General features: G+C 40.6%; 55 protein-coding genes and 1 pseudogene (1 of these 56 running past the window's edge). 15 read left to right on the forward strand and 41 right to left on the reverse strand.

Annotated features, from left to right (window positions below):
• Positions 1 to 38: 38 nt before the first annotated feature.
• The 8 genes from HMPREF1117_RS10385 to argR all read right to left on the reverse strand — a co-directional run bounded on the left by HMPREF1117_RS10385 (position 39) and on the right by argR (position 11,088).
• On the reverse strand, positions 39 to 470 hold the full coding sequence (locus tag HMPREF1117_RS10385; RefSeq protein WP_000355957.1) for a cytidine deaminase family protein: 432 nt from the start codon (positions 468 to 470) through the stop codon (positions 39 to 41).
• Positions 471 to 483: 13 nt separating this feature from the next.
• The gene (gene gltX / locus HMPREF1117_RS10390) at positions 484 to 1,944 is read right to left on the reverse strand and encodes a glutamate--tRNA ligase (RefSeq protein ID WP_000031053.1); all 1,461 of its coding nucleotides are present in this window, start codon (positions 1,942 to 1,944) and stop codon (positions 484 to 486) included.
• A 127-nt stretch (positions 1,945 to 2,071) separates the two neighbouring features.
• Positions 2,072 to 3,421, reverse strand: coding sequence for a glucose-6-phosphate isomerase (locus tag HMPREF1117_RS10395; RefSeq protein WP_000018266.1), 1,350 nt, complete (start codon positions 3,419 to 3,421; stop codon positions 2,072 to 2,074).
• A gap of 170 nt (positions 3,422 to 3,591) precedes the next feature.
• The gene (locus HMPREF1117_RS10405; RefSeq protein WP_001138352.1) at positions 3,592 to 4,281 is read right to left on the reverse strand and encodes a gamma-glutamyl-gamma-aminobutyrate hydrolase family protein; all 690 of its coding nucleotides are present in this window, start codon (positions 4,279 to 4,281) and stop codon (positions 3,592 to 3,594) included.
• Between the two features lie 138 nt (positions 4,282 to 4,419).
• On the reverse strand, positions 4,420 to 6,186 hold the full coding sequence (gene patB, locus HMPREF1117_RS10410) for a multidrug efflux ABC transporter subunit PatB (protein ID WP_000859887.1): 1,767 nt from the start codon (positions 6,184 to 6,186) through the stop codon (positions 4,420 to 4,422).
• A 1-nt stretch (position 6,187) separates the two neighbouring features.
• On the reverse strand, positions 6,188 to 7,894 hold the full coding sequence (gene patA, locus HMPREF1117_RS10415) for a multidrug efflux ABC transporter subunit PatA (RefSeq protein WP_000908171.1): 1,707 nt from the start codon (positions 7,892 to 7,894) through the stop codon (positions 6,188 to 6,190).
• A 162-nt stretch (positions 7,895 to 8,056) separates the two neighbouring features.
• Entirely contained in the window at positions 8,057 to 10,591 is a 2,535-nt protein-coding gene (mutS, locus tag HMPREF1117_RS10420; RefSeq protein WP_000135605.1) for a DNA mismatch repair protein MutS, read from the reverse strand.
• Positions 10,592 to 10,641: 50 nt separating this feature from the next.
• On the reverse strand, positions 10,642 to 11,088 hold the full coding sequence (gene argR / locus HMPREF1117_RS10425; RefSeq protein ID WP_007557440.1) for an arginine repressor: 447 nt from the start codon (positions 11,086 to 11,088) through the stop codon (positions 10,642 to 10,644).
• A 133-nt stretch (positions 11,089 to 11,221) separates the two neighbouring features.
• Here argR and argS point away from each other — a divergent pair, with 133 nt between their 5' ends.
• The 4 genes from argS (at position 11,222) to galU (ending at position 15,640) form a co-directional block, all read left to right on the forward strand.
• A complete protein-coding gene (gene argS, locus HMPREF1117_RS10430) occupies positions 11,222 to 12,913 on the forward strand; it encodes an arginine--tRNA ligase (protein ID WP_001092706.1) in 1,692 nt (563 codons plus the stop codon).
• 329 nt (positions 12,914 to 13,242) lie between these two features.
• Positions 13,243 to 13,488 carry a hypothetical protein gene (locus HMPREF1117_RS10435; protein ID WP_000084871.1) on the forward strand — a complete coding sequence of 82 codons (246 nt, stop codon included), beginning with the start codon at positions 13,243 to 13,245 and terminating at the stop codon, positions 13,486 to 13,488.
• Positions 13,489 to 13,702: 214 nt separating this feature from the next.
• Positions 13,703 to 14,719: an NAD(P)H-dependent glycerol-3-phosphate dehydrogenase gene (locus HMPREF1117_RS10440; RefSeq protein WP_000415059.1), complete on the forward strand. Its 1,017-nt coding sequence runs from the start codon at positions 13,703 to 13,705 to the stop codon at positions 14,717 to 14,719.
• Positions 14,720 to 14,740: 21 nt separating this feature from the next.
• Complete coding sequence (galU, locus tag HMPREF1117_RS10445; RefSeq protein WP_000202238.1) at positions 14,741 to 15,640, forward strand: UTP--glucose-1-phosphate uridylyltransferase GalU; 900 nt, start codon at positions 14,741 to 14,743, stop codon at positions 15,638 to 15,640.
• A gap of 297 nt (positions 15,641 to 15,937) precedes the next feature.
• Here the strand turns inward: galU and HMPREF1117_RS10450 are convergent, their stop codons facing one another.
• The 6 genes from HMPREF1117_RS10450 to pbp1b all read right to left on the reverse strand — a co-directional run bounded on the left by HMPREF1117_RS10450 (position 15,938) and on the right by pbp1b (position 22,708).
• Positions 15,938 to 16,612, reverse strand: coding sequence for a rhomboid family intramembrane serine protease (locus tag HMPREF1117_RS10450; RefSeq protein ID WP_000658466.1), 675 nt, complete (start codon positions 16,610 to 16,612; stop codon positions 15,938 to 15,940).
• Positions 16,596 to 17,135, reverse strand: coding sequence for a 5-formyltetrahydrofolate cyclo-ligase (locus tag HMPREF1117_RS10455; protein ID WP_000834297.1), 540 nt, complete (start codon positions 17,133 to 17,135; stop codon positions 16,596 to 16,598). The genes HMPREF1117_RS10450 and HMPREF1117_RS10455 overlap by 17 nt, the downstream gene beginning before the upstream one ends.
• A 4-nt stretch (positions 17,136 to 17,139) precedes the next feature.
• Positions 17,140 to 18,270 (reverse strand): N-acetyldiaminopimelate deacetylase, encoded by a 1,131-nt coding sequence (locus HMPREF1117_RS10460; protein WP_000885091.1) that lies wholly within the window; start codon positions 18,268 to 18,270, stop codon positions 17,140 to 17,142.
• Between the two features lie 61 nt (positions 18,271 to 18,331).
• The gene (dapD, locus tag HMPREF1117_RS10465) at positions 18,332 to 19,030 is read right to left on the reverse strand and encodes a 2,3,4,5-tetrahydropyridine-2,6-dicarboxylate N-acetyltransferase (RefSeq protein ID WP_000127439.1); all 699 of its coding nucleotides are present in this window, start codon (positions 19,028 to 19,030) and stop codon (positions 18,332 to 18,334) included.
• Between the two features lie 210 nt (positions 19,031 to 19,240).
• Positions 19,241 to 20,152, reverse strand: coding sequence for a DMT family transporter (locus tag HMPREF1117_RS10470; RefSeq protein ID WP_025171615.1), 912 nt, complete (start codon positions 20,150 to 20,152; stop codon positions 19,241 to 19,243).
• Positions 20,153 to 20,236: 84 nt separating this feature from the next.
• Positions 20,237 to 22,708, reverse strand: coding sequence for a penicillin-binding protein PBP1B (pbp1b, locus tag HMPREF1117_RS10475; protein WP_001180941.1), 2,472 nt, complete (start codon positions 22,706 to 22,708; stop codon positions 20,237 to 20,239).
• 140 nt (positions 22,709 to 22,848) lie between these two features.
• Between pbp1b and tyrS the strand changes: the two genes are divergently transcribed.
• Positions 22,849 to 24,105, forward strand: coding sequence for a tyrosine--tRNA ligase (gene tyrS / locus HMPREF1117_RS10480; protein ID WP_000546880.1), 1,257 nt, complete (start codon positions 22,849 to 22,851; stop codon positions 24,103 to 24,105).
• A gap of 76 nt (positions 24,106 to 24,181) precedes the next feature.
• Here the strand turns inward: tyrS and HMPREF1117_RS10485 are convergent, their stop codons facing one another.
• Positions 24,182 to 26,242 (reverse strand): heavy metal translocating P-type ATPase, encoded by a 2,061-nt coding sequence (locus HMPREF1117_RS10485; RefSeq protein ID WP_000008782.1) that lies wholly within the window; start codon positions 26,240 to 26,242, stop codon positions 24,182 to 24,184.
• 1 nt (position 26,243) lies between these two features.
• Complete coding sequence (locus tag HMPREF1117_RS10490; RefSeq protein ID WP_000910903.1) at positions 26,244 to 26,522, reverse strand: DUF6110 family protein; 279 nt, start codon at positions 26,520 to 26,522, stop codon at positions 26,244 to 26,246.
• A 151-nt stretch (positions 26,523 to 26,673) separates the two neighbouring features.
• Here HMPREF1117_RS10490 and HMPREF1117_RS10495 point away from each other — a divergent pair, with 151 nt between their 5' ends.
• Entirely contained in the window at positions 26,674 to 27,522 is an 849-nt protein-coding gene (locus HMPREF1117_RS10495) for a putative RNA methyltransferase (RefSeq protein ID WP_001095524.1), read from the forward strand.
• Positions 27,523 to 27,627: 105 nt separating this feature from the next.
• On the opposite strand, the gene HMPREF1117_RS12035 is transcribed toward HMPREF1117_RS10495, so the two are convergent.
• The 3 genes from HMPREF1117_RS12035 to malQ all read right to left on the reverse strand — a co-directional run bounded on the left by HMPREF1117_RS12035 (position 27,628) and on the right by malQ (position 31,870).
• Complete coding sequence (locus HMPREF1117_RS12035; protein WP_000265677.1) at positions 27,628 to 27,834, reverse strand: hypothetical protein; 207 nt, start codon at positions 27,832 to 27,834, stop codon at positions 27,628 to 27,630.
• Positions 27,835 to 28,068: 234 nt separating this feature from the next.
• Positions 28,069 to 30,327 (reverse strand): glycogen/starch/alpha-glucan family phosphorylase, encoded by a 2,259-nt coding sequence (gene glgP / locus HMPREF1117_RS10500; protein WP_000950135.1) that lies wholly within the window; start codon positions 30,325 to 30,327, stop codon positions 28,069 to 28,071.
• 25 nt (positions 30,328 to 30,352) lie between these two features.
• Positions 30,353 to 31,870, reverse strand: a complete 1,518-nt coding sequence (gene malQ, locus HMPREF1117_RS10505) for a 4-alpha-glucanotransferase (RefSeq protein ID WP_000747277.1) — start codon at positions 31,868 to 31,870, stop codon at positions 30,353 to 30,355.
• A gap of 491 nt (positions 31,871 to 32,361) precedes the next feature.
• Between malQ and HMPREF1117_RS10510 the strand changes: the two genes are divergently transcribed.
• The 5 genes from HMPREF1117_RS10510 to HMPREF1117_RS10530 all read left to right on the forward strand — a co-directional run bounded on the left by HMPREF1117_RS10510 (position 32,362) and on the right by HMPREF1117_RS10530 (position 37,822).
• Complete coding sequence (locus HMPREF1117_RS10510; protein ID WP_000095470.1) at positions 32,362 to 33,633, forward strand: extracellular solute-binding protein; 1,272 nt, start codon at positions 32,362 to 32,364, stop codon at positions 33,631 to 33,633.
• Between the two features lie 110 nt (positions 33,634 to 33,743).
• Positions 33,744 to 35,036, forward strand: a complete 1,293-nt coding sequence (locus HMPREF1117_RS10515) for a carbohydrate ABC transporter permease (RefSeq protein WP_000414959.1) — start codon at positions 33,744 to 33,746, stop codon at positions 35,034 to 35,036.
• 1 nt (position 35,037) lies between these two features.
• On the forward strand, positions 35,038 to 35,880 hold the full coding sequence (locus HMPREF1117_RS10520; RefSeq protein ID WP_001065652.1) for a sugar ABC transporter permease: 843 nt from the start codon (positions 35,038 to 35,040) through the stop codon (positions 35,878 to 35,880).
• Between the two features lie 145 nt (positions 35,881 to 36,025).
• Complete coding sequence (locus HMPREF1117_RS10525; RefSeq protein WP_000938233.1) at positions 36,026 to 36,826, forward strand: DUF1189 domain-containing protein; 801 nt, start codon at positions 36,026 to 36,028, stop codon at positions 36,824 to 36,826.
• Positions 36,827 to 36,835: 9 nt separating this feature from the next.
• A complete protein-coding gene (locus HMPREF1117_RS10530; RefSeq protein ID WP_001145420.1) occupies positions 36,836 to 37,822 on the forward strand; it encodes a LacI family DNA-binding transcriptional regulator in 987 nt (328 codons plus the stop codon).
• Positions 37,823 to 37,851: 29 nt separating this feature from the next.
• On the opposite strand, the gene HMPREF1117_RS10535 is transcribed toward HMPREF1117_RS10530, so the two are convergent.
• From HMPREF1117_RS10535 to rgg, 15 genes are all read right to left on the reverse strand, one after another.
• The gene (locus HMPREF1117_RS10535) at positions 37,852 to 38,793 is read right to left on the reverse strand and encodes a YitT family protein (protein WP_000806283.1); all 942 of its coding nucleotides are present in this window, start codon (positions 38,791 to 38,793) and stop codon (positions 37,852 to 37,854) included.
• Positions 38,771 to 40,534, reverse strand: a complete 1,764-nt coding sequence (gene aspS / locus HMPREF1117_RS10540) for an aspartate--tRNA ligase (protein WP_000830923.1) — start codon at positions 40,532 to 40,534, stop codon at positions 38,771 to 38,773. The genes HMPREF1117_RS10535 and aspS overlap by 23 nt, the downstream gene beginning before the upstream one ends.
• A gap of 154 nt (positions 40,535 to 40,688) precedes the next feature.
• Positions 40,689 to 40,919, reverse strand: coding sequence for a hypothetical protein (locus HMPREF1117_RS10545; RefSeq protein WP_000832184.1), 231 nt, complete (start codon positions 40,917 to 40,919; stop codon positions 40,689 to 40,691).
• Between the two features lie 17 nt (positions 40,920 to 40,936).
• Positions 40,937 to 41,578, reverse strand: coding sequence for a CPBP family intramembrane glutamic endopeptidase (locus tag HMPREF1117_RS10550; RefSeq protein ID WP_000771196.1), 642 nt, complete (start codon positions 41,576 to 41,578; stop codon positions 40,937 to 40,939).
• Positions 41,579 to 41,587: 9 nt separating this feature from the next.
• Positions 41,588 to 42,286 carry an ABC transporter permease gene (locus HMPREF1117_RS10555; protein WP_000488847.1) on the reverse strand — a complete coding sequence of 233 codons (699 nt, stop codon included), beginning with the start codon at positions 42,284 to 42,286 and terminating at the stop codon, positions 41,588 to 41,590.
• Entirely contained in the window at positions 42,279 to 43,103 is an 825-nt protein-coding gene (locus HMPREF1117_RS10560; RefSeq protein WP_000621674.1) for an ABC transporter ATP-binding protein, read from the reverse strand. Before HMPREF1117_RS10560 ends, HMPREF1117_RS10555 begins: the two co-directional genes overlap by 8 nt.
• A gap of 10 nt (positions 43,104 to 43,113) precedes the next feature.
• Positions 43,114 to 43,854, reverse strand: a complete 741-nt coding sequence (locus HMPREF1117_RS10565) for a DUF3169 family protein (protein ID WP_000412274.1) — start codon at positions 43,852 to 43,854, stop codon at positions 43,114 to 43,116.
• Between the two features lie 18 nt (positions 43,855 to 43,872).
• A complete protein-coding gene (locus HMPREF1117_RS10570) occupies positions 43,873 to 44,223 on the reverse strand; it encodes a PspC domain-containing protein (protein WP_000657662.1) in 351 nt (116 codons plus the stop codon).
• Between the two features lie 11 nt (positions 44,224 to 44,234).
• The gene (locus tag HMPREF1117_RS10575) at positions 44,235 to 44,423 is read right to left on the reverse strand and encodes a hypothetical protein (protein ID WP_000760219.1); all 189 of its coding nucleotides are present in this window, start codon (positions 44,421 to 44,423) and stop codon (positions 44,235 to 44,237) included.
• Positions 44,410 to 44,598, reverse strand: a complete 189-nt coding sequence (locus tag HMPREF1117_RS10580; protein WP_001046114.1) for a hypothetical protein — start codon at positions 44,596 to 44,598, stop codon at positions 44,410 to 44,412. The genes HMPREF1117_RS10575 and HMPREF1117_RS10580 overlap by 14 nt, the downstream gene beginning before the upstream one ends.
• Positions 44,598 to 44,804 (reverse strand): helix-turn-helix transcriptional regulator, encoded by a 207-nt coding sequence (locus HMPREF1117_RS10585; protein WP_001176231.1) that lies wholly within the window; start codon positions 44,802 to 44,804, stop codon positions 44,598 to 44,600. Before HMPREF1117_RS10585 ends, HMPREF1117_RS10580 begins: the two co-directional genes overlap by 1 nt.
• Positions 44,805 to 44,813: 9 nt before the next feature.
• A complete protein-coding gene (locus HMPREF1117_RS10590; RefSeq protein ID WP_081480307.1) occupies positions 44,814 to 45,281 on the reverse strand; it encodes a hypothetical protein in 468 nt (155 codons plus the stop codon).
• Positions 45,281 to 46,561, reverse strand: a complete 1,281-nt coding sequence (gene hisS / locus HMPREF1117_RS10595) for a histidine--tRNA ligase (protein WP_000775898.1) — start codon at positions 46,559 to 46,561, stop codon at positions 45,281 to 45,283. The genes HMPREF1117_RS10590 and hisS overlap by 1 nt, the downstream gene beginning before the upstream one ends.
• A 77-nt stretch (positions 46,562 to 46,638) precedes the next feature.
• Positions 46,639 to 47,886, reverse strand: a complete 1,248-nt coding sequence (locus HMPREF1117_RS10600) for a hypothetical protein (protein WP_000770631.1) — start codon at positions 47,884 to 47,886, stop codon at positions 46,639 to 46,641.
• A 303-nt stretch (positions 47,887 to 48,189) separates the two neighbouring features.
• Positions 48,190 to 49,041 (reverse strand): quorum-sensing system transcriptional regulator Rgg, encoded by an 852-nt coding sequence (gene rgg, locus HMPREF1117_RS10605; protein ID WP_000434951.1) that lies wholly within the window; start codon positions 49,039 to 49,041, stop codon positions 48,190 to 48,192.
• Positions 49,042 to 49,165: 124 nt separating this feature from the next.
• Here rgg and HMPREF1117_RS10610 point away from each other — a divergent pair, with 124 nt between their 5' ends.
• Positions 49,166 to 49,507, forward strand: coding sequence for a metal-sulfur cluster assembly factor (locus HMPREF1117_RS10610; protein WP_001206378.1), 342 nt, complete (start codon positions 49,166 to 49,168; stop codon positions 49,505 to 49,507).
• 60 nt (positions 49,508 to 49,567) lie between these two features.
• Here the strand turns inward: HMPREF1117_RS10610 and ilvD are convergent, their stop codons facing one another.
• Complete coding sequence (gene ilvD / locus HMPREF1117_RS10615) at positions 49,568 to 51,271, reverse strand: dihydroxy-acid dehydratase (RefSeq protein WP_000137378.1); 1,704 nt, start codon at positions 51,269 to 51,271, stop codon at positions 49,568 to 49,570.
• A gap of 230 nt (positions 51,272 to 51,501) precedes the next feature.
• Between ilvD and rpmF the strand changes: the two genes are divergently transcribed.
• The 3 genes from rpmF to HMPREF1117_RS10630 all read left to right on the forward strand — a co-directional run bounded on the left by rpmF (position 51,502) and on the right by HMPREF1117_RS10630 (position 52,551).
• Positions 51,502 to 51,684 (forward strand): 50S ribosomal protein L32, encoded by a 183-nt coding sequence (gene rpmF, locus HMPREF1117_RS10620; RefSeq protein WP_000290416.1) that lies wholly within the window; start codon positions 51,502 to 51,504, stop codon positions 51,682 to 51,684.
• A 15-nt stretch (positions 51,685 to 51,699) separates the two neighbouring features.
• The gene (gene rpmG, locus HMPREF1117_RS10625; protein WP_001265622.1) at positions 51,700 to 51,849 is read left to right on the forward strand and encodes a 50S ribosomal protein L33; all 150 of its coding nucleotides are present in this window, start codon (positions 51,700 to 51,702) and stop codon (positions 51,847 to 51,849) included.
• A gap of 138 nt (positions 51,850 to 51,987) precedes the next feature.
• Positions 51,988 to 52,551, forward strand: a complete 564-nt coding sequence (locus HMPREF1117_RS10630; RefSeq protein WP_000693614.1) for a hypothetical protein — start codon at positions 51,988 to 51,990, stop codon at positions 52,549 to 52,551.
• A gap of 100 nt (positions 52,552 to 52,651) precedes the next feature.
• Here the strand turns inward: HMPREF1117_RS10630 and HMPREF1117_RS10635 are convergent.
• The 6 genes and pseudogenes from HMPREF1117_RS10635 to HMPREF1117_RS10660 form a co-directional block, all read right to left on the reverse strand.
• Positions 52,652 to 53,038 (reverse strand): annotated as a pseudogene (locus HMPREF1117_RS10635) (N-6 DNA methylase); the annotation flags it as partial.
• Positions 53,039 to 53,108: 70 nt separating this feature from the next.
• On the reverse strand, positions 53,109 to 54,356 hold the full coding sequence (locus HMPREF1117_RS10640; protein ID WP_000134333.1) for a toxic anion resistance protein: 1,248 nt from the start codon (positions 54,354 to 54,356) through the stop codon (positions 53,109 to 53,111).
• 21 nt (positions 54,357 to 54,377) lie between these two features.
• Positions 54,378 to 55,184 carry a hypothetical protein gene (locus HMPREF1117_RS10645; RefSeq protein ID WP_000834990.1) on the reverse strand — a complete coding sequence of 269 codons (807 nt, stop codon included), beginning with the start codon at positions 55,182 to 55,184 and terminating at the stop codon, positions 54,378 to 54,380.
• A gap of 612 nt (positions 55,185 to 55,796) precedes the next feature.
• Positions 55,797 to 56,408: a 30S ribosomal protein S4 gene (rpsD, locus tag HMPREF1117_RS10650; RefSeq protein ID WP_000092756.1), complete on the reverse strand. Its 612-nt coding sequence runs from the start codon at positions 56,406 to 56,408 to the stop codon at positions 55,797 to 55,799.
• Between the two features lie 194 nt (positions 56,409 to 56,602).
• The gene (locus tag HMPREF1117_RS10655) at positions 56,603 to 57,655 is read right to left on the reverse strand and encodes a HAMP domain-containing sensor histidine kinase (protein ID WP_000769782.1); all 1,053 of its coding nucleotides are present in this window, start codon (positions 57,653 to 57,655) and stop codon (positions 56,603 to 56,605) included.
• Positions 57,652 to 57,671 carry the 3' portion of a response regulator transcription factor gene (locus HMPREF1117_RS10660; protein ID WP_000520650.1) on the reverse strand. It continues 679 nt past the right edge of the window, so only the last 20 of its 699 coding nucleotides appear in the window; its start codon lies off the right edge, out of view; the stop codon is at positions 57,652 to 57,654. Before HMPREF1117_RS10660 ends, HMPREF1117_RS10655 begins: the two co-directional genes overlap by 4 nt.

Below are 57,671 nucleotides of genomic sequence, written 5' to 3' on the forward strand. Positions count from 1 at the left end.
TTTAAGTAAAAAGAGCCAGAATTGAACCGACTCTTTTATTACTTATCAAACTTAGAAGCACGTTCTTCTCCCCACCAATAGGGCATTAGTTCTGCAACTTTAACAGTCTTTCTTCTATTGTAGTCCATCATGAATTCTGCATCCTTATTTTCAGCGTTCAACTCTAAGAGGAACTCTCTGCAAGCGCCACAAGGCATACCCGAACTTCCACCATAAGATGGTTTATCACGAAAGGCTAATACTTTCTTAACCTTAGTTTGTCCTGAAAATTGGTACATATTAAAGAGTGCCGCGCGCTCTGCGCAGAGATGGAATACACCACAGGTTCCCTCCATACAGAAACCTGTAAATATTTGTCCATCTTCTGCCTCTACTGCGGCAACGACATGATTAGCATAAACAAAATCAGATACTTCATGTGGATTATACAATTTCTGTGCTTCTTCGTACATCTTTACCCAGATGTCCATTATTGTACCCTTCTTATTTAGAGATTTCCTTTAACATATTTTCGATATGCTTGATTGATTTTTCACGTCCTAACAAGAAGATAGTATCTGGCAATTCTGGTCCATGCATTTCACCTGAAACAGCGATACGAATAGGCATAAAAAGATTTTTTCCTTTAATACCTGTTTCTTTTTGAACAGCTTTGATTTGTGGAAAGATATTTTCTGTTACAAATTCATCATCTGTCATCGCTTCAAGTTTTGCTTTGAAGGCTTCAAGAACTGTTGGGACTGTTTCCCCCGCCATGACTTCGCGCTCTGCTTCTGTCAATTCTGGGAAATCTGAGAAGAAAAGATCTGTCAATGGGATAATCTCATCTACTGATTTCATTTGTGGTTTATAGAGCTCAACTAATTTTTCAGCCTTGTCAGTCAATCGGCCTGCTTCCTCTAAGAATGGTTTTGCCATTTCAAAGATAGTTTCTAGGTCTGCATTCTTGATATAGTCATTGCTCATCCAGTCTAGTTTTTTCTGGTCAAAGGCTGCTGGAGACTTGCTGAGGCGGTTTTCATCGAAAAGTTTAATGAGTTCTTCACGAGAGAAGATTTCATCTTCGCCACCTGGGTTCCAACCAAGAAGAGCAATAAAGTTAAAGACTGCTTCTGGTAAATAACCTTTTTTACGGTAGTCTTCGATAAACTGAAGGGTGTTGGTGTCACGTTTAGACAATTTTTTCCCAGTTTCAGAGTTGATAATCAAAGTCATGTGACCAAATTCTGGAGCTTCCCAACCAAGTGCTTCATAAACCATGAGCTGTTTTGGTGTATTAGCAATGTGGTCGTCTCCACGGATTACGTGAGAAATCTGCATATCATGGTCATCGATGACAACGGCAAAGTTGTATGTTGGGTAACCATCTTTCTTTTGGATAACCCAGTCACCACCGATATTGCCACCTTCAAATTCGATATCACCTTTGACCATATCATGCCACTTGTAGATACCTGACTCATTGACAGCCAAACGAACAGTTGGGATGATCCCTGCTGCTTCACGTTCTGCGATGTAAGCTGCCTTTTCTTCTTCACTCATACCAAGGTATTCATTGATGTAGCGTGGTGTTTCGCCAGCTGCTTCTTGGCGTTCGCGTTCAGCTGCCAACTCTTCTTCTGTAACGTAAGATTTGTAGGCTTTTCCTTCAGCTAACAGTTGATCGATGTATTTTTGATACAAGTCCAAACGCTCAGACTGGCGGTAATTTTCATGTGTTTCTGGGCTTTCATCCCAATCCATACCTAACCAGCGAAGGTTTTCAAGCTGTGAACGTTCACCATCCTCGACATGACGTTTACGGTCAGTATCTTCGATACGAATGATAAAAGTTCCACCATGATGACGTGCGTAAAGGTAGTTGAACAATGCTGTACGGGCATTCCCGATGTGTAGTAGTCCTGTTGGACTTGGTGCGTAACGTACGCGGATATCTTTTGACATAGTTTCTCCTATAAAGTCTCTAGGCATCTGCCTTTTTGCTCTCTATATTATATCACAAGTCTTGGCTGAGTCCAATTTCTATGAATAAAGAGAGTAAAAAGAGTGGACAAACCACTCTTTTCTTCTATTATAGACGTGCGTTAAGTTCTTTGCTCAATTCTTCAAATCCTGGTTTTCCAAGAAGGGCAAACATGTTACGTTTGTAAGCTTCAACACCTGGTTGGTCAAATGGGTTGATAGCATTCAAATAGCCTGAAAGGGCAATTGCCAATTCGAAGAAGTAGATAGTGTAACCAAGAGTGAAAGCATCTTGCTCTGGAAGAGTCACGTACATGTTTGGTACATCACCATCTGTGTGGGCAAGAAGAACACCATCAGTCGCTTTTTTGTTCACAAAGTCAACGTCTTTTCCTTGAAGGTAACCAAGTCCATCAAGATCTTCTTCCAAGCTAGGAATAATCACGTTTTTACGAGGTTTGTCAACACGGACAACTGTTTCAAACATGATACGAGTTCCTTCTTGGATAAATTGACCAAGTGAGTGCAAGTCAGTTGAGAAGTTGGCTGAAGTTGGGTAGATACCTTTTTGGTCTTTTCCTTCTGATTCACCAGCCAATTGTTTCCACCACTCTGAGAAGTATTGAAGTGATGGCTCGTAGTTTACCAAGATCTCAGTTGCATAGCCTTTACGGTAAAGAATGTTACGAACTGCTGCGTATTGGTAAGCTTCGTTTTCAGAGATTTTATCTGAAGTGTAGTCTTTGCGAGCTGCATTCGCACCTTCCATAAGGGCTTTGATGTCAGCTCCTGATGCTGCGATTGGAAGCAAACCAACGGCTGTCAATACTGAGAAGCGTCCACCGATATCATCTGGAACAACAAATGTTTCCCAATCGTTAGCGTCTGCTTCAACCTTAACAGCACCTTTTTGGCGGTCAGTTGTTGCATAGATACGTTTGTTAGCTTCTTCTTGACCGTATTTCTTAACCAAGAGTTCTTTGAAAACACGGAAAGCGATAGCTGGTTCAGTTGTTGTACCTGATTTAGAGATCACGTTTACTGAGAAGTCTTTGTCTGCAACATACTCTACCAAGTCAGCAAGGTAAGTAGATGAGATTGAATTTCCTGCGTAAAGGATTTGTGGAGCCTTGCGTTCTTCTTTTGTTTGCAAGTTAGCAAAGTGGTGGTTCAAGAAGTCGATTGCTGCTTTCGCACCAAGGTAAGATCCACCGATACCGATAACAACCAAAACATCGCTGTCTGACTTGATTTGCTCAGCAGCTTTCAAGATGCGGTCAAATTCTTCGCGGTCGTAGTTTTCAGGAAGGTCCAACCATCCCAAGAAGTCGCTACCAGCACCAGTTCCTTTACGGATCAATTCATCTGCTGCTGTTACTTGTGATTGCATGTATTCCACTTCATGTGGTGCAACAAATTTGTCTAAAACTTTTGAATAATCAAATTTAATATGTGACATGTTATTCCTCCAATATTTCTTCTTTTCTATCATAACGCTTACCTTCGTTTTTTTCAAGTTTTTTTGTCGAATTTCTCCAATTTTTATCAGAATTCAAACGTTTGCGTAAAAATCCCATATTCCAAAAAATTTGAAAAAATAAAATAAAGAACGACCAGATGTTCCAGTCGTTACAATTCATTCAATAAATACTCAAATAGTTCTAAATTGCCATCTTCTTCATTAACTAGAAACTCTGGATGCCACTGCAAACCGATAATTCGGTGTTCGTCGATAGACTCAATCGCTTCGATGGTTTGGTCTCTTGGATCAATAGCAGTTACACGAAAATTAGGTGCCAAATCTTTAATGCTTTGACGATGGACAGAATTGACCTGACTTTCTTTTCCAAATAGCTTAGCCACTACGCTTCCTTCTACTGTCTCAATAGAGTGAGATGTTCCAAAAGGCAGTCCTTGCCAGTGACCTTCGATTTCTTGATTGAGGGTTCCACCAAAGGCAACATTGACAAGTTGGACACCGCGACAGATTGCCATAATTGGTTTATTCTGGCGGAGAGCTTCCTTTAAGAGGGCCAGTTCAAACTCATCACGGACCAGATTATAATCATCGCTCACGATGGTCTTTTTCTCTCCGTAAAATTGAGGATGGACATTTTGGCCCCCTGTCAAGATGAGTTTATCAATCATTTCTACATAATCGCGTACAACTGACTCATCACCAACAGGAATGACTAAAGGGAGACCACCGACTTGACGAATGCTCTCTGCGAATCTACAAGATACAGATGAATGAATGTTTTTGCCTTCTGCGTCTACGGGACATAGATTTGCAGCAACTCCTACAACCGTTCTAGGCATGATGTCTCTCCTTTCGAATATTAACGATAGTCCTATCATATCACTCAAAACACCTTTCGTCTAATATGTTTTTTTTAAGTCCGTGATAAATATTTTCTATGAACAAGAAAAAGCTGCCCACATAGGACAACTTCTTTCTTATTCAAAAACAAATTGATTGTGATAGAGTTCTGAGTAGAATCCACCTAGTTTCAAGAGTTCATAGTGATTACCACGTTCAATCACTTCTCCATCTTTAAGGACAATAATCTGATCAGCATTGAGGATGGTCTTCAAACGGTGAGCAATGACGAAACTAGTTCTGCCTGCCACAACCGCCTCCATGGCATGCTGAATCTTGCTTTCTGTCACCGTATCTACGTTTGAAGTGGCTTCATCGAGAATGAGAACTTCTGGATCTGTCATCAAGGTTCGAGCGATAGAAATCAATTGCTTTTGCCCAGTTGAGAAGATGCTCTGGTCATCATCGATAAGAGTATCGTATTTATCAGGTAAGCTTTCGATATAGTCGTGAATGTGGGTTGCCTTGGCTGCTGCCTCAACCATTTCTTGACTAGCATCTGGCACACCAAAACGGATATTGTCTCGAATCGTTCCGCTAAATAAGACAGAATCTTGCAAGACAATTCCCACCTTACTTCTGAGACTATCCAAATCATAGTCACGAATGTCTTTACCATCAAAATAAATAGCACCAGCATCAACATCATAAAAGCGATTGATGAGGTTCATAATAGTCGTTTTCCCTGACCCTGTCGGACCAACAACCGCTGTCATCTGACCTTTAGGGGCAGAAATACTGACATCTTTCAAAATAGGTTTATCAGGCAGATATGAGAAATCGATATGACGGATTTCAACACCTTCTTGCAGCTTAGTGAAGGTTGGAGCCTTTTCAGGTCGGATTTCTTCTTCTGCGTTAAGCATTTCCTGAATCCGTTCAGCACCCGTAAAGGCCAACTGAAGACTTCCCCAACTTGCCGCAACTTGAATAATAGGCTGGTAGTACTGTTGAGAAAATTGGGCAAACATAACAATTAAACCTAGGGCTGTACTTGTTTCGATAGACTTATCATTCAGAAGTACAGCTGAACCAGCAAAGATGACGATGGCTGTGTTAACCAAACTCATCCCATTCATGACAGGGAACAGAATTCCTGAAAACATTCTTCCTTTAAAGGTCGCCTTGCGCACACGCTCATTTTGTTCAAGAAATCCTGCCATCATATCCTCTTGAATTCCTTGCACAATTACAGCTTTTTGGCCTGAAATACTCTCATCCATATAGGCGTTGAGTTTCCCTACCTCTTTCTGCTGGAGATTGGTGTATTTGCGTGCCATTTTCACGATAAAAATCAGCATGAGGAAGGCCACTGGTGTGCTGGCGATGGTGATGAGGGCCAGCGTCACATTTCTCGAAAACATGACAAGAATCAGACCAATGTATAAAACAACATTGCTCATGACCTGAATCAAGCTTTCGTTAAAGGCTTGGAGGATATTATCCAAATCACTGGTAAAACGAGATAAGATATCGCCATCTTGTCGGCGGTCAAAGAAAGAAACCGTCAAGCGAGCAAGCTTACCGAAGAGGCCTTTGCGCATCTCGTTGGTCGACTCTGCAATTACGCGCGTCATGAGACACATGTATATCACGCTAGAGATAAATAGAACCAAAACGAGCATGCCAAGATTGACCATGATTCCTGATAGACTTTGCCAAACAAGTTCTGGATTGCCATTTTGATAAGCTTGAACTAAATTGGCTAGTTCTGTTACCGCTTGTCCAGAAAAGACTGGAAAGAGGGCTTGGGCAAGAGTCGCCAGAACAATCATCGTGATGACAACTACAAATGATAGCTTATAGACTTTAAAATAATTCCAAAAAAATTGAACTGTTTTCATGTTACTCCTCCTTTCCTTTCTGTGTCTCATAGATTTCACGGTAAACGGCATTGTTGGCAACCAAGTCCGCGTGCGTCCCTTGACCAATCAATCGGCCTTGATCTAGAACCAAGATTTTATCCGCATGAACAACCGAGCTAATTTTTTGCGCGATGATAATGGTTGTCGTCCCTTTCAAGTCCTTATTCAAAGCTTCCTGAACCAGTCGCTCTGACTTAGCATCCAAGGCTGAGGTCGAATCGTCAAAAATCAGAATACGTGGATTGCTGACAATTCCACGGGCAATCGACATCCTTTGTTTTTGCCCACCTGAGAAATTGGTTCCCCGTTCTTCAACTGGACTTTCAAAGGTTTTCTCCATACGATGAATGAATTCGCTGGCTTGGGCAATATTGGCTGCGCGCTCCATTTCAAATAGAGTAGCATCTCCCTTACCCTGTCTCAGGTTATCTGCAATCGTTCCACTAAAGAGAATAGCACGCTGAAGAACTATAGAAACTGTTTTGCGTAGGGTTCCTTCACTCACTTCTCGAATATCCTTGCCTCCGATTTTAATAGACCCTTTCTGTGGGTCAAAGAGACGTGGAATCAATTGAGCCAAGGTTGATTTTCCTGCACCAGTCGCTCCAACTACACCAATCATTTGACCAGGTTCAATAGTAAAGGTCACATCTTTCAGCATCGGTTCCTTATCCATTGGATAGGTAAAGGTCACATTTTCAAAGCTAAGACTTCCGACCAACTCTTCATCTGGTACATCCTTGAAGGTCATGGCTGGCTCTGCGTCCAGAATTTCTCGAATACGACGCATGGAAATCATAGCACGACTGACAGAATTTCCCAAAAATCCAACCATAATAATAGTAAAGATAATCTGACTTAGGTAATTGACAAAGGAAGCAATAGATCCAACAACCGACGGATCCGATTGAACCATCCCCGCAACCAGCCAAATAGAGAGGAAGACCGCTCCGTAACCGACCAACATCATAAAGGGTTCCACTACCGAAAAGGCATAACCGATGTAAAGATTTTGACCGAGCAGCTCGTCTGAAACCTCCGTAAACTTAGCAAACTGCTCTTTTTCTTGAACAAAGGACTTAACCACACGAACACCGCGCAAATTTTCCTTAGCAATAGCATTGATGCGCTCAAGCAGGGTTTGAAACTTGGCAAAACGAGGCCCCATCATTCCCATCATGACAGCAGTCAAACCAAAAATCAAGACTACCATGAGAACAATCACCCACCAAAGAGACGGTAAAGTTCGAACCGCCAGGATAAACGAACCTATGAACAAGAGGGGAAGTCTGAAAAGAATTTGGAAGGTCATCATGACCACGTTCTGAATCTGGTTGATATCATTTGTCATGCGAACAACTAAATTTCCCGCATTAAACTGTTCAATATTGGCATAAGAAAAGGTTTGGATTTTACGAAAGGCATCCTCCCGAAGGTCGGATGAAACTCCTTGGGCAATATAGGCTGCGAGGATAACATTAAGACCCCCAGCAATCAGACCGACCAAGGCCACACCAATCAACCAAACTCCGATACTATAAATAGCTTCATATTTCCCAGCAAGGAGAGCATCTAACACTTCCTGCAGATAACGCGGTTGCAAAAGTGAACTAGCAACCATCAAGCCTGTCATCAGGAGCGAAGCCAAGACCTGCCATTTGTAGGTTTTTACTTTCTGAATCAGCATACTTTCTCCTTAAAAAATAGACAAAAGGGAGCGACAATACGTCAGCTCCTTTTCATTCTGTTTGTATGATGTCATTCTAGCAAAAAAGTAGTAAATTGTCAAAGAAGTCTTCCTTTTAAACTAGAAAGAAGAGGCAACATTATGCCAGTCTAACATACACGATTACAATTTTTGTTTTAACTCTACTAAAACATTCATGGCCTGCATAGGTGTCATATTGTAAACATCCAGTTTAGACAATTCTGCTAGGATTGGATTTTCTGCAGGCGTGTCAAATAATGACATTTGTTCAGTGACTGCACTTATTTCTCTCTCATTCACTTGAACTTTCTGGCCTTGACTCTCTAATTGAGTTAAAATTTTATCTGCTCTAGCTAAAAGATCAGCCGGTAAACCAGCAATCTTGGCTACATGGATACCGTAGGATTTGTCGGCTGGGCCTGGCTCTATCTTGTGAAGGAAGGTCACTTGTCCATTTTGCTCTAAGGTTGCCACGTGGACATTGACCAAGTGTTCCAAGCTGGATTCCAGACTGGTCAACTCATGGTAGTGGGTCGCAAAGAGGGTCTTTGCTCCGATATGCTCATGGATGTACTCAATAATGGATTGAGCTAAGGCCATACCATCATAGGTTGCCGTTCCCCTTCCCAACTCATCAAAAAGAATCAAGGAATCCTTGGTTGCATGAGAAATGGCATTATTGGCCTCCATCATCTCAACCATAAAGGTTGATTGACCTGAAACCAAGTCATCTGCTGCTCCGATACGGGTAAAGATGGCATCAAAAATAGGCAAGCAAGCACTTTCTGCAGGTACGTAAGAACCCATCTGAGCCATCACTGCTGTCATGGCCAGCTGACGCATATAGGTCGACTTCCCACTCATATTCGGCCCTGTAATCAGTTGGATACTGGTATCTTCTGCCATCTGAATAGTGTTAGGAATATAGGCCTGAGCCCCCATAACCTTTTCAACGACAGCATGGCGCCCTTTCTGGATATCAATTCGCGAATCATCTCCGAATTCAGGTCGAATCAAATGCTGGGTTTCAGCCACAACTGCTAAACTCTGCAGGACATCAACCGTCGCAATTCCTTGAGCTAAAGCTTGTAAACGCTGGATGTACTTACTGACCTCTTCACGAATGCGCATAAAAATTTCATACTCTAGATTGGCTGACTTCTCACGCGCCTCTAGCATATCTCCTTCGATACGCGCTAACTCCTCGGTCCCAAATCGTTCCGAGTTTTTCAAAGTTGCCTTGCGGAAAAAGTGGGCTGGCACATTTCCCAATTGCGAATTGGTCACATGGAAATAGTAGCCATCTTTTTTATTGTAGTCTATCTTGAGAGTGCTGATACCTGAGCTTTCTCTCTCCTTGGCCTCAATCTCAGCAATCCAACTCGTCCCTTCTCTAAGCACTCGGCGGTACTTGTCCAAAGTCTCATCAAATCCCGTCCGAATAATGCCACCTTCCGTAATGACATGAGGCGCTTCAGGAGCAATCGCTGCGCTAATCAAGCTCTCCAACTCAGGGATTCCATCCAATTGTGCGATGAGATAGGCTAGAGCAGGTTGCTTCATCCCTTCTAAAATCGCACGAATTCGTGGCACACTGGATAAGGTGGTCGCTAGCTGCAAGAGATCCTTGGGGTTTGTCTTACCAAAAGAAACACGACTAGCCAAGCGTTCAATATCATAAACTCCCTTGAGACTGTCTGTCAAATCACTGCGCTCAAAGAAATGGTCTAGAAAGACCTGGACCACCTCTTGACGTTCAACAATTCGTTTCTTATCAATCAAGGGTCGGTGGATCCAAGAACGTAACAGACGCATACCCATAGCCGTCTTGGTTTCATCCAAAAGCCAGAAAAGACTGCCTTGCTTCTTGCCCGAACGAGCATTTTCTACCAAATCCAAACTAGCCTTAGTTGCATAGTCCATCTGCAAAAAATCTTTGATTTCATAGCGGATAACAGGTTTGAGGTGGTTCAATTCCCGCATCTGGGTCCGATGAACATACTGGAGCAGTTTACTAGACGCTGCTTGCTCTACGCTTGCCAAACGTGAATCCAGTAAATGAAGATCCTCAAAAGATTCTTTTTCATAGGAAAGAACCAGATTCATCTGACGACTGAGGATTTGCTCCTCTGCTTCAGACAAGTCATAACCCAGCACCACTTCTCGAGCCTTGAGGTTACGGATTTCGCCACAGACCAACGTGAAATCTAGAAGACCTGTCACATAAAAATCACCTGTTACCAAGTCCATATAAGCTAGACCAAATTTGTTCCCTTCACGATCCAAAGCAACTAGGAAATTATTCTGACTATCGGGTTTACTACTGTCTACAACAGTTCCTGGTGTAATAACCTGAACGACCTCTCGCTTGACAACTCCAACTGCTTGTTTGGGGTCTTCCATCTGCTCCGCAATCGCAACTTTATACCCTTTTTCGATCAAGACATCGATATACTGCTGGGCAGAATGGTAGGGAACACCCGCCATAGGAATCGGATTGTCCGCATTCTTATTACGACTGGTTAATGAAATTTCTAAAATTTGCGCTGCATTAACTGCATCCTCATAAAATAATTCATAAAAATCACCCATTCGAAAGAGCAAAAAAGCATCTGGATACTGTTGCTTAATATCCACATACTGTTGCATGCCGGGTGATAGCTTTTCTGACGCCATATGCCGTCTCTCCTTGTCAAAAATAAGTCTTGAGAGTAACTCCCAAGACCTTACTTATCTTTCATCAAATCTAGCAAACGATCTTCCATTAGTTTGGCAACGTGCTGGTCTCGACAAATGACCAATAAGGTATTTGCACCAGCAACTGTTCCTAAAATCCATTCATCCTTGTTTGCATCTACAATATTTGCTAAAACAGAAGCTTCTCCAAGTCTAGTATGAAGTACTAGAGTAAACTCTGCTCTTGCAACACCTTCTAAATGATGAGACAAAAACTCAACCAAATCAATTTTTTCTGTCTCATTTGCTAGTACATAATACACCATACCATTTTTCTTGACCTTGGTCAAGCCAATTTCACGTAGATCCCGTGATAAAGTGGTTTGAGTTACAAATACATTATGCATCTCCAAGCGATCTTGAATCTCTTTTTGTGTCCCCAACTTCTCCTCGGTAATCATTTTTATAATCAACTGATGACGATCTCTTTTCCTCATAAAATCCTCTTATATGTATATTTATTAAAAAATTATAACTTTATTATACCAAAAAAACCGGAGATTTCAAATTTTTTATTTTCTTTCTTTGAATTTATGATAAAATAGTAGAAAAGTCCAAAAGGAGCATGTAATGAATACTAAAGAACTGATTGCTAGTGAGTTGGCTAGCATCATTGATAGCCTGGACCAAGAAGCTATTTTAAATTTACTTGAAACACCTAAAAACTCAGATATGGGAGATATTGCATTTCCTGCTTTTTCACTTGCCAAAGTAGAGCGCAAGGCCCCACAAATGATTGCTGCAAACCTAGCTGACAAAATTGATAGTCAAGCTTTCGAAAAGGTTGTAGCCACTGGTCCTTACGTAAACTTTTTCCTCGATAAAGCAGCCATCTCCTCTCAAGTATTGCAAGCTGTTATCACTGAAAAAGAACACTATGCTGACCAAAATATCGGCAATCAAGAAAATGTTGTTATCGACATGTCTAGTCCCAATATCGCTAAACCATTTTCTATTGGTCACCTTCGTTCAACCGTTATCGGGGATAGCTTATCAAACATTTTCCAAAAAATCGGTTATCAAACGGTCAAAGTTAACCATCTAGGTGACTGGGGTAAACAGTTTGGAATGCTGATTGTTGCCTACAAAAAATGGGGCGACGAAGAAGCTGTGAAAGCTCATCCAATTGATGAACTCCTTAAACTCTATGTCCGCATCAACGCTGAAGCTGAAAATGACCCTAGCTTGGATGAAGAAGCACGCGAATGGTTCCGTAAACTGGAAAATGGCGACGAGGAAGCTCTCGCTCTTTGGCAATGGTTCCGTGATGAAAGTTTGGTGGAATTTAACCGCCTTTACAATGAACTGAAGGTTGAATTTGACAGCTACAACGGGGAAGCCTTCTACAACGATAAGATGGATGCAGTTGTAGAAATTCTTTCTGAAAAAGGGCTTCTTGTTGAGTCAGAAGGTGCCCAAGTTGTCAACCTTGAGAAATATGGAATTGAACATCCAGCCCTCATCAAGAAATCTGATGGAGCAACTCTCTATATCACTCGTGACTTGGCTGCAGCCCTTTACCGTAAAAACGAATATCAGTTTGCCAAATCTATCTACGTCGTTGGTCAAGAGCAATCTGCCCACTTTAAACAGCTCAAAGCTGTCTTGAAAGAGATGGGCTACGACTGGAGTGACGACATTACCCACGTTCCTTGTGGTTTAGTTACAAAAGAAGGGAAAAAACTCTCTACTCGTAAAGGGAATGTCATCTTGCTAGAGCCTACTATTGCAGAGGCTGTTAGTCGTGCCAAAGCCCAAATCGAGGCTAAAAATCCTGAACTTGAAAACAAAGACCAAGTAGCCCATGCTGTTGGGGTTGGAGCCATTAAATTCTACGACCTTAAGACCGATCGTACAAATGGATACGACTTCGACTTAGAAGCCATGGTATCCTTTGAGGGGGAAACTGGTCCTTATGTACAGTATGCCTATGCTCGTATCCAATCAATCTTACGTAAAGCAGATTTTAAACCTGAAACAGAGGCCAATTATAGCTTAAACGATGCTGAAAGCTGGGAAATCATCAAACTCATCCAAGACTTCCCACGTATTATCAACCGTGCGGCAGATAACTTTGAGCCTTCTATCGTCGCAAAATTTGCTATTAATTTGGCTCAAGCCTTCAACAAATACTATGCTCATACACGTATCTTAGATGAGAGCCCTGAACGTGACAGCCGTCTAGCCCTTAGCTACGCAACAGCCGTCGTTCTCAAAGAAGCTCTACGTTTGCTAGGTGTTGAAGCACCAGAGAAGATGTGATTCAGTACTAACAATTGGGAACTAAAGTTCCCAATTGTTAGACGCTAGCCGCTTATATGCGGACTAGCTAACTGCTTCACTAGCAAAGAAACATAAATATTATCGATTTATGTTTCTTTACGTCGTAAACAGAGAAGCTTGCCTAAACGCTTTACTAATTCACCAAACCAAATAAAGTCGATTGGGTTAGGGTCATGTCGTAATCTTCAAATTACTTGCTAAGTAATCTAAGTACTTAAGCTAAATCCTATACAGAATTTGGTTTGGTATGATACTATTTTATCTAAACTATCCTTCTGCCACTTCTTCACTATCCAAGGAGATATTCTATGAGCCAATATGCTTATGTCCTAGTTGTTATTAGCTTGGTCTTCCTTTTTCTACTCAATAAATATGAAAAAGAGAGACTTCAGAAACTCTATCAAGAACAACTATTAAAAGACGAGACATTTGTTGCCAATATCAAAGAAAAAATTCAAACTACAGAAAATATCAATGATGTGATTGATTACATTAATAAAACTTACCATTTAGGTATGTTACTATCAAAAGACATCACCGATCAATTGAAATAAGCTATCAAACTTCTTTCTGAGTCATCTTTTGGTTGATCAAGCGGATATATGTAAACTGTTCAATAAAATAAAAAATGAGGCTAAAATTCCCTTGATTTAGTCTCATTTTTTATTTTTGTTACAGTAATAAAGATTCATCTACATCAGGAACTCAAGTGCAAAATCCCCTAGAATATGATAGAATAAGAGAAAGAACTCTATCAAGGAGGGAAACATGGAAAAACAAACCATCGCCGTCTTGGGGCCTGGTTCGTGGGGAACTGCTCTTTCACAAGTCTTAAATGACAATGGACACGAGGTACGTATTTGGGGAAATATTCCCGAACAAATCAATGAAATTAATACACACCATACTAATAAGCACTACTTTAAAGATGTCGTTCTAGATAAAAATATCAGTGCCTACACTGACTTAGCAGAGGCACTGAAAGACGTAGATGCTATTTTATTCGTGGTCCCAACAAAAGTAACTCGTCTAGTTGCCCAACAAGTCGCACAGACATTAAATCACAAGGTTGTCATCATGCACGCTTCAAAAGGATTAGAACCCGATAGCCACAAACGCTTATCAACTATCCTTGAAGAAGAAATCCCAGAGCACCTCCGAAGCGAAATCGTTGTCGTCTCAGGTCCTAGTCATGCTGAGGAAACAATCGTTCGCGACCTCACCTTAATCACGGCTGCTTCTACTAATCTTCAGACAGCTCAATATGCTCAAAAACTCTTTAGTAATCACTACTTCCGACTTTATACCAATACAGATGTTATCGGGGTAGAGACCGCGGGTGCACTTAAAAACATTATTGCTGTAGGTGCTGGTGCTCTACATGGCCTTGATTTTGGAGATAATGCTAAGGCAGCTATCATAGCTCGAGGCTTAGCAGAAATCACTAGATTAGGAGTGGCTCTAGGCGCTAGTCCATTAACATACAGTGGTTTATCAGGGGTTGGAGATTTGATTGTAACTGGAACATCCATTCACTCTCGGAACTGGCGGGCCGGAGATGCTTTGGGACGAGGCGAATCTCTTGCTGATATAGAAGCAAATATGGGAATGGTCATCGAAGGAATTTCAACCACCCGAGCAGCCTATGAACTTGCTCAAGAACTTGGGGTCTACATGCCGATCACACAGGCTATTTACCAAGTTATCTATCAAGGCATCAACATTAGAGATGCTATCAACGATATCATGAACAATGAATTTAAAGCAGAAAACGAGTGGTCTTAGACCACTAGAGAAAGGATCATTATGACATCAAAAGTAAGAAAAGCAGTCATTCCTGCCGCTGGACTTGGAACTCGTTTCCTCCCAGCAACTAAGGCTCTTGCTAAAGAAATGTTACCGATTGTAGACAAACCCACTATCCAATTTATCGTAGAAGAAGCACTTCGATCTGGTATTGAAGATATTCTAGTAGTCACTGGTAAAGCAAAACGTTCAATTGAAGACCATTTTGACTCAAACTTTGAATTAGAATACAATCTCAAAGAAAAAGGGAAAACAGACCTTTTAAAACTAGTTGATGAAACGACTGGGATTCGCCTCCATTTTATCCGTCAAAGTCATCCACGTGGACTAGGAGATGCTGTCTTACAAGCTAAGGCTTTTGTAGGAAATGAACCCTTTGTTGTCATGCTAGGTGACGACCTCATGGATATCACAGATGAACAAGCTGTTCCTCTCACAAAACAATTGATGAATGATTATGAAAATACTCACGCATCAACCATTGCTGTTATGCCTGTTCCTCATGATGAAGTATCTGCCTACGGAGTCATTGCTCCTCAAGGCGAAGGAATCAACGGACTCTATAGTGTAGAAACGTTCGTTGAAAAACCAGCTCCTGAAGATGCTCCAAGTGATTTAGCTATTATCGGACGCTATCTTCTCACACCTGAAATTTTTGACATCTTAGAAAATCAAGCTCCTGGTGCTGGAAATGAAATCCAACTCACTGATGCCATTGATACTTTAAACAAAACACAACGCGTTTTCGCCCGTGAATTTAAGGGAGCTCGTTACGACGTAGGAGATAAGTTTGGCTTCATGAAAACTTCTATCGACTACGCCCTTAAACACCCGCAAGTCAAGGATGACTTGAAAAACTACCTCATCGAACTCGGAAAAGAGTTGGCTGGGGGAGAGTAAACTTAACATCATTACAAAAAGAACTAGGATTATCACTTAGTTCTTTTTATATAGCAATACAAAGTTAAAAATAGATAGAATCTAGGTCTATATAGCGTCGAATATGAATTTTTAACAATCTTATCCTGATTTAAGAAAATAAAAAAGCACCGAATCGGTGCTCACTTTTTCAAGTTGTGTACGGACAAAGCCTTATTTTAACTTGCTGTGTTGTTTCGAATGGTTCCAAAGTTCATAAAAAGCTACTCATTTTTTGAGTAGCTTAATTTATTATCTCAATTTTCATCTAACATCTGGTCATCTCATACCCTTATAGAGAAGTAGGATAGCAAGACCTATAAAAAGGACTGCTGCTCCTAGTCGCTGAACCGGGTTATACATCCGTCTCTCACTTTTTACTGGAAAGAGTATTGCTAAAAAGGCGCCTCCCACTGCTCCTCCAATGTGGCCTGCAAGACTAATTCCCGGAATTAAAATACTACCAATAAGATTTACTACAAAAAGCGTCATATAGGATTGCCCCAACTGCTGAATATAAGGATTACGCGATGCATAGCGCAAAACAATAATGGCAGCAAATAGACCATAAAGAGAAGTCGATGCTCCTGCAGCTAAAGCTCTAGGTGTATAAGCGAAGACGAATAGATTACCCATCATCCCTGACAGAAGATAAAGAAAGAAAAACTGCTTAGAACCAACAATCTCTTCGACTTGCCGTCCAAGAAAATAGAGAGAGAGAATATTGACAATAAAATGTTCCCAACCAATATGGACAAAAATCGCAGAAAAGAGGCGCCAAATCTGACTAGGCACCAATCGAATAGCAGGACTATACATAGCCCCAAATCGAAATAGAGTATCTGCCCGATCAAAATTCCCACCTGTAGTCAGCAACATTAAAGCAAAGACTAGAGCTGTTACTAGGAGAAAAAAACTCGTTACAGGGTAACGTTTATCAAAGATTTCCTTCATACATTAGAACCTCCTGAACAGGAATATCGTGATCATCAGGAATAAATTCCTGAATTTGAAACGGATAGAGAGTGCTTATCGTATGGCCTTTATATCCGGTCAAATAGCGATCATAATATCCTCCACCGTATCCAATCCGATAACCTTCTATCGTAAAAGCTAAGCCCGGAACATGAATCACATCAATTTGAGACCGATCAACCACTGTCAATTCTCCTTCTGATTCCAGTAAACCAAAAGAAGTTCTGACTAATTGCTGGGGATTGTAAACTACAAAATCCATTCTTCCTTTGGGATAGGTTTTAGGAATCAGAACTTTCTTACCATCTTGCAGAGCGTGCTCAATCAGGTACTGCGTTTGATACTCATGAGGAAATGATAGGTAAGTTGCGATGATCTCAGCTTTTTTGTAAAAAGGATGTTGTAAAAAGCGACCGGTCAAAGCCTGATCCATCCTCATTTTTTCCTCCTGAGACAAGGATTTCATTTTTTGTAAGATTTGCTTCCTAAGTTCTGATTTCATATCTTTACTCTGATACTTTCTTTTTTAGGAAACTAGAAACCGCCTCAACACCAATGGCTAGAGCTTCTTCTCTAGGACTCATCTGAGGATGATGAAGGGCATAGGGACTATCAATACCTAACCAAAACATAACGCCGTCTACCTTGGACAGAAGATAGCCAAAGTCCTCACCAGTCATGGCAGGTTCAATATCAATTAGCTCAATACCATCTTTCTCCTCAAAGAAGGTCATCAATTCACGCGCCAAGGTTGGATCATTCTCAACTGGTAAATAACCCCCTTGTTTGAGTTCTACTTCGACTTCCATACCAAAAGCTGCCGCAACACCTTCTGCCACTGTTTTTACTCTCTTTTGAACTAATAAACTCATTTCCTGAGTCAAAGCACGGATGGTCCCGTGCAAGAAGGCTGTATCTGTGATAACATTGTTGGTTGTCCCAGCTTGGAAAACTCCAAAAGTCACTACTGCTCCCTCAATCGGATTGACATTCCGGCTGACCACAGACTGCACTTGAGTCACAAAATAACTAGCAGCCACCAAGGCGTCATTTGCTTCATGTGGAAAGGCAGCGTGACCGCCTTTTCCTTTAAAACGAATCTTGACCTCACAAGTACCTGCAAAGAGTGTGTGGGTATTAGTTGCAATCTGGCCAACCTTCAAATCTGGTCGAACATGAAGGCCATAAAATTGGTCTGGTAGCCAATCTCCAAAAGCCCCGTCCTCATACATAAGCATACCACCTGCTTCATTTTCTTCAGCAGGCTGAAACAGAAAGAGCAGATTGTTCTTCGGTTGCTCCTCAAGGGCTCGCTCAAGACAGCCTAAGGCAATAGTCATATGAAAATCATGCCCACAGGCGTGCATACGACCTTGGTGCTGAGAGGAGAATGGAAGACCTGTTTGCTCAATAATAGGAAGCCCGTCAATATCTGTTCTCCAACCAATGGTACGCTCAGGCTGACTACCCTGCAAATAAACTAAGATACCTGTCCGCCAAGTACGAACCTGAATAAAATCCTTACCAGTAGTTAACTTCTCAATGGCATCTAACAAGTAAGCCTGTGTCTTGAACTCTTCCAAGCCAATTTCAGGAATCTGGTGTAAATCTCGTCTCGTTTGAATTAAATCTAACATCTGTCTGTCCTCCTAGATAGAAGAAAGAGGCTGGAAAAAGGGTTCCGCCTCTTTTTAATAATTACAAGGTACGAAGCGCATCTTCTAACGCTGTTTTCTGTTGGGTTTTTTCGTCAATCTCTTTGATGACGCGAGCTGGAACTCCTGCTACTACTACGTTTTCTGGAACATCTTGAGTAACAATCGCTCCTGCAGCTACAACCGAACCACTACCGATTTGCACTCCTTCGATGACCACTGCATTGGCACCAATGAGAACATTGTCCCCAACACGCACTGGGTCTGCACTAGCTGGCTCAATCACACCTGCAAGAACAGCGCCCGCACCAACGTGGCTATTCTTCCCAACGATGGCACGTCCACCAAGGATAGCCCCCATGTCAATCATAGTCCCTGCGCCAATCTCAGCACCGATATTGATAACCGCTCCCATCATGATAACAGCATTGTCACCAATTTCAACCTGGTCACGGATAATAGCACCTGGTTCGATACGAGCATTAATCGCACGTTTATCTAATAAAGGAACCGCAGAATTACGGGCATCTTGTTCTACGACATAATCTTTATTTTCTACTAGCCCGTCTAAAAGTGGAGCAAGGTCCTTCCAATCACCAAAGAGAACATTTCCTAATTTCACAACAGAGTTAGGAACTGCAGAAGCTAGTTCTCCCTCAAAAGTAACCTTTACTCTGGTTTTCTTTTCAGCATTAGCAATAAATTGGATGATTTCTTGAGCATTCATTTTTGTGGCAGTCATAAGCGCCTCCTAATTCGTTATAATGATAACTATTCTACCAAAAAAAGCTCCAAATTTGAAGCTTTTTTCTCTCTTTTTAGGATATAAGACTACGCCTATTACCAATAAAATAAAATTTACTCTAATAAGAGCTTGAAATCTTTGTAGTCATCCTCTCAGCAATTCTTACTATTTAAGTATCATAATTGTTTTACAGTTAGAAAAACAATTTTAGTTGCTCCCCTTCGCTTCTTCTATGGAGAGGAAAATCATTGGTAAAATAATCAATATCATGGCTAAAACTAAAGACCAGTCTAATACCAATCCTAAAAATAATACACTCAACAGGGCAGAAGATAAGGGTTCACTAGCACTGATAACCGAAACCACTAAGGGAGAAACCAAAGAGACTGCCTTCATAGAAATAAAAAATGCAAAAGCTGTTCCAAAGAAGGCAATAATAAGACAAATCAAGACGCTCCAGATATCCACCACAAAGGAAATCTGATAAACCGGAGAAAGAATATTACTAAACAAACCTGCTAGAATCATTCCCCAGCCTACTGTAGGTACAAAGCCATACCGCTTAGCAAATGGTTGTGGCAAAATAACATTAAACATGACACCCATAGCACTCAACAAACCTGTCAAAAGAGCTAAAGGCGTCATAGATAACTGAGATAAATCACCCTTGGTTGCCATCAAAAAAACACCTAACATGGCAATCAAAACATAGCAAATAGCTCTCAAGGAGGCCCTCTTCTTATAGATAATGCGATTATAGATCAAGATGAAAATCGGACTGATAAATTGTAGGATAGTTGCTGTTGTTGCATTTGAATATTCAACACAGAGATAAAAGAAAAACTGCACAGAAAAAATACCTAAAATAGCATAGGCTAAAAAAGGTAGATAATTTTTCTTGTCTCGCCAGAGATCAAGTACTTGAGATTTGAGCTGTATGGAGGAGTATATCAAAACCAGACTACCAGCTAAACTTAAACGCATAGAAGTAATCCAGCCAGACGAAACCTGATAATGAGTAAAAAAGTATTCTCCTAAAATTCCACAGATACCCCAGATTAAGCCCGATAGGAGTGAATAAATAGTTCCTTTTACAATTTTTTTCTGATACTGATTCATAGCTTTTATTGTAACACGAAAAATCAAAAGAAAAAAGTGGCAATCCATTGATTCGCCACTTCATTTAGCATGATTTTAATACTGTTATCTTCTTGATCTTGAAGAAGATGGTCGAGTGTCACTTGAATTGCTACTATCATTAGAACTACTACTTGAGTCGCTATTTGAGTTGGATGTGGTTTTAAGACTACCAATGATACTAGACCAAGCATGTTGATAATCTGCATCACTACCTCCAATTGCAAAGCGATAGTTAGTTGAAGGAGCACCAGCCTTATTAGCCCAATAACTTGTTACGGTAGATCCTGAAAGATCTATGGTTGTACCATTGATTGACACTTTACCTGGTTTCTCGCCTGTAGCTTTAAGTACTTGTGATTTATTCACACTAGAATCTAAGGTAAAACGCTCATTTCCCCAAATAGTTGGATTTGCTTGCTGAATAGCATTGACAAGATTGGCCATATATTTAGAATTGTTTTCATAACCTGCTAAACGTGTTAGAGAATGATTATCATCGTGCCCAATCCATCCCCCGAGTGTTAATTTAGGAGTAGAAACCATAAGCCACATATTTTCATTCTCATTAGTGGTTCCTGTTTTCCCAATCCAATCTGCATTTGCCAAGCTAGGATTTAGAGAAGAAAGACTGCTCTTGAATGTCGTTGTTATACGTGATGATAACACCTCTCTCAAAAGCCCCTGCATGATGGTCGCTGTTGCTTTAGAGTAGACTTGAACTGGCTCGTCTTTATACTCATAGATGACATTCCCGTCTGATGATTCAATTTTAGAAATCACGTGTTTTTTATGATAGACACCATTATTTGCTAAAGTCTGGTAACCGTTAGTATGCTGGGCTACCGATACTTCAATACCTCCACCCATTGGAAGACTCTCAATGCTATAATCTGGAATTTCATAGCCCATTTTTTCCATATAAGACTTGACATCCACTCCTTTTTCACGGAGCATACGATAAGTCCAATAAGCTGGGATATTCCATGAATAATTTAGAGCCTCTCCCAAGGTCATCATGCCTGTCCCTTTTTTACCAGAATACAAAATTGGAGTCCCGTTTGAAAATGTTGTAGGGTAGTTGGACAATATACTAGAACTTCCCATCAACCCCTGGTCAATCGCAATCGCATAAGCTAGCAAAGGTTTTGTAGTAGATGCTGGTGATCGTTTCGTATCAAAAGCATGATTATTTTGGTTTTCTTGAAAATTTCGACCGCCGACAAATCCTAGAACAGCACCTGTTTGATTGTCCATCAAAACATTTCCGACTTCTACTTTACCAGTTCCATCATCTAATAGAGAACCGTAATTAGCAACTGCATTTTGCATGGCAGAATGAATCTTCTCATCAATGGTAGTTGTAATCTTATAACCACCATTTTCAATTTCCTTAACCGCCAAATCTCGGTAAAACTTTTGAGATGCTTCATTTTTTAACTCTGCCGCCGAAACATTATCTCGTTTAACCAAATACTCATACATTTGTTCCTGAGCCTCCGCCAAGGCTGTAAAGTATAAGTATCCTCTTGAAACACTCGTTACTGTTCCTGAAGGTAGAAAATCCTGTTTTAGGTCGTAATCTTTATATTGATCATACTCATCCTGAGTTAAAGCCCCTGTACGGTACATGTTATAGAGAACATCCTTGGCTCTCTTCAAGCCAAGTTCTAAATCTTCATCACTTTTAATGACTCCCGTATTTTCATAAGGTGAATAGATAATAGGACTTTGTGGTAAACCTGCTAAAAATGCTGCTTGTGGAACACTTAATTTACTTGCATCTACACCAAAAATACCTTCCGCCGCTTGCTGAGCTCCTGCAATATTTTGCCCTTTATTATTTCGCCCAAAAGGAGCAACATTCAAATAGGTTGTTAAAATATCTTCCTTACTCATGGCTCTCTCCAGAGCAAGAGCATCTACAATTTCAGTCGCCTTACGAGCCAAGGTCGGTGCATCTCCAACAACCTGTTGCTTAATCAGCTGCTGAGTTAAAGTTGAACCACCGCTAGAAGAGCCTAGCCCTACAAAATTCCCCAAAGTGGCACGAATAACTGCCTTGGGAACCACTCCCTTATGTTCATTAAAATGTTCGTCTTCAGTTGCTATAATAGCTTTCTTTAGATTTTCTGAAATCTGCTCTGCTGAGATAGATGTTCTCAACAAATCACTCTCAACAGAAGAAATGATATTCCCATTAGCATATGTTATTTCAGAAATCGAAGAGATGTCTTTCACCTGGCCTAGTAATTCTTCTGTTTGAGGCAATCGAACCTTATCAAACAAGGCAACCCCATAACCAAGTGCTATACCAGTCCCAAATAGCCCCCCGATAAAAGCTAAAATAAAGAGAGTATTCAAAATCCCCTTAAAGACAGATAAAGAAGTCCCTAGGAGAGGTAAAAATCCTTTCCTTTCTCCATCTGTTTTATCTTGTTCAGAGACGTTTTGTGATTTTTTTTGATGAAAGATTGATCTTACTTGCTGGAAAAATTCCAGCATTTTTTGTTTTAATTCATTTAATTGATTTTGCATGGATTTCCTCATTTTATCTATTATACCATAAAAGGTAAACTTTCAATAAAATAGCCACTTTCTTCCTTATTCTACTAGGCTATTGTCCAAGTTTGTGATACAATAGGTAGAAACAATATTTTATAAAGGAGAAAAGACACATGCACATTTTTGATGAGCTAAAAGAGCGTGGTTTGATTTTTCAAACGACTGATGAAGAAGCTTTGCGTAAAGCCCTAGAAGAAGGTCAAGTTTCTTATTATACTGGCTACGATCCAACTGCTGACAGCCTTCACCTAGGCCACCTAGTCGCAATCTTAACAAGTCGTCGCCTGCAACTAGCAGGTCACAAACCTTATGCGCTCGTTGGCGGTGCCACAGGTCTCATCGGAGATCCGTCCTTCAAAGATGCTGAACGTAGTCTCCAAACAAAAGACACAGTAGATGGCTGGGTCAAGTCTATCCAAGGACAACTTTCTCGCTTTCTTGACTTTGAAAATGGGGAAAATAAGGCTGTCATGGTCAACAACTACGACTGGTTCGGCAGCATCAGCTTCATTGACTTCCTCCGTGATATCGGAAAATACTTCACTGTCAACTACATGATGAGCAAGGAATCTGTGAAAAAACGGATCGAAACAGGAATTTCTTACACTGAGTTTGCTTACCAAATCATGCAAGGGTACGACTTCTTCGTTCTTAACCAAGACCACAACGTAACGCTACAAATCGGTGGTTCTGACCAGTGGGGAAATATGACAGCTGGTACCGAATTACTTCGTCGTAAGGCTGACAAAACTGGACACGTTATCACAGTACCACTCATCACAGATGCAACTGGTAAGAAATTTGGGAAATCAGAAGGAAACGCAGTCTGGCTCAATCCTGAAAAGACTTCTCCATACGAAATGTACCAATTCTGGATGAACGTGATGGACGCTGACGCTGTTCGCTTCTTGAAGATTTTTACTTTCTTGTCACTTGATGAGATTGAAGACATCCGTAAACAATTTGAAGCGGCTCCACACGAACGCTTGGCTCAAAAAGTCTTGGCTCGTGAAGTCGTAACACTTGTTCACGGCGAAGAAGCCTACAAAGAAGCCCTCAACATCACTGAGCAACTCTTTGCAGGCAACATCAAAAACCTTTCTGTCAAAGAGCTCAAACAAGGACTTCGTGGAGTGCCAAACTACCAAGTTAAAGCAGATGAAAACCACAATATCGTAGAACTACTCGTTTCAGCTGGTGTGGTTAACTCAAAACGCCAAGCCCGTGAAGACGTCCAAAACGGAGCTATCTACGTAAACGGTGACCGCATTCAAGACCTTGACTATGTCTTGAGTGACGCTGATAAGTTAGAGAACGAACTGACTGTTATCCGTCGTGGGAAGAAAAAATATTTTGTATTGACTTACTAAACTGTTCAACATTTACCTATAAAAAAGGAGTTAACCTCGAGAAAGGTAACTCCTTTTTGCTGTTAATAGTCCCCACCTATCCCTTAATAGACAGGCTACGCAATACAATACGTAAGGTTGTTAGATTATGTAAGATAGAGAGATTTGAAGGACTGAGCCAATTAAACAAGCCAAAGCCAATCAAACTACTATTTACGACAACGGTATCTTGAATATTCTTCTTGATGAGTGTTTGCAAAGATGATGATAGCGAATCCAACTCTTGGAAGAAATCCAAGCGATTATCTAACAATAAGATATCGCTCATCTGCTTAGAAATATCTGCACTCTCATTCATCACCACACCGATATCTGATAGGGTTAGAGCAGCTGAGTCATTCAATCCATCTCCAACCATCAAAATAGTGTGACCTGCTTTCTGCAGTTCCTCTACTAACTCAAATTTCCCATCAGGTTTCAAGTCTGTATAGACCTGATCAAAGGGCAAATCTTTGACTAATTCCTCTGTCCTAACCAAGGTGTCCCCTGTTGCCAGAATCAATTTTTTCCCCTGTGCCTTAAGTTTCTCCAAGGCTGCTTTTGCTTCTTTTCTCAAAGGAGTATGGATGCAGAACATTCCAATCAATTCATTCTGATAAGCTAAGAATAAGAGATTGTAGTGACTCTTGTACTCTTCAATTAAAGCATTTTGTTCCGAACTGATATGAATCTGCTCATCCTGCATCAGGACATAATTCCCAATAAGAACTGGTTTGCCATCGATATGGGACTTAATTCCCTTGCTTGCAATATATTGGAGTTTCCCATGCATTTCCTCATGTTCAATCCCCTCTATCTCAGCTTGCTTGACAATGGCATTAGCGATAGGATGATAGATGTGTTCCTCAAGACAGGCACTGATTCTTAATATTTCTTCCTCACTATAGTCTCCAAAAGGTAACACCTTTTCAACTATAGGATAGCTAGTTGTAATTGTTCCCGTCTTATCAAACAAGAAAGTATCAACTTCCAGATATTTCTCCAGAACATCTCCATCCTTAATCACCATTTCACGATTCAAACCCTCCTTGATAGCTGTTAAATAAGCTACAGGAGTAGAGATTTTCAAAGCGCAGGAGAAATCGACCAATAAGAAAGAAATAGCCTTAGAAAAAGAACCTGTTAATAGGTAAGTCAGACCAGCACCCAAGAAATTATATTTGACAACCTTGTCTGCCATCTTGATGAAATAGCGTTGTTTCGTTTTCTTGTTTTCTTCAGATTTCTTCATCAACTCAATCAGCTGTAAAATACGGCTGTTCATCTGATTATCGGTTACACGAATACGCAACTCTCCAGTTTCTAATACTGTATTTGCACAAACCAAATCAGACTCTCTTTTTTCAACTGGAAAACTCTCTCCCGTCAAAGAACTTTCGTTGACCATACCTAAACCTGAAACTACTTGTCCATCAAACAGAATTTCATTTCCTTGAGATAGGACCAAGACATCTCCTATTTGAACATCGGAACTCTTGATACTAACAACCGTATCACCCTGTACTAGGAATACATCGCTCTCTTTTGCAAGAAGGCTTTGTTCTAAATCTGTTGCAGTTTTTTTCAAGGACCACTGATCTAAATGATTCCCCAAATCAAGCATAAACATGATATTACTTGCCGTCTTGGATTGATTCATAAACAAGGACAATAAAATCGCCGAACAGTCCAAGACTTCCATCGTTAGTTCCTTACGCGCTAGTGTTTGATAGGCTTCTCTAATATAACCAAAAGCCTGATAACAAGTCCATATATAGCGAATAGGATACGGCACAAAACTACGAAAAAGTACACGCTTAACCGCTGCACCTGAAACAATAGAATAAGCACTCTCTTCTCTACGAATGGGAAGAGTCATCAACTCAGAAACTTTCCCTTTATCAATTCTTTTTAAAAAGGCTTCTGCATTATCTAATACAGAAAAGCCTTCTTTTATACGTAGAGTAAAGTGCTGTTGATCCATGTAAAACTGGATAGACTCAATCCCCTTTTCATCTCTCGCCAAGGAACGAAGATAGTCTTGAATATCCAAGGTGAGTGAAAAAGAAGATGATAGTCGGATATGTTGGTATCCTCTATGTAGCACTTTAAAAGACATATTATTCCCCTATAAGGCTATCTAATTGCTCTTCTTTTTTCTCTTGCTCGTACAAATATTTGGCATCTTGCAAGACATCGTCTCCATGTTGCTTCACAACAGAAACAGATGCATCTAGCTCATCTTTTAACTTATAAGCCTTAGCCAAAGCTTTAGAATAACCTTTTTTAGCTTCCTTACTTGCCAAGATTTTCAAACCAAGGGTACCAAATGCGACACCACCCAAAAAGAGTGATGATTTTTTCGCAACTTTTGCGACGCTTAATACTTCTTTTAACATACTTATTTCCTCCTTATCATTATTATATAGCAATTTAAATATAAAAGCAATTTCATTCCATAAATTGGAGAATTAGTTTTATTTCTACTGAATCTCCCATCTACTTATTCCTAAAGTTGCTTTCATTTGCCTCTTTTGATACACTTAAACTATGAATACAAACCTCAAACCCAAACTCCAGCGTTTTGCTTCTGCGACTGCCTTTGCCTGTCCTATCTGCCAAGAAAATCTGACTCTGGTAGAGAGCAGTCTCAAATGCAACAACCGTCATTCTTTTGACCTGGCGAAATTTGGTTATGTCAATCTAGCACCTCAAATCAAGCAATCTGCTAACTACGACAAGGAAAATTTTCAAAACCGTCAACAAATCCTAGAAGCTGGCTTTTATCAGGCCATTTTAGAAGGTGTATCGGACTTACTAGAAGCTAATCCATCCGCAAAAACTGTCTTAGATATTGGTTGTGGTGAAGGTTTCTATTCTCGTAAACTCCAAGAAACCCACTCCGACAAGACCTTCTATGCCTTCGACATCTCCAAAGATTCCGTCCAAATTGCTGCTAAAAGTGAAGCCAACTGGGCAGTCAATTGGTTTGTAGGCGACTTGGCACGACTTCCTATAAAAGACGCCAGTATGGACATCCTGCTTGATATCTTTTCGCCTGCCAACTATGGAGGATTTCGTCGCGTTTTATCCAAAGACGGCATCTTGATAAAGGTTATCCCAACGGAAAATCACCTCAAGGAAATTCGCCAGAAGGTGCAAGACCAACTGACAAACAAGGACTATTCCAACCAAGATATCAAAAATCATTTCCAAGAACACTTTACCATCCTATCTAGCCAAACTGCCTCTCTGACTAAGACTATCACAGCAGAGCAGCTTCAAACCCTACTCAGCATGACTCCCTTACTCTTTCACGTTGACCAGACCAAGATTGACTGGAGCCAACTGACAGAGATTACCATTGAAGCAGAGATGCTTGTTGGGCAAGCACTATAATTGACACAAAAACCGCATTTCAAGAAGATATGCGGTTTTAAATTTCAATTTTTAAACTATCTATCCGAAAAATTTTGGAAATTTACCAATTCTAAGTTCTAATCTTTATTTTCGATTCGAGATAACAAACTTATCAATAAATAGTAAGTGATATAATGCAAGTGTAATTCCAAATAAGCACCCATGATAAGAGATTTCTTGATGAGTAAGCGGAAAAAGAGTATCATTACCCATCAAGAGGCATGTTAAAATAACAAATAGAATCCAAAATAAATCCGTCCATTTATATTTTGAAAAATATTTTTTCCACATAAGAACACCTTCTTTCCTACAATCATATTATAATACTTTATGTAAACGAATACAAGGGATGTGAGGTAATCAACTACGAAGAAATATAAGGCTGAAATAAAATGTTATGCGTTCACTGTATCTATGATTTCTATCTTTTCAAGACAAGATTGACCCAAATCCACAGTATTCAAAAAAGCGAATTTCAATTGAAATTCGCTTTATAGGAAAGTGTATTAGTATAAATCTTGTAACTTAGTTCAAGTGCCAGATATCTTCGTTGTACTGAGCGATTGTACGGTCAGATGAGAAGAATCCTGCTTTAGAAATGTTAACGATGACTTTATCCAACCATGCGTCACGGTCTTCGTAGTCAGCCAACATTTGTTCTTTAACCTTGATGTAGTCTTCCAAGTCAAGAAGAGTCATGAACCAGTCTTTGTTGATCAATTCATTGTAAAGACGTTCCAAGCGCTCTTTGTTTCCAGCTGCAAGAACTGCATCGCTAACGATGAAGTCAACCAATGGTTTGATAGCTTCACGAGCGTAGAATTCGCTTGATTTGTAAGCTGCTTTTGCGTAAAGGTCGATAACAGTTTCTGAATCTTCACCAAAGATGTAGATGTTTTCGTCGCCAACCAACTCAGCGATTTCCACGTTAGCACCGTCCATAGTACCAAGAGTCAAAGCTCCGTTCAACATGAATTTCATGTTACCAGTACCTGAAGCTTCTTTAGAAGCAAGTGAGATTTGTTCTGAGATATCACATGCTGGGATAAGGAAGCTTGCTGCAGTAACGTTGTAGTTTTCAACCATAACAACTTGCAAGTGTGGAGCTACTACTGGATCATTAGCAATAACTTCTGACATGCAAAGGATCAAGTGGATGATGTCTTGAGCGATTGTGTAGGCTGGAGCTGCTTTACCACCAAAGAAGATTGTGATTGGGCGAGCAGGGATGTTCCCAGCTTTGATGTCAAGATATTTGTGAATCACGTACAAGGCATTCATTTGTTGGCGTTTGTACTCGTGAAGACGTTTGATTTGAATATCAAAGATAGAGTTTGGATTGATTTCCACACCTTGGTGTTCTTTCAAATGACGAGCCAATTTACGTTTGTTGTGAGCCTTGATACTTTCCAATTTTTCTTTGACAGCTGCTTTGTCTTCATAAGACAAAAGTTTTTCAAGCTCATCTGCTTCATGGTGCCAACCATGTCCAAGAATCTCATCCAAGTAGTGAGACAAGCTTGGGTTAGCATGCATGAGCCAACGACGGAAAGTGATACCGTTTGTTTTGTTGTTGAATTTTTCTGGGTAAAGGTCGTAGAAGGCTTTCAACTCAGAGTTCTTCAAGATTTCAGTGTGGAGTGCTGCTACCCCGTTAACACTGTATCCGTAGTGGATATCCATGTGAGCCATATGAACACGTCCGCTCTCATCGATAATTTGAACAGCTGGATCTTTCACTTCTGCTTTCACACGACGGTCCAATTCTTCGATGATTGGTACCAAGTGAGGAACCACTTCTTGTAAGAATTCAAGAGGCCATTTTTCAAGGGCTTCAGCAAGGATTGTGTGGTTAGTGTAGGCAGTCATGCTACGAACGATTGAGATTGCTTCGTCAAGTTCGATACCACGAGCAGTTAAAAGACGGATCAACTCAGGAATAACCATTGATGGGTGAGTATCGTTGATTTGGACAACTGCGTAATCAGCAAGGTCATGCAAGTTGCTTCCTTTTTCGATTGCTTCTTCGATGATCAATTGCGCACCGTTTGAAACCATGAAGTATTGTTGGAAGATACGGAGCAATTCACCCTGACGGTCACTATCATCTGGGTAAAGGAAAAGAGTCAAGTTGCGAGCGATGTCTGTCTTATCAAAGTTGATACCGTCTTTAATGATTGAAGAATCAACTGAATCCAAGTCAAACAAACGCAAGCGGTTCTTAGTTTCTGTCTTGTAACCAGGTACATCGATATCGTAAAGAGTTGATGTCAATGTGAAGTGGGCAAATGGTACTTGGTAGCTACGGCTTGAGCGAACCAACCAGTTTTGCTCTGTCAACCATGCATTTGGAATTGTTTCTTGTTGGTTGTTTTTAAGAACTTGTTGGAAAAGACCGTAGTGGTAGTTAAGACCAACACCGTCACCGTTCAAACCAAGAGTAGCAATTGAGTCGATAAAGCAGGCAGCCAAACGTCCCAAACCACCATTACCAAGAGATGGTTCCAATTCAACTTCTTCAACTTCGATCAAGTCTTTACCTGCAGCTGCAAGTTCTTTTTTAACATCGTCGTAAAGACCAAGGTTGATCAAGTTGTTTGACAAAAGTTTACCAATCAAGAACTCCGCTGAGATATAGTAAACTTTTTTCTTACCAGTGTTAACTGGTTTTTTGCTACTTGCAAGCTTGCTGTAGTTAAGAAGAGCAAGGTAAAGCTCTTCATTGCTACATTCTGCAATGGTTTTATTGTAACGATTTTGTACAAATTCTTGTAGTGATAACATGTTTAAGGTGTCTCCTGATATTGTATTATTTCTTTAATTCTACCAAATTTTCATTGATTCGGCGATAGATTGTTGTCAAGTCAAGCAAGCCTTCCTCGACAGCTGGTGTCAATTGATCTTCAGTCATACGCCAAGACCAGTTTCCACCAAGGGTAGATGGGAAGTTCATACGAGCTGCCTCATCCAATTCTAGCAAATCTTGCATCGTTGCAATTGCCATGAAGCTAACTGATGAAAAGACTATACGAAGCATAGCATGTGGCACTGTTTCGTATTCTTTACGGTTAGTGTAGCGAGCCATGTATTCACGAGTCGCATCATCGATCTCGTTACGGTACCAACCAAGGACCGTATTGTTGTCGTGTGTTCCTGTGTACATAACTGAGTTAGCAGGTGCCAAGTGTGGGCTATCGATGCTTTCGTCTTCTGGGTTGAAGGCAAATTGAAGAATCTTCATTCCTGGGAAGCCAGTACGTTCACGCAATTCGATAACTTCATCAGTCATGAAGCCAAGGTCTTCTGCAATAATGTTTAACTCACCAAGTTCTTCCTTAACGGCTGCAAAAAGCTTGTAGCCAGGACCTTTCACCCACTCACCAGGTGCTGCTGTATCGGAACCTACAGGAATTTCCCAGTAAGACTCGAAACCACGGAAGTGGTCGATACGAACAATGTCATAGATTTTGAAGCTTTCACTCAAGCGTTCAATCCACCATTTGTACCCATCTTTGTCCATTGCTTCCCAGTCATAGATTGGGTTACCCCAAAGCTGACCAGTTGCAGAAAATTCATCTGGTGGGCATCCTGCGATGCAAGTCGCCTTACCGTTGACATCTGTCTTGAAGAGATGTGGATTTGCCCACATATCGCTTGAATCTTCCGCTACGTAGATTGGCATGTCCCCAACGATTTCGATGTAGTTGTCGTTAGCGTAAGCTTTCAATTTCAACCATTGTTGGAAGAAGAAGTATTGAGTCACACGGTGGTAAACCAACTTGTCTGCTAATTGCTCACGGTAGCTTTCAAGTGCTGAAGCTTTACGAGCGCGAGCATCTGCATCTGGCCATTCAGTCCAAGCAAGATTATCAAAATGCTCTTTGATAGCCATATACTCTGCAAAGAGTTCAAGCCATGATTGGTTGTCTTGAGCAAATTTTTCAAAATCTTTAACATCTCCTACTTCCAAGAAACGTTTTACCGCTTTTTCCAAAAGAGGACGACGTGCATAGTAGATTTTCGCATAGTCAACTTCAGATGCATCGCTACCAAAGTCAACTCCTTCAAGATCACTTGCTTGCAACAAGCCTTGTTCCACCAAGATATCTAAATCGATAAAATGAGTGTTCCCTGCGAAGGCAGAGAAAGATTGGTAAGGAGAGTCTCCGTAACTAGTTGTTCCTAGTGGAAGGATTTGCCAGTAACGTTGTTTTGTGCGAACCAAGAAATCAACGAAGTCGTAAGCACTTTTACCAAATGATCCGATTCCGTATGCTCCTGGAAGAGAAGAAATGTGCATCAACACACCACTTTGACGTTTTTTCATAATAAGCACCTCATGTGTTTATAGTTAGATATTACATTTTTATGAACGCAAACGTTTGCGCTATTACTAGTATAGCTCATTTTCTTGATAAATGCAAGCGGTTTTTAAATAACTTTTTTGATTATTTTTTAAACATTTTTTCTTCTTACTCGTATATATATTCTTTCAGAAAACAAACAAAATAGGAATAAGGGTTTCACTTATCTTATTAATCAAAAATAAAGTGAGAATCCTCTCTGCTTTCCATTTGTAAACTAGGCAATCGTTTTCTTAACTTTTTTTAAATTTAAAACAAAACCGATTTTTGGGATTTTCTACTATTTATATGACGATTATATGACGATGAAGCGTTTACTTTTTTCACAATTTTTTTAAAATTTTTTACAAAAAACACTTGCAACCGCTTTCTGATTGTGCTATACTAGTCCCATAAAGGAAAACGTTTGCGTTTCCTCATTATAAAATTTGTTATTCTTTAGGAGGAATACACTATGTCATCTAAATTCATGAAGAGCGCTGCTGTGCTTGGAACTGTTACACTTGCTAGCTTGCTTTTAGTAGCTTGCGGAAGCAAACCTGCTGAAAAAGCTGCTGATGCTGGTGCATCTGCAGGTAAAGAAATCACTCTTTACGTTGAAGACCAATATAAAGCATTTGCTGAATCAGTTGCAAAAGCTTACGAAAAAGAATCAGGAACAAAAGTTAACATCAAATCTGGTGACCAACTTGGTGGTCTTGACAAACTTTCTCTTGACAACCAATCAGGTCAAGCTGCTGACGTTATGATGGCTCCATACGACCGTGTAGGTAGCCTTGGTACTGACGGACAACTTTCAGAAGTTAAAGTAAGCGACGGCGCTAAGACAGACGATAAAACTAAATCTCTTGTAACAGCTGCTGACGGTAAAGTTTATGGTGCTCCTGCTGTTATCGAGTCACTTGTTATGTACTACAACAAAGACTTGGTAAAAGAAGCTCCAAAAACTTTTGCTGAATTAGAAGAACTTGCTAAAGATAGCAAATACGCATTCGCTGGAGAAGATGGGAAAACTTCTGCTTTCCTAGCTGACTGGACAAACTTCTACTATGCATACGGACTTCTTGCTGGTAACGGTGCTTACGTATTCGGACAAAACGGTAAAGATGCTAAAGACATCGGTCTTGCAAACGACGGTTCTATCGCAGGTATCAACTACGCTAAATCTTGGTATGAAAAATGGCCTAAAGGTATGCAAGATACTGAAGGTGCTGGCAACTTAATCCAAACTCAATTCCAAGAAGGTAAAACAGCTGCTATCATTGACGGACCTTGGAAAGCTCAAGCCTTCAAAGACGCTAAAGTAAACTACGGTGTTGCTACTATCCCAACTCTTCCAAACGGAAAAGAATATGCTGCGTTCGGTGGTGGTAAAGCTTGGATCATCCCATCAAGCACTAAGAACCTTGAAGGCGCTCAAAAATTTGTAGACTTCCTAGTTTCAACTGAACAACAAAAAGCCTTCTACGATGCAACTAACGAAATCCCAGCTAACACTGAAGCTCGTTCATACGCTGAAGGTAAAAACGATGAGTTGACAACAGCTGTTATCAAACAGTTCAAGAACGCTCAACCAATGCCAAACATCTCTCAAATGTCTGCAGTTTGGGATCCGGCGAAAACTATGCTCTTTGATGCTGTAAGCGGTAAGAAAGATGCGAAAACAGCTGCTAACGATGCTGTGACATTGATCAAAGAAACAATCAAACAAAAATTTGGCGAATAAAAAATTTGTTCAAGGGGGGTGGAAATCAAATCCCCCTTTGAATTTATCAATCAAAAACATATATAGTTTAGGTTTTAATTAGAAACCAGTATCCTATGAAAGGAGTTATTATGGAAAAGCAACAACCTAGTAAAGCAGCCCTGCTGTCTATCATTCCTGGGTTAGGACAGATTTACAATAAACAAAAAGCCAAAGGTTTTATCTTCCTTGGTGTAACCATCGTATTTGTCCTTTATTTCCTAGCACTTGCAGCCCCTGAATTGAGCAATCTCATCACTCTTGGTGACAAGCCAGGTCGTGATAATTCCCTCTTTATGCTGATTCGTGGTGCCTTCCATTTAATCTTTGTAGTCGTTTATGTACTCTTTTATTTCTCAAATATCAAAGATGCACATACAATCGCAAAACGTATTAACAATGGAATTCCAGTACCACTTACACTAAAAGATATGATCAAAGGAATCTATGAAAATGGCTTCCCTTACCTCTTGATTATTCCATCTTATGTTGCCATGACCTTCGCGATTATCTTCCCAGTTATCGTAACCTTGATGATCGCCTTTACTAACTACGACTTCCAGCACTTGCCACCAAACAAATTGTTGGATTGGGTTGGTTTGACCAACTTTACAAACATCTGGAGTTTGAGTACCTTCCGTTCTGCCTTTGGTGCCGTTCTTTCTTGGACCATCATCTGGGCTTTGGCTGCCTCAACTTTACAGATTGTCATCGGTATCTTCACAGCTATCATTGCTAACCAACCATTTATCAAAGGAAAACGTATCTTCGGTGTTATTTTCCTTCTTCCTTGGGCTGTTCCAGCCTTCATCACTATCTTGACATTCTCAAACATGTTTAACGATAGTGTCGGAGCTATCAACACTCAAGTATTGCCAATCTTGGCTAAATTCCTTCCTTTCCTTGATGGGGCTCTTATTCCTTGGAAAACAGACCCAACTTGGACTAAGATTGCCTTGATTATGATGCAAGGTTGGCTTGGATTCCCATACATCTACGTTTTGACTTTGGGAATCTTGCAATCTATTCCTAATGACCTTTACGAAGCAGCTTATATTGACGGTGCCAATGCTTGGCAAAAATTCCGCAACATCACTTTCCCAATGATCTTGGCCGTTGCGGCACCTACTTTGATCAGTCAATACACCTTCAACTTTAACAACTTCTCTATCATGTACCTCTTCAATGGTGGAGGTCCTGGTAGTGTCGGAGGGGGAGCTGGTTCAACCGATATCTTGATCTCATGGATCTACCGTTTGACAACAGGTACATCTCCTCAATACTCAATGGCGGCAGCTGTTACCTTGATTATCTCTATCATTGTCATCTCAATCTCTATGATTGCATTCAAGAAACTACACGCATTTGATATGGAGGACGTCTAAGATGAATAACTCAATCAAACTCAAACGTAGACTGACTCAAACCCTTACTTACCTCTACTTGATTGGCCTTTCAATCGTGATTATCTATCCACTATTAATTACCATCATGTCAGCCTTCAAGACAGGTAACGTAGCAGCCTTTAAGCTAGATAGCAATATCGATTTTAATTTTGATAACTTTAAAGGGCTCTTTACTGAAACCTTGTACGGTACTTGGTACCTCAATACTTTGATCATCGCCTTAATTACCATGGCTGTCCAAACAAGTATCATCGTACTTGCTGGTTATGCCTACAGCCGTTACAATTTCTTGGCTCGTAAACAAAGTTTGGTCTTCTTCTTGATTATCCAAATGGTGCCAACAATGGCCGCTTTGACAGCCTTCTTCGTCATGGCACTTATGTTGAACGCCCTTAACCACAGCTGGTTCCTCATCTTCCTCTACGTTGGTGGTGGTATCCCAATGAATGCTTGGTTGATGAAAGGCTACTTCGATACAGTGCCAATGTCTCTAGACGAATCTGCAAAACTAGACGGTGCAGGACACTTCCGCCGCTTCTGGCAAATTGTTCTTCCACTTGTTCGCCCAATGGTTGCCGTACAAGCTCTCTGGGCCTTCATGGGACCTTTCGGGGACTACATCCTCTCTAGTTTCTTGCTTCGTGAGAAAGAATACTTTACTGTTGCCGTAGGTCTCCAAACCTTCGTTAACAATGTGAAAAACATGAAGATTGCCTACTTCTCAGCAGGTGCTATCCTCATTGCCCTTCCAATCTGTATTCTCTTCTTCTTCCTACAAAAGAACTTTGTTTCAGGACTTACAAGTGGTGGCGACAAGGGATAATTTATCCCCGCCACCCTTTTTCATTTTGGATCTTGTGACTATAAAACTATCCTTGAAGCAAGCAATTTGTCTCCTAGACTTGAAATAAAGCACATTTCTCTATATAATAATACTCATATAGAAAACACCTTTTAGAAAGATACAAATGCTTCCATATCCATTTTCATATTTTTCAAGTATTTGGGGATTTCGTAAGCCCCTGTCCAAACGTTTCGGACTTAACTGGTTTCAACTAATTTTTACCAGTATCTTCCTTATCAGCTTGTCTATGGTTCCAATTGCTATTCAAAACAGCTCAAAGGAGACTTATCCGCTAGAAACCTTTATCGATAATGTCTATGAACCATTGACAGATGAGGTTGTCCAGGATCTCTCTGAACACGCTGCAATTGTTGATGGTAAATTAACTTATACAGGAACAGCTAATCAAGCCCCTTCTCTTTTAATCGGTCCAAGTAAAAGCAAGCAATTACCTAAGGACTTGCAACTGCATTTCGATACGAATGAACTGGTCATCAGCAAGGAAAGTAAAGAATTGACCCGCATCTCTTACCAAACTATTCAAACTGAGAGCTTTAAAAGTAAGGAAAGCTTGACTCAAGCCATTTCTAAAGACTGGTACCAACAAAATAGAGTCTATATCAGTCTCTTTCTCGTTCTTGGAGCTAGCCTCCTATTTGGACTCAACTTTTTTATCGTCTCTCTTGTCGCCAGTCTTCTTCTTTACATCACAAAAAAATCCCGCCTCTTTTCATTTAAGACCTTCAAAGAGTGCTACCATTTTATATTAAACTGTTTAGGATTACCAACTCTGATTACCCTTATTTTAGGATTGTTGGGTCAAAATATGACGACCCTTATCACTGTTCAGAACATTCTTTTTGTTCTTTATCTGGTCACTATTTTCTATAAAACCTACTTCCGTGATCCAGACTACCATAAATAGGAGATTTTTATGCCCGTTACGATTAAAGATGTGGCCAAGGCTGCAGGTGTCTCACCTTCAACCGTAACCCGTGTTATTCAAAATAAATCAACCATTAGCGACGAAACAAAAAAACGCGTTCGCAAGGCTATGAAGGAGCTTAATTACCACCCCAACCTCAACGCTCGTAGCTTGGTAAGCAGTTATACCCAAGTTATTGGCTTGGTACTTCCTGACGACTCAGACGCCTTCTATCAAAACCCATTCTTCCCATCTGTTCTCCGCGGTATCGCTCAGGTAGCCTCTGAAAACCACTACGCCATTCAGATTGCAACAGGTAAAGATGAAAAAGAGAGACTTAAAGCGATTTCACAGATGGTTTACGGTAAACGTGTGGATGGTTTGATTTTCCTTTATGCCGAAGAGGAAGATCCCTTGGTCAAACTGGTCGCTGATGAGCAGTTTCCCTTCCTCATCCTAGGAAAATCCATTTCACCCTTTATCCCTCTTGTTGACAACGACAATGTCCAAGCTGGTTTTGATGCTGCAGAATATTTCATCAAAAAAGGTTGCAAGCGAATTGCCTTTATCGGAGGAACTAAGAAGCTTTTCGTAACCCAAGACCGTCTGACAGGTTACGAGCTAGCTCTAAAACAACACCAACTGCCAATTGACGGAAATTTGACCTATTTTGCAAATGAATTTCTAGAGGAAAAAGGATATCAATTTAGTAAACTCCTCTTTCAGCATGACCCACAAATCGATGCTATCATCACAACCGATAGCCTTCTAGCTGAAGGTGTTTGTGACTATATCGCCCAACACCAACTAGATGTTCCAGTTCTCAGCTTTGACTCGGTCAATCCCAAACTCAACTTGGCAGCCTATGTCGATATCAATAGTCTAGAACTGGGCCGTGTTTCCCTTGAAACCATCCTCCAGATTATCAACGATGCTAAAAGTAATAAACAAATTTGTTACCGTCAGTTAATTGCCCACAAAATTATTGAAAAATAAAAACCAGCTCGAGCTGGTTTTTTTGATCACTAATTATCTGTTTCAACGAATCGTCCCAGAATATGAACATTCTCAGATACAGAGACAAAGGCACCTGGATCCACCTGTTTCATAATCTGTTTAAATTCATTAAACTCCGCACGTGTAATGACAGTGATTAAAACTGCCTTTCTCTCATGATTATAGGTTCCTTCTGCATCGTGGATTATGGTTGCTCCCCGATGCAATTTTTTATGAATTTTTTCAATCACTTTCTCAGGATTGTTGGTCACAATCATAGCCTGCATCCGTTTTTGCTTAGTAAAAACCGCATCTGTTACACGGCTAGAAACAAAGATGGTAATCATCGAGTAAAGGGCATACTTCCAACCAAAGGTCAAACCTGCTATCAGCATGATGGTTCCATTGACCAAGAAAGAAATACTTCCAACGTTTTTCCCTGTTTTCTTGCGAATAGTGAGACTGACGATATCCGTACCTCCACTGGAGATATTATTCCGTAAAGCAAAACCAATCCCCAAGCCCATAACAACACCCCCAAACAGAGCATTGATAATAGGGTCCTCAGTAAGTGTTACTACTGGAACAAACTGGATAAAGAAGGAACTCATGGACACCGTAATAAAGGTAAAGACAGTGAACTTATGCCCAATCTGGTACCAAGCCAAGACCATCAAAGGGAAATTAATAGCGTAGAAGGTCAGCGAAATCGGAATATGAAAACCAAACCAGTGATTACTCAAGGCAGAGATAATCTGTGCCAGACCTGTCGCACCACTCGAATACACATGTCCGGGTTGGAAAAAGAAATTGACCGCTACTGCTGATAAAAAACCATATACCAAAGAGGCCGAAATCTTCTCATCATACTTTTCTCGAGAGATGCTTTGTAAGACACGTAACATTTTTATCTGATGAGCAAAGCGGCGCAGATAATAGCGCCACCGCTTAATTCGTTTTGCTTGTTTCATCTTCTTCTACTTGTAAGCTGAGTTCCTCTAGTTGTTTGAGAGCGACTGTTGAAGGAGCTTGTGTCATTGGGTCAGTTGCCTTATTGTTCTTAGGAAAGGCAATAACTTCACGGATATTTTCTTCTCCTGCTAAGAGCATGACAAATCGATCAAGCCCGATAGCCAAGCCACCGTGTGGCGGGAAACCATAGTCCATAGCTTCAAGAAGGAAGCCAAACTGGTCATTTGCTTCTTCGGCTGAGAAACCAAGAGCCTTGAACATGCGTTCTTGAAGGTCTTTTTGGTTGATACGAAGGCTACCACCACCAAGCTCATAACCGTTCAAGACGATATCGTAAGCAATGGCACGAACCTTAGCCAAATCACCTTCTAATTCGTGAGCAGTCTCTTCCTGTGGAAGGGTAAATGGATGGTGGGCACTCATATAGCGATCTTCTTCTTCAGACCATTCAAACATTGGCCAGTCAACCACCCAAAGGAAGTTGAATTTATCGTTATCAATCAAACCAAGCTCTTTGGCAATACGTCCACGAAGGGCACCAAGGGTTGCATTGGCCACCTCAAGCGTATCCGCCACAAAGAGAACTAAGTCCTTATCTTCAAGCGCAAGCGCTGTTGCCAATTCTGCTTGGATGCCAGTCAAGAACTTGGCAACTGGTCCATTTAATTCTCCATCAATTACCTTGCACCAAGCAAGACCTTTGGCACCGTACTGTTTGGCTACTTCAGTCATCTTGTCGATGTCTTTACGTGAATAGTTGTCCGCAGCGCCTTTGACTACAATTGCTTTTACAGCAGGTGCTTCTGAAAAGACTTTAAAGTCTACACCTTTGACCACTTCTGTCAAGTCCTGAAGCAACATGTCAAAACGAGTATCTGGCTTGTCAGATCCATAGAGAGCCATAGCGTCATCATACTTCATACGAGGGAACGGAAGCGTCACTTCGATGCCTTTTGTTTCTTTCATCACGCGGGCAATCAAACCTTCTGTAATATCTTGGATTTCTTGCTCAGTAAGGAAAGATGTTTCCAAGTCGACCTGGGTAAACTCAGGCTGGCGATCACCACGCAAGTCCTCGTCACGGAAACATTTAACGATTTGGTAGTAACGGTCAAAACCAGCATTCATCAAGAGTTGTTTCGTGATTTGTGGACTTTGAGGGAGAGCATAGAAATGCCCTTTATTAACACGAGATGGCACCAAATAGTCACGCGCTCCTTCAGGCGTTGACTTAGAAAGGAATGGTGTCTCCACGTCGATAAACTCCAACTCATCCAAGTAGTTGCGGATAGAGTGGGTCACCTTAGCACGAAGTTTAAGATTTTCCAACATTTCTGGACGACGAAGGTCAAGGTAACGGTAACGCAAACGTGTATCGTCATTAGCCTCAATGCCATCCTTAATCTCAAATGGTGTTGTTTTAGCTGTGTTAAGCACAGTAAGAGCTGTCACGTTTAACTCAACTGCACCAGTTGGCAATTTATCATTGGCTTGCTCACGCGCAGCGACCTGACCAGTCACCTCGATAACAAATTCGCTACGAAGGCTTTCAGCTGTTGCCATGACCTCTGCAGAGACTTTTTCAGGATTGATAACCAACTGCATAATTCCTTCACGGTCACGAAGGTCGATAAAGATCAAACCTCCAAGGTCACGACGACGGCTAACCCATCCTTTCAAGGTCATTTCTTGTCCGATGTGTTCCTCACGAACACGACCAGCATACATACTACGTTTCATTGTTTCTCTCCTCTTTTATTCTGTTACTATTTTACCATAAAAGCACAGGCTCTTCATGAAAATCAGCAGAAAAGTTTGCCAGTCTTTAAAAACCAAGTGAAAGACCTAAAAATTAGCGACTAAACAAAAATCCGATGAAGTTCACCGGACTCTTTTATTTTGAATTTTTGCCTGCTTTACGCTTTTCAGCAATTTCGGCTGCCTTTCTTGGCAAGACAATTTCCGTTGTATAAGCTGTTCCAAAGCGCAAAACACCTGCAATAGGGGCAAAGACGACTGCTAGATAGTTGTAGAAGAAATCCCCCTTGAAGGCATAAGCTAGCGCCCCGATAATGAAAAATAGAACGACTGCTTGAATCACTGCTAATAAAATTACTCGTTTCATGTGACCTCCTGACTCTATTATAGCATGAGAATCATCAAAAAGGCGACTAAATTATTCAAAGCGTGGAGAGAAATACTGTAGACCAGACCTTTTCTGCTAATATAAGCCAAGCCCAAACTAAAACCTAGGCTAAAATAGACAAAAAATTGTTGCACATCACCCGGAAAATGAATCAAGGCAAAAATAAGACTAGATACTAAAAGGAAAAGAAGGGTTTGTTTACTACTGTCCTGCTTAGGAAAGAGGTAGCGTGCTAACATCCCTCTAAAGATCAGTTCTTCTGTCAAAGGAGCAAAAATAACAGTAGCAAAGAATGAGAAAAGTGGCTGAGTCAAGGTCAGGTCTGTCGCTGTTTGCTGATTTACCGAAGGATCGTTTGGCAAGAAAAATTGAACGACAATAGATAAGAACCAAACTAAGGCAGGAAGCCAAATAAATCGGTTAAAACCACTCACTGCAATGCTGACAGGAGTCTTTCGATACCATTTGTAAACATAGTATACATAAACTCCAGCCAAGGCCACATAGAGTAAGGTAACAGCATAAGCTGAAGCGCCTAGTTTCAAAGCTTCTACAGCCATACTCAGAACGATACCATAGATAAACAGAAAGGATAGAAAAGCTAGAAAAAACCAGCCAAAGTTTTTAAGTAATTTCATAAAGGACTCCTATCTTGCTTTATAGCTATTTTTCAATACAAAGAGGTTTGCTATCCCTAACACAAGTACCCAGGCAAGTAACATACCAATATTAGAAAAAGATATTTCTCCACCTTTTTTATTTAAAAGATTTACAATAGGACCGATGAACGAGTAATCCAACACTTTCTGAATCGTATCATTTTGAAGAGCAATCATAGGTAAAAAAGAGACAATTAACATAGGGAAGATACTATAAACTTGCGCTTTAGATTGAGTATCTGACACCGCACCGATTAGAAGGTTGAGAAAAATAACACTAATAGTTGCTAAGATCAAATAGATAACATAGGCAAATAGGTAACCTGATACATCTACTTTAAGATAGATTGGTAGTAAAATCATTCCAAGCAACATAATCAACATAGGGAGAACGAGCATACTAATAGTATATTCTGTTGCTGTCACACCACTTAGGATGAGTGATTTAAGATTGCGCTTTTCCTTATCTTCTGCCATCATAATCGATACCATATAACCACTTCCCATGCTCAAGACCATCGTCAAGCTAGCAGATAGTAAAAATAGGCTCAATTGTCCATCCTTATTTGAAAATTCATTATATAGAACAGCAGTACCAAAAGGCATCAATAGACTCGCCAATAAAGTTGAATTACTAATAAGGACTTGTAATCTTAACCATAGTAGGGCATTTAATTTTCTAAACATCTAACTTTTCTCCTGTCAATCTGATAAAGATTTCTTCTAGAGTTGGCTCACAAGAGTGAACCACCATCAAATCTGTCGTGTCTAAATGTGGCAATTCTTCAAATGGGACTATCTGTTCTCGTCCATCATTATAAACCACACGTACTTTCTTATCCACATGGTACTTCTGGATAATGTCTTGCGGACTTCCATACTCTATTAGGTTACCCTTATTTAAAAGAGATAAGCGATCACAAAGCAGAGTTGCTTCATGCATATCATGCGTGGTCAGAAAGATAGTTGTCCCCACCTGCTTTAATTCTTGTAGTAGGGTATGAATCATCTTAGATGTTGTAGGGTCTAAGCCACTAGTTGGCTCATCTAGAAAGAGAATCTTAGGAGCATTCAGAAGGGCACGGGCCAAGAACATTCGTTGTTTCATTCCTGTAGATAGTTTTTCTGCGATAATATCTTTAGCATCTGCCAATCCAACCTGTTGGAGCACCTGATTTACTCTATCTGACTTAAGACCATATAACTTAGCATAGATGAGCAGATTTTTATAAAGACTCATCTTTTCATAAAAACCACTGCCATCACTAACAATACCAATTTGTTCCAAATCATTTGAGGTTAAATCTTGAGAATTCTTACCTAACAAAATTGTTTTACCTTGATCTGCAGCCAACTGACCTGTCAAGACATTGATCATGGTTGTTTTACCTGAGCCAGAAGGGCCAAGAAAACCAAAGATTTCACCTTCCTTAATCTCAAAAGAAATCTGATGAAGAGCTTTTTTGCTCCCAAAACTTTTGCTTACATTTTCAACACGAATCATAGAAACTCCTTTATTTGAAATAGCGTTTCACCATAGGCAACTGCATCACATTGATATAAATATGGATGGCTCCGACAAGCAAGAAAGCTAGTAGCTGAATTTCTCCTGTCAGTAAGGAAAAGAGAAAAATTAGAAGGTAGAGACCTGGCAAGACATATTGGTTTAATTGGAATAAAATCTGAAAACTCTGTTCCAAATAAGCCTGACGCTCCCCTTCATCATAAGAATTGATATAGTACAAGACATCCTTTGGTGTAGAGAAAGGAACCCAATCAAACTGACGAACGATTGCAATTGTTTTAGAAAGAGATTTTTGAGCATTGAAAACCCACGCAAATACCAAAAAAGAAAGAGATAAGGTTATACGGCTTCCATTTAGTACAATCACTTCATTTAATGAGATGAAAAGAGCTAATAAATTCGCTACAGTTGTAATATTAAAAGCAATGGTTCCAAACTCAAGATTCCGATACATTTGCACATAATAGGTTTCATTCAGATCATCATCCATTTCCTCTTGATACAAGGAGTGAAATTTTCTGCTTTTCTTTAAGAAATTGAAAGTCAAAAGAATACTAATGAAACCTATCAGTAAACAAATAGCTGATATCCATGGTATCAAGACTTTCACATCTAACATAATTTCGTGGGATTCGGCACGTGCCTTAAACATCCCTACAAACATGCCGAAGAAAGCTCCCAAGACAATAGACATTAAAAATAACAATCCACGTTTCTTTTTCTTTTCCATATTCATTCTCCTTCTAAATTAAACCAATCCAACTAACCACTGACCAAAGGCTTTCCCTGATGCATAAATTGCTGTCAAACCCTCTGTTCCAAGTGATACTAAAATCAAACAAACAGCAAACAAGAGAATAGCTTGATTTCTTGCTTTTTTCGCCCCTTCTCCTAAAGGATCTCTCCCAAGCCAGCCTGCTAGATAAGCATATAGGATGACTGTTAAAATCCCAAACTCTGTTGACCAAAGAAACAACAAAATGGCTACTAAACGGATGACGTTAGTCTTGATATTAAAATAATTTCCTAAACCTGCACAGACACCTGCAAGTTCTTTGTTCTCAGTATCTACTTGAAAACCTGCTAAAAACTCTTTCATTTTCATTCTCCTTATTCACTTGCTTGATTTTTTGATTTCTTTTCAATCCATTCAACGACTGGGATAAGAGCAAAGTAGGCCCAGATAAATTGGTCACTCTGATAGTGACTAAACCAACCTAAGTCTATCCCAATCAATAGAAATACGCTGACTAATAGGGCTATGGCTACTACATAATAGATCACTTTATACTTTTTCATCATTTTTCTCCTTTTTCTCTAACCAATTGAAAATGGATAAGAGGACTAAATTAATCCAAAACAAATACTTACTTTCAACAAAATAGAACCACCCCAGTAATGTTCCAACCATAGCGAAAGCATTCACAATGAGGACAAGAACACTCATATAATAAAACACTTTATACTTGTTCATCACTCGTCCTCCTCCAAGCGAAATACCGATTCGACTGTTTCGTTGAAAATTTGAGATATTTTCAGGGCAATGATAATGGACGGGGTGTACTCATCCCGTTCTAGTAGGCTAACGGTCTGTCTGGAAACCCCTGCCAGCTTGGCTAGGTCGGTTTGATTGAGACCATCGCGAGCCCGAAGCTCTTTTAGACGATTTTTTAGTTGCATGTTACACACCTACTCTCCGTCAAATTCAACGGTTTGGATATCCTCAATACGTTGCAACTTGAATTTTTCTTTCCCCTTTTTATCAACGCTACGTAGTTTGACCCATTCCTCGTCAACATCCACAACTTCCCAGTTATCTGGCCCAATATACACTCCCGTTATAATTGGTTTCTTTCCAATCATTTCTTGCAATAATCTCGACATTTCTGCGTTTCCTTTCTCTTTTCGCTCAAGCTTTTTGATTTTATTCTCTAGTTTCTTGATTTTTTTAGAATTATTAGAATAAAAGAAAATCAGGAATAGTATAAATACTACTACCCACATCATAGCTCCTTTCTGCTTTCTATTTCTTAACTTGAATTTATTGTAACACATCTTTTTCTTTTTGACAAGCATATTTGTCAAAAAGTTTATGATTTTTGTCATTTTGCAAAAGAAAAAGGTCAGGAGTAGGTTCCTGACCAGTTTTTCTACTATTAAAAGCCTAGTTTTTCAAAGATTTCTGAGAAGTTTTGGCTGATTGTCTCAAGTGACACTTGCACTTCTTCTCGGGTTTGATTGTTCTTGACCGTCACTTGTCCGCTTTCGACTTCACTCTCTCCTAGAGTGATGAGGGTCTTAGCAGCAAAGACATCGGCTGACTTGAACTGAGCTTTGAGCTTACGGTTGAGGTAATCACGCTCTGCTTTGAAATCTTGTTGGCGAAGGGCTTGTACCAATTCCAAGGCCTTGACATTTGCCCCTTCTCCCAAGACTACGATATAGACATCTAGGGCATTTTCGATAGGGAGGGCCACACCTTGCTTTTCAAGAATGAGAAGCAGACGCTCTACACCAAGTCCAAAACCAAATCCAGCAGTTTCAGGTCCACCAAAGTAAGCAACCAAGCCATCGTAACGACCACCCGCGCAGACTGTCAGGGCATTGCCCTCAATCTCCGTGATAAACTCAAAAATGGTGTGGTTGTAGTAGTCCAGACCACGCACCATATTGGTATCGATGATATAGTCTACTCCAAGATTCTCCAACATCTGACGCACAGCATCAAAGTGGGCTTGGCTTTCTTCATCAAGGAAATCTAAGATAGACGGTGCATTCTCGACTGCCACCTTGTCTTCTTTCTCCTTAGAGTCCAAGACACGGAGAGGATTTTCCTCCAAACGACGCTGGCTATCCTTAGACAAGGTCTCCTTGAGTGGTGTCAAATAGTCAATCAAGGCTTGACGGTAGGCCGCACGGCTCTCAGGATTTCCAAGAGTGTTAAGATGTAATTTGACACCTTGGATACCGATTTCTTTCAATAAATGGGCTGCCATAGCGATGGTTTCCACATCGGTAGCTGGATTGCTAGAGCCAAAACACTCAACACCAATCTGGTGGAACTGGCGCAAACGCCCTGCCTGTGGACGCTCATAACGGAACATAGGGCCCATGTAGTAGAACTTACTTGGCTTTTGCACTTCTGGCGCGAAGAGTTTATTTTCCACATAAGAACGGACAACTGGCGCAGTTCCTTCTGGACGGAGGGTGATATGACGGTCGCCCTTGTCATAGAAATCGTACATTTCCTTGGTTACGATATCCGTTGTATCTCCGACAGAACGGCTGATAACCTCGTAATGCTCAAAAATAGGCGTGCGCACTTCTGCATAGTTATAGCGCTTGAAAATTTCACGGGCAAAGCCCTCAACGTACTGCCATTTGACAGACTCAGCAGGTAAAATATCCTGCGTTCCTTTTGGTTTTTGTAATTTCATAGGGAATCCTCTTTAAACTTAATAGTCTTATTTTACCATAAATAAGGGGATTAAAACAGTGAGAAAAAAATTAGGATTTAGATATCATTTTTGAGATTAATAACTGTCAAAAGAATAGCTATCAAGGAGAGACCAACAAATAGCATCCAAGTCAACTGTATATTCCATACGGCAACAAGTGAAAAACAAGCTGTTCCCACAGGTATAGACAAGGTAAACAATAAACCTAAAAAATTACTGGTACGAGCTAGAACCTCTGGAGCTAGATTTTTCATGAGCATGGCACTAATCTTTGGTTGAACTTTACCAGACACATACAGAGTTGAACAGAGAAATAGTAAACCAAGTACGACTTGATTGAATAAATTAGCTAGACCAATTAGACTGAGTCCTACGGTCACCCACATCATCAATCTAGGCAAGGACTGCTTCCCGAAATAATCATTGCCCGTAAGGCTACTGATGATGATTGCTAACAAAGCACAGAATTGACTGATAAATAATGCCTCTGTGTAAGAAAAGTCCAAAAGAGAATGGCTCAAAAAGAAGATATTGTAGATGCCCCCTAAGGAACCACCCAAGGCATTGATAAGCAAGACAGCAAAGATCATGAATCCAAAGTTTTTCTGTCCACCTTTAAGAAAAACAAGGCGTAAATTTCGGTAAATTGTTAGGAACTGGTCTTTGATAGAAAGCTTCTCATTTTTTAGTGATTCACCATCAGCAGATGAAATTGACAGGCTCAATTTGCTTCTTCCCAAAAAGAGAACAGAGGCTGATAGGAGGAAAAAACAGGCATTGATTCCCGCAACGAGGGAAAAATTGTTGACCGATAGACCTAAGAGCCATACCCCAAAAGCTTGACCACCAATAGCTGAAATATAGGTGATAAACTGGTTAAAAGAATAAGCCTCCATCAGATCGTCTTCAGCTACTTTTTCCTTAATGAGAGGCATGCGCAAGCCACCTGCAAAATCACTGATGACATCACTACTGACATTGATTAAACACAGGCTAGAAAAGGCAAAGAGACTAGCTTGCTGGACAACTAGGGCTGCCAGAAAAAATAAAACCGCCTGAAACAAACCGCTATAGACCATCCATTTGACCTTGGCCTTCGTGTAATCTGCCCGAATCCCTACAAAAACTGTAAAGAGAGTCGGAAGAATCATGACAATATTCGCCATAGCAACCGCAAAAGATGCTTGTGGAAGGGTCGATGCATAGACGATAAAGACCAGATTGAAAATCGAAGCACCAAAAGCATTGAAGAAGCGTGACAAAGTCAAGAGACGATAAGCTTGATTTCTGAACAATAGTTTCATAGGTAATCTCCCTTCTTGTTCAAATACTCAATGAAAATCAAAGAGCAAACTAGGAAGCTAGCCGAAGGCTGTACTTGAGTACGGCAAGGTGAAGCTGACGTGGTTTGAAGAGATTTTCGAAGAGTATAAGTTTTATGTGAAGTATGACTATAGTATAGCACTTAAAAATCTTAGAGGAAAACTTTTGAATATATGCAACAAATAAAATGAACAAAAAGAAACGATAGAATCTCTCCAGTGACACGAGAGAGCCAACAGTTCTATTACTTAAAATTTCAAATAATTTTCTTAGTTTGCAGATATTCAACAATCGGTCGTATTTCTATAGTATTCGGCAGATTTATTACAGCCAAGCATCTCAAAAATACGGACAGCATCTTCCATCTTTTTCTGGCCTTCCTTGACTCTGCCTTGCTTACTATCAAGGAGACCTTCTGCCCATAAATAGACAATTCGGAAATAGGTCTCATTTTCATTGTAGAAATGCTCTTCAATAACACGTTTAAAATAATGGGCATTGATAAATTCTTCACACTCGATGCTAGCTAAAAAGCCATTCAATAGTATAGTGTGAAAAAGGTTTCGATTGCCAGACATTTCCATTAGAAAATCAGATTTGCGGACCATTTCTCGTACATATCTAGTAAAAAGAGAAACAGATAAAAAGGGAGAACTGACTGAAAATAAATTGAGTTCATAGATTCCCCAAATCTCGGTAGAAAACAGATAGTCATGAAGGACTTTCTCTTCCTCTGCCGTTAACTCTACCGTATCATCCATGCTCTTCATATAGGACTTAATAATAATGGCATTTAGAATATGTTTCTGTTTGTTGTGAGAATGGGCATGCTTTTGATACTCCTTGCGATACAAGTCCTCAAGAGGAGCTATATTCTTTGGATCCAAGACATCTATGATTTCTTTTCTTAACTCAGAATCTGTATCATACTGAAAGCCTCTCGCCAGAAATAGGATTTCCTCCACACTGGCAGATATATTTTCTAGGGCGAATAGAAACTTTTCCACCGAAAGCTCACTCTGACCTGTTTCAAAGCGAGATAACATAGACGGCGAAAATTGTCCCCCAGTTGCTTGTCTCAGCGAGATATTTCTTGACTCTCGTAATTGTCTAAAGACTTTTCCAATCTGCTCCATAGCCTTCCCCTTGATTCAGTATTTTCTACATATTATCATATTTTTTCAGAAAATTCATCAAAAACTTGCCAAATTGTCAGAATTATGAGAAAATAGAGGATATTTATCACGTGGAGGGACTGTTATGAGAGAGGATATCAAAATCAATGACCGTGCTTTGGCCTTGCAAGACAAAATTATCGAAAAACTAGAGAAGGTTTTTGATACAGATGTGGAATTGGATGTTTACAATCTAGGATTGATTTATGAAATCAATCTGGACGAAACAGGTCTCTGTAAGATTGTCATGACCTTCACCGACACTGCCTGTGATTGCGCCGAAAGCCTGCCTATCGAAATCGTGGCAGGTCTGAAACAAATCGAGGGTATCGAAGATGTCAAGGTTGAAGTTACTTGGTCGCCCGCTTGGAAGATTACACGAATCAGTCGCTACGGTCGTATTGCCCTTGGACTGCCACCTCGTTAAGCAGGAAAATTACTTTTGAAGATGAAAAGAAGCAAGCCGAAGTTGGCTTGCTTTTTGAGTTTATTTTTTACCTGACTTGTCCATATTCCAGAAGTCTGTCACGGCTCCGCGTGAAGCAGATGATACGATGTGGGCATATTTCCCGAGGACACCACGGCTGTAAAGCGGTGGCAAGGTTGTTTCTGTCTTGCGTTTTTCAAGTTCTTCTTCGGATACGGCCATAGAAATTTCTTTGGTATCTTGGTCAACCGTAACGATATCCCCTGTACGAAGGTAGGCAATTGGTCCACCATCCTGAGCTTCAGGAGCGATATGTCCAACAACCAGACCATAAGTACCACCAGAGAAACGACCATCTGTCAAGAGGGCCACCTTGTCTCCCTGACCTTTACCAACAATCATTGATGAAAGTGACAGCATCTCAGGCATACCAGGACCACCCTTAGGCCCCACGAAACGAACAACGACAACATCGCCATCAACGATTTCATCTGTCAGAACGGCCTGAATAGCATCTTCTTCTGAGTCAAAGACCTTAGCCGGTCCAACGTGACGACGCACTTTCACACCTGATACTTTAGCAACCGCACCGTCAGGGGCAAGGTTCCCGTTCAAGATGATAAGCGGACCGTCCGCACGTTTTGGATTTTCAAGTGGCATGATAACTTTTTGACCTGGTGTGAGGTCTGCAAAGTCAGCCAAGTTCTCAGCGACAGTCTTACCAGTACATGTGATGCGATCTCCATGAAGGAATCCATTTGCCAGCAAGTACTTCATAACCGCAGGGACACCACCGACTTCATAGAGGTCTTGGAAGACATACTGACCAGATGGTTTCAAGTCGGCCAAGTGAGGCACACGTTCTTGAATCGTATTGAAGTCTTCAAGTGACAAGTCAACATTTGCGGCGTGGGCAATGGCAAGCAAGTGAAGAGTGGCGTTTGTAGAACCACCGAGAGCCATAGTCACAGTGATAGCATCTTCAAAGGCTTCACGAGTCAAGATATCTGACGGTTTGAGACCAAGCTCAAGCATTTTAACAACAGCACGTCCTGCTGCTTCGATATCTTCTTTCTTATCAGCTGATTCAGCTGGGTGAGAGGATGACCCTGGCAAACTCATACCGAGAACTTCGATAGCAGTCGCCATGGTATTAGCAGTGTACATACCACCACAGCCACCAGGGCCAGGGCAGGCATTACATTCGAGACGCTTCACGTCCTCAGCTGTCATATCACCGTGGTTCCATTTTCCGATACCCTCAAAGACAGAAACCAAGTCGATGTCTTTGCCATCAAGATTTCCCGGTGCAATAGTTCCACCATAGGCGAAAATAGCTGGGATATCCATATTGGCAATGGCAATCATAGAACCAGGCATGTTCTTATCACAGCCACCGATAGCGACAAAGGCATCCACATTGTGACCCCCCATAGCCGCCTCGATTGAGTCTGCAATGATATCACGAGATGTCAAAGAGAAACGCATACCAGGCGTTCCCATGGCAATCCCGTCCGCTACGGTAATTGTCCCAAACTGCACAGGCCAAGCACCTGCAGATTTAACACCTTCTTTGGCTAATTTCCCAAAATCATGCAAGTGAATGTTACATGGTGTATTTTCCGCCCAAGTCGAAATCACTCCCACAATCGGTGTTTCAAAGTCCTTATCTGTCATACCAGTCGCACGAAGCATAGCACGGTTTGGTGATTTTACCATACTATCATAAATGCTACTGCGGTGACGTGTATCTAATTCAGTCATTTGTTCCCTCCCATTTCAGTTCTTACTATTATAGCACATTTCAAAAGCAATGAACAGAAGAAAATTCTTGAATTTTCAGAAAATTTCGATTAATTTGGTTAATGACCTTTTAATTTTTTCATCTTTTTTTGTCAAGTAACTTTACTTTACAAAAAAAATGTGTTATCCTAGTATGGTTGATGAAAATCAGTAGATTGAATCGAATTTAAATACCTAAAGGAGAAATCAAAATGGCAGTACCTGCACGTCGCACTTCAAAAGCGAAGAAAAACAAACGTCGTACACACTACAAAGTAACAGCTCCATCTGTAAACTTTGACGAAACTACTGGAGATTACTCACGTTCTCACCGTGTATCACTTAAAGGATACTACAAAGGACGTAAAATCGCTAAAGCTGCAGCAGCTGAATAATAGAAGGGAGATACCATGCGCGTAAATATTACACTTGAACACAAAGAATCTGGTGAACGCTTGTACCTTACTTCTAAAAACAAACGTAACACTCCAGACCGTCTTCAATTGAAGAAATACTCACCAAAACTTCGCAAACACGTTGTGTTTACAGAAGTTAAGTAATAGGTCATTCCGTTTCATGACTTACACCCTATTAGTTAGACAAAAATATCTAGCTGATGGGGTGTTTTATTATAAAACTAACATTACATAGTCTTTCTCTATATTCTTTCAACTGATAATATTTAAGGAGAAACATTAATGAAAATAAAATTTAAAGAAAGCAATACCATTACTTCGATAAAATACAAATCTTTTTTATTTGTAAAATTGCCACTACTAGCTATTTTGTACGCAGTTGTTATCAACTACATACTTAGTTTTAAGTTGACAGCTATAAGTGATTTGCTAACGTCTAAAGGCATTGTCCCTTTAATGTTAATTATTCTACTAGCTTATCTTACCTTCAAGAACTATGCTTCTTTTAAAAACTTACGTGAAAATTATAAAGCTAAGAATATTGATGGTATTAATATACTGGTAAAACTTATTCGCATACATGATAGAGTTAAGGTCAGAGAGCTTGGATTTAACAAGACAGTCTATAACTACACATTTTCATGGGAAGATATCATTTTCCCTGCCATTAACAACAATATAAACGGCTCAAAACTTGAACCACTTGTTAAAAAATATTCTTTACAAGTACTGTCTATGAATATTCCTGCAAAAATGATTGGGAATGTGATCTATGTTGATGCAAAGGTATTGGAAGAATGTATAGAAAATGAAGTTGAAGAAAGAAGTAAACTTTCAAATATTTAAAAATGAACTTTGTTGCAGTCATCAATAACAAAAATGACAATAGATTTTCTACTGTCATTTTTATTTTTCTAAATTTTTAGCAGAGTATTCTCACAAGTCTCTAAATCTCTTTCAGTTTTTCGAGATAGGCGGTTAATTCTGCTTGGGCTTCTGGTGTTGTGCCTACTAGTTGGCTGCGCATGTGTGCGAGTCTGGCTTCTACCTCTCCAATCTCTTTATCAATCTCTGCGAGCTGGGCGGCGAGGTCGGCGAGGGGAACTACAGGTTCTTCCTCAAAGGTATCGACATAGCGTGGAATGTTGAGGTTATAGTCATTTTCGACAATCTCTTCAAAGCTGGCTAGATGGGCGAATTTCTCGACATTCTCACGTTTTTGATAGGTCTCCAAAATCTTGGCAATATGGTCTTCGGTCATATTGTTTTGATTTTTCCCTTTGTCAAACTCTTTTGAGGCATCGATAAAGAAGACATTCTTGTAACAATAATTCCCTGACCTTCAAACTTCTACTAAAACAAACAAAATCCCCTGTAAATCTACATTACAGGGGACTTGTGTGTTATTCTTGCACTTCTTTCTGGGCGGCCTTACCTTGGTCTAGAAGGGCTTGGACGATTTTCTCATCGCGTAGTTTGACAGAATCATTGATCATTTCTGCGGACTTGACGATGGTTGTTTCTAGTTGGGCACGTTTCTGGCGTCCCAATTCAATAGCTGCGACGATGCCTTGGTTTTGAGCGACCAGACTTTCAGCCAGTTTGGTAACCGATTCGACAGCGACTGTCGGGCTTTGGGCAATTCTCTCCATCTGCGGAATCACTTCCTTGCTGGTTTCAGCTAGCATCTGAAGGGCAGCATTATTGGCATTGACAATGGCATCTGCCACGACACCTGATTTCATGGATTGTTGCAAAATACCAAGTTGGGCAATGGAAAGCTTCATTGTTGGAATCGTATTGCGACGAAGCATGCCCAATTTTTGGCGCATATCAGATGACACCTTTACCAGATTACGCATCTGAGGCGTTGTTGCCCAGGCAACATAGAGACGGCTGACATACTCGGTGTGCTGTTGTTCGAGGGTATTGACCACTTCAGCCATACGGGCCAATTCTTGTGATTTGGTTTGGTATTCTACCGTACTTGTATCGAGTTGGTCAACTTGGGCCTTTAGTTCGGCAGCGCGCTTGCCAGCTTCTGTCTGACTAGCTTCGATAAAGGAAATCACTCCCACTAAATTTTCAATGGATTTGGTATTGTCCTCAATCAACATCTCAGCTGAAACGATATTTCGAGCTAAGACATCTTCTTGCTTGACCACTGCAGCTGCCATACCATCGAGCTTTTGCTCCACTGTTTTTGAGTCAAAGTAAAATTCCTGTAGCGTATTCTTGCTCTTGTTAAACAAGCGTTGCAAAAAGTTTGGCTTCTCTTCTAACTCAGCAATTTCAGCGTTCTTGTATTTGACGACAAAGCCTTGCAACTCACGGTTAGTATTCTTGAGTAAGTCATCCACTTGGGGAATCTGCAATTTCTTTTGTTCTGACAAGATACGATTGACCGTATTGTTCACACCTTCGACAGCAGATTGTCCAAAATCCAAAAGAGCATTTTGATTGGTGACAAACTGGTCTACCAACTGGGGCACGCGCGCCTTGATTCCTTCTTGCTGCTCAGGGCTCAGCTTCTCAAGGAAGGTCAAGGTCTTATCTGAGCCAGTATTGGTCTCGATGATTTGGGTTGTTTTATCCACCTTAGCTACCGTATTATTGGCAATCTGGTCAATATCAAAATTAAATTCTGTCATGGTTACTCCTTTATTTCTAACCTATTCTTTACGATCTTTTTCTAGAATACGCAGACTGATATCAAAATCACGCATATCTGTTTCATTGAGTTCTCTCAAAACTTGGTCTAGCTCAAGGTCAAATTGTTCGATGGCCGCTTTAGCTTGCTCTAAGCGTTCTTCTGCCCGATTATAGTTTTTAGGGTTGGCCTTAATCTTTAAATAGCCTTCTAAAATCGTTTGGAATTTCTCCATCTTCAAACTATGAATGGTCGTCAATTCTTCCTTATCACCTTCAGCAGAAGTGGCAATCTTGTCTAAAATAGCCTGATGGTCAACGGCAATATTAGCCAAGGTCTGGGATAATTCTGGAGCTAATTCCTCTGGCTCCGCATTTTCAAAATCTACCTGACTTTCTCTATCCAAACGTTCTAGCTGAACATCGATGTTTGCCCTTACTGTACGAACCTTTTTGTCAATACGGTTGTAGACATCAGCATCGATATAGGACTTGAGACGATCCGCCTCCTGATGGATTTCCCGCAGTTCGATTAATACTTGATTGGCCAGACTCTTATAGGACTCTGAGCCTTTTTCTACCAAGATTCCCTCTAACTGCTGAATATCTTTGTCCGCCTGACGAATTCGAGCTTTTAAAAGCTCAATTCGATCATCTAGAGAGGCATCCTGCAAAAGAGGATAGCGCCAACGTTTATAGAGGCGATAACCACCATAGCCTAGCAGGACACAAGCCGCAAGTGGGAGAGCATATTGAACCAAAAGGCCCAGTAAGAACAAGAAGCCCCAAAAATAGAGACAGCCTTTCCAAAAACCATTACCCGATTTCATAAACATTCCTTATTTTCAATTTATAAGTCTATTTTAGCACAAAAGAGCAAAATGAGGGCGGAAATCCCATAGAAAAGAGTTGATTTCTTTGCTGTAGAATGGAGGCTAGTAGCGCGTGTGCTAATTTCAGTAAAGCGGACTCAAACCACAAACACACTCTGATGAATATCAAAACAAAAGCTTGAAATATCGAAAGGATTGTGTTAGAATGAGCTTACAATGTGAGTAAAGTTACAGCATATGTAACTAAAAAAGCCCCACCGTGCCACCGATGGGGTTTTTTGCTACCCTCTAAAAGGGTTAACCATTACTTTTTACGTTTCTTAAGCCATAACTTGAAAAGCTCAGATAACACGTTAATCAGTAACGGAGCTAGAAACACTGTGAGTAAAGTTTCTAACATATGTAACACCTCCCTTCATTAAAGTGAGGGGGCTAAAATATTATATCATGCCAGATTTATATCATCAACATCGCTTAATTCTTGGAATAGATAGACTTAGATACACAAATAACCTTACTAGCAAAGCTCTATACAAACCCAGAAATCAACGTTTTAAGACAAAGCAAAAAGCCCACTGTTGTAGGCTTTCTGTAAGATATTTCTTAAAATTAAAGCATTTTGTTGTAGAATTCAACGACAAGTGCTTCGTTGATTTCTGGGTTGATTTCGTCGCGTTCTGGCAAGCGAGTCAATGAACCTTCCAATTTTTCAGCGTCGAATGATACGAATGCTGGACGTCCAAGAGTAGCTTCTACTGCTTCAAGGATAGCTGGAACTTTCAATGATTTTTCACGAACTGAGATCACTTGACCTGGAGTTACGCGGTATGATGGGATATCAACGCGTTTTCCGTCAACAAGGATGTGACCGTGGTTTACGAATTGACGAGCTTGACGACGAGTAGTCGCAAGACCAAGACGGTAAACAACGTTATCCAAACGACGTTCCAAAAGAAGCATGAAGTTGAAACCTAGGATTCCGCCTTTGATTTTTGTAGCTTGTACGAACAAGTTACGGAATTGTTTTTCACCTACACCGTAAGTGAAACGAAGTTTTTGTTTTTCAGCCAATTGCAAACCGTATTCTGACAATTTAGAACGGTTGTTTGGTCCGTGTTGTCCTGGTACGTAGTTACGACGTGCTAATTCTTTACCTGTACCTGTAAGTGAAAGGCCAAGGCGACGAGCTTGTTTCCAAGATGGTCCTGTATAACGTGACATGTGAATGTCCTCCTGATATAAATAATATTTCGGTGGAAATAGTCACTTAGAAAGCCCTGATTCGTGCAGATGCCCTTCGCCTAAACAGCCAAGGTTACTTATCATAAGACACCTGTTGACGAGCTTCATGCTTTCCTGCTGATATTTCACACAAAATCCATTTTACCATGAATGGCTAGATTTGTAAAGGAGTTTTAAGCTTTATTTTCATTGCCAGAGAGCTTAAGAAGGAGGGTAAAGGTACTTCCTAGGCCGTACTGACTGCTGACTGTGATTTCCCCACCCAATTGATGGGCCAATTCACGCGCAATCGCAAGACCCAAGCCATGACCACCTGTTTTCATGTTACGCGAAGTTTCAACACGATAAAGGCGTTTGAAAATATTCTCCAAATCCTCTGGGGCAATCCCCTGTCCCTCATCGGTCACACTGATTGAAAGCTGGTTCTTCTCCAGCTTAGCTACCACCTCCAGCTTGGTTCCTGGAGACGAGTATTTAAAAGCGTTATTGACCAGATTCACCAAGATACGAGAAAGTTTGGCATAATCTCCCTCAATCCGGGCAGACTCTGGGATTACCTGCAAATGGACATCTCGCTCCTCCTGCTCAATCAAGAACTGAAATTCACTCATGCACTCAATCAAGAGCTGGTCCAGAAAAATACTGTCCTTTCTGGTCGTTTCCATCTGATTTCTAGCTGTATTTAGAGTCAAAAAATTCAACTCTTCAACCAGTTTATTGAGTCTTTCCGTCTGACGCCCAATGGTTGCTAGATAGTGGTCCTGTTCTCCTTCCTTGATAACCCCATCCAAAATCCCTTCTACCGTCGCTTGAATCGAAGTAATGGGGGTCTTGATATCATGAGATAGCTGGGCAATCATCAAGCCCTTTTCTCGTTCGCTTTCTTCCAAGGAATCAAAGGTGGCCTGCAAATCATGGGACATTTCATTGAAAGCTTGGCCTAATTGCTGAAATTCTACAGGTCCTTGAACCTCCAGACTTGATGGAAAATCCTTGTCCGCTACCCGCTTGGCATGTTCCTTGAGTTTGCCCAACGACGTAAATACAGGCGACAGGAGAAAGAGACTAATCCCAGCACCGACAAGGCTGGCAACGATGGTCATTCCAAGCAAAAAGTAAATCTCGCTTTTCGCAATCAGCATTTTTTGAACAGCCCAAAAAACCACGATAATCGTTAGGAGTGTTGAAATGACATACCCCACTAAAATATAACTTTTTAATTTCATTGACTACCTCGCGCTT

It is taken from the genome of Streptococcus sp. SK643 (assembly GCF_000259505.1).
Classification (GTDB): Bacteria; Bacillota; Bacilli; order Lactobacillales; family Streptococcaceae; genus Streptococcus.

Excerpts from the sequence above, each read along its gene's own strand:
- galU (WP_000202238.1), top strand. The coding sequence starts at position 14,741 with ATGACATCAAAAGTAAGAAAAGCAGTCATTCCTGCCGCTGGACTTGGA.
- HMPREF1117_RS10450 (WP_000658466.1), bottom strand. The coding sequence starts at position 16,612 with ATGAAGGAAATCTTTGATAAACGTTACCCTGTAACGAGTTTTTTTCTC.
- HMPREF1117_RS10395 (WP_000018266.1), bottom strand. The coding sequence starts at position 3,421 with ATGTCACATATTAAATTTGATTATTCAAAAGTTTTAGACAAATTTGTT.
- rpmF (WP_000290416.1), top strand. The coding sequence starts at position 51,502 with ATGGCAGTACCTGCACGTCGCACTTCAAAAGCGAAGAAAAACAAACGT.
- HMPREF1117_RS10435 (WP_000084871.1), top strand. The coding sequence starts at position 13,243 with ATGAGCCAATATGCTTATGTCCTAGTTGTTATTAGCTTGGTCTTCCTT.
- HMPREF1117_RS10600 (WP_000770631.1), bottom strand. The coding sequence starts at position 47,886 with ATGAAACTATTGTTCAGAAATCAAGCTTATCGTCTCTTGACTTTGTCA.
- HMPREF1117_RS10545 (WP_000832184.1), bottom strand. The coding sequence starts at position 40,919 with ATGAAACGAGTAATTTTATTAGCAGTGATTCAAGCAGTCGTTCTATTT.
- dapD (WP_000127439.1), bottom strand. The coding sequence starts at position 19,030 with ATGACTGCCACAAAAATGAATGCTCAAGAAATCATCCAATTTATTGCT.
- HMPREF1117_RS10645 (WP_000834990.1), bottom strand. The coding sequence starts at position 55,184 with ATGAAATCGGGTAATGGTTTTTGGAAAGGCTGTCTCTATTTTTGGGGC.
- HMPREF1117_RS10550 (WP_000771196.1), bottom strand. The coding sequence starts at position 41,578 with ATGAAATTACTTAAAAACTTTGGCTGGTTTTTTCTAGCTTTTCTATCC.
- HMPREF1117_RS10585 (WP_001176231.1), bottom strand. The coding sequence starts at position 44,804 with ATGCAACTAAAAAATCGTCTAAAAGAGCTTCGGGCTCGCGATGGTCTC.
- HMPREF1117_RS10565 (WP_000412274.1), bottom strand. The coding sequence starts at position 43,854 with ATGGAAAAGAAAAAGAAACGTGGATTGTTATTTTTAATGTCTATTGTC.
- patA (WP_000908171.1), bottom strand. The coding sequence starts at position 7,894 with ATGCTGATTCAGAAAGTAAAAACCTACAAATGGCAGGTCTTGGCTTCG.
- HMPREF1117_RS10640 (WP_000134333.1), bottom strand. The coding sequence starts at position 54,356 with ATGACAGAATTTAATTTTGATATTGACCAGATTGCCAATAATACGGTA.
- mutS (WP_000135605.1), bottom strand. The coding sequence starts at position 10,591 with ATGGCGTCAGAAAAGCTATCACCCGGCATGCAACAGTATGTGGATATT.
- HMPREF1117_RS10440 (WP_000415059.1), top strand. The coding sequence starts at position 13,703 with ATGGAAAAACAAACCATCGCCGTCTTGGGGCCTGGTTCGTGGGGAACT.
- HMPREF1117_RS10535 (WP_000806283.1), bottom strand. The coding sequence starts at position 38,793 with ATGAAACAAGCAAAACGAATTAAGCGGTGGCGCTATTATCTGCGCCGC.
- HMPREF1117_RS10630 (WP_000693614.1), top strand. The coding sequence starts at position 51,988 with ATGAAAATAAAATTTAAAGAAAGCAATACCATTACTTCGATAAAATAC.
- rgg (WP_000434951.1), bottom strand. The coding sequence starts at position 49,041 with ATGGAGCAGATTGGAAAAGTCTTTAGACAATTACGAGAGTCAAGAAAT.
- HMPREF1117_RS10655 (WP_000769782.1), bottom strand. The coding sequence starts at position 57,655 with ATGAAATTAAAAAGTTATATTTTAGTGGGGTATGTCATTTCAACACTC.
- HMPREF1117_RS10525 (WP_000938233.1), top strand. The coding sequence starts at position 36,026 with ATGCTTCCATATCCATTTTCATATTTTTCAAGTATTTGGGGATTTCGT.
- rpsD (WP_000092756.1), bottom strand. The coding sequence starts at position 56,408 with ATGTCACGTTATACAGGACCATCTTGGAAACAAGCTCGTCGCCTTGGC.
- patB (WP_000859887.1), bottom strand. The coding sequence starts at position 6,186 with ATGAAAACAGTTCAATTTTTTTGGAATTATTTTAAAGTCTATAAGCTA.
- HMPREF1117_RS10570 (WP_000657662.1), bottom strand. The coding sequence starts at position 44,223 with ATGAAAGAGTTTTTAGCAGGTTTTCAAGTAGATACTGAGAACAAAGAA.
- hisS (WP_000775898.1), bottom strand. The coding sequence starts at position 46,561 with ATGAAATTACAAAAACCAAAAGGAACGCAGGATATTTTACCTGCTGAG.
- aspS (WP_000830923.1), bottom strand. The coding sequence starts at position 40,534 with ATGAAACGTAGTATGTATGCTGGTCGTGTTCGTGAGGAACACATCGGA.
- argS (WP_001092706.1), top strand. The coding sequence starts at position 11,222 with ATGAATACTAAAGAACTGATTGCTAGTGAGTTGGCTAGCATCATTGAT.
- HMPREF1117_RS10490 (WP_000910903.1), bottom strand. The coding sequence starts at position 26,522 with ATGTTAAAAGAAGTATTAAGCGTCGCAAAAGTTGCGAAAAAATCATCA.
- HMPREF1117_RS10385 (WP_000355957.1), bottom strand. The coding sequence starts at position 470 with ATGGACATCTGGGTAAAGATGTACGAAGAAGCACAGAAATTGTATAAT.
- gltX (WP_000031053.1), bottom strand. The coding sequence starts at position 1,944 with ATGTCAAAAGATATCCGCGTACGTTACGCACCAAGTCCAACAGGACTA.
- HMPREF1117_RS12035 (WP_000265677.1), bottom strand. The coding sequence starts at position 27,834 with ATGTGGAAAAAATATTTTTCAAAATATAAATGGACGGATTTATTTTGG.
- argR (WP_007557440.1), bottom strand. The coding sequence starts at position 11,088 with ATGAGGAAAAGAGATCGTCATCAGTTGATTATAAAAATGATTACCGAG.
- glgP (WP_000950135.1), bottom strand. The coding sequence starts at position 30,327 with ATGTTATCACTACAAGAATTTGTACAAAATCGTTACAATAAAACCATT.
- HMPREF1117_RS10460 (WP_000885091.1), bottom strand. The coding sequence starts at position 18,270 with ATGTTAGATTTAATTCAAACGAGACGAGATTTACACCAGATTCCTGAA.
- HMPREF1117_RS10455 (WP_000834297.1), bottom strand. The coding sequence starts at position 17,135 with ATGAAATCAGAACTTAGGAAGCAAATCTTACAAAAAATGAAATCCTTG.
- HMPREF1117_RS10520 (WP_001065652.1), top strand. The coding sequence starts at position 35,038 with ATGAATAACTCAATCAAACTCAAACGTAGACTGACTCAAACCCTTACT.
- HMPREF1117_RS10610 (WP_001206378.1), top strand. The coding sequence starts at position 49,166 with ATGAGAGAGGATATCAAAATCAATGACCGTGCTTTGGCCTTGCAAGAC.
- HMPREF1117_RS10575 (WP_000760219.1), bottom strand. The coding sequence starts at position 44,423 with ATGAAAAAGTATAAAGTGATCTATTATGTAGTAGCCATAGCCCTATTA.
- HMPREF1117_RS10470 (WP_025171615.1), bottom strand. The coding sequence starts at position 20,152 with ATGAATCAGTATCAGAAAAAAATTGTAAAAGGAACTATTTATTCACTC.
- HMPREF1117_RS10405 (WP_001138352.1), bottom strand. The coding sequence starts at position 4,281 with ATGCCTAGAACGGTTGTAGGAGTTGCTGCAAATCTATGTCCCGTAGAC.
- HMPREF1117_RS10560 (WP_000621674.1), bottom strand. The coding sequence starts at position 43,103 with ATGATTCGTGTTGAAAATGTAAGCAAAAGTTTTGGGAGCAAAAAAGCT.
- HMPREF1117_RS10530 (WP_001145420.1), top strand. The coding sequence starts at position 36,836 with ATGCCCGTTACGATTAAAGATGTGGCCAAGGCTGCAGGTGTCTCACCT.
- HMPREF1117_RS10555 (WP_000488847.1), bottom strand. The coding sequence starts at position 42,286 with ATGTTTAGAAAATTAAATGCCCTACTATGGTTAAGATTACAAGTCCTT.
- tyrS (WP_000546880.1), top strand. The coding sequence starts at position 22,849 with ATGCACATTTTTGATGAGCTAAAAGAGCGTGGTTTGATTTTTCAAACG.
- malQ (WP_000747277.1), bottom strand. The coding sequence starts at position 31,870 with ATGAAAAAACGTCAAAGTGGTGTGTTGATGCACATTTCTTCTCTTCCA.
- rpmG (WP_001265622.1), top strand. The coding sequence starts at position 51,700 with ATGCGCGTAAATATTACACTTGAACACAAAGAATCTGGTGAACGCTTG.
- pbp1b (WP_001180941.1), bottom strand. The coding sequence starts at position 22,708 with ATGCAAAATCAATTAAATGAATTAAAACAAAAAATGCTGGAATTTTTC.
- ilvD (WP_000137378.1), bottom strand. The coding sequence starts at position 51,271 with ATGACTGAATTAGATACACGTCACCGCAGTAGCATTTATGATAGTATG.
- HMPREF1117_RS10485 (WP_000008782.1), bottom strand. The coding sequence starts at position 26,242 with ATGTCTTTTAAAGTGCTACATAGAGGATACCAACATATCCGACTATCA.
- HMPREF1117_RS10495 (WP_001095524.1), top strand. The coding sequence starts at position 26,674 with ATGAATACAAACCTCAAACCCAAACTCCAGCGTTTTGCTTCTGCGACT.
- HMPREF1117_RS10580 (WP_001046114.1), bottom strand. The coding sequence starts at position 44,598 with ATGAACAAGTATAAAGTGTTTTATTATATGAGTGTTCTTGTCCTCATT.
- HMPREF1117_RS10515 (WP_000414959.1), top strand. The coding sequence starts at position 33,744 with ATGGAAAAGCAACAACCTAGTAAAGCAGCCCTGCTGTCTATCATTCCT.
- HMPREF1117_RS10510 (WP_000095470.1), top strand. The coding sequence starts at position 32,362 with ATGTCATCTAAATTCATGAAGAGCGCTGCTGTGCTTGGAACTGTTACA.